50 protein-coding genes and 1 tRNA gene (1 of these 51 cut by a window edge) are annotated in these 49863 nt (G+C 68.0%); 28 read left to right on the top strand and 23 right to left on the bottom strand.

All coding sequences use genetic code 11. The annotated features are described in order from the left end of the window. Positions 1-159 precede the first annotated feature (159 nt). From K4043_RS10690 to K4043_RS10655, 8 genes are all read right to left on the bottom strand, one after another. Positions 160-236 (bottom strand) — tRNA-Asn (locus K4043_RS10690). Positions 237-293: 57 nt separating this feature from the next. Further along, positions 294-764, bottom strand: coding sequence for a 23S rRNA (pseudouridine(1915)-N(3))-methyltransferase RlmH (gene rlmH / locus K4043_RS10685; protein ID WP_259259584.1), 471 nt, complete (start codon positions 762-764; stop codon positions 294-296). 84 nt (positions 765-848) lie between these two features. Then, entirely contained in the window at positions 849-1280 is a 432-nt protein-coding gene (gene rsfS / locus K4043_RS10680; protein ID WP_265309307.1) for a ribosome silencing factor, read from the bottom strand. Positions 1281-1338: 58 nt separating this feature from the next. Beyond that, entirely contained in the window at positions 1339-2004 is a 666-nt protein-coding gene (gene nadD / locus K4043_RS10675) for a nicotinate-nucleotide adenylyltransferase (RefSeq protein WP_265309306.1), read from the bottom strand. A 4-nt stretch (positions 2005-2008) separates the two neighbouring features. Further along, on the bottom strand, positions 2009-3046 hold the full coding sequence (gene holA / locus K4043_RS10670) for a DNA polymerase III subunit delta (RefSeq protein ID WP_123730577.1): 1038 nt from the start codon (positions 3044-3046) through the stop codon (positions 2009-2011). Positions 3047-3077: 31 nt separating this feature from the next. Next, positions 3078-3704, bottom strand: coding sequence for an LPS assembly lipoprotein LptE (gene lptE / locus K4043_RS10665; protein WP_123730576.1), 627 nt, complete (start codon positions 3702-3704; stop codon positions 3078-3080). Between the two features lie 117 nt (positions 3705-3821). Continuing rightward, a complete protein-coding gene (gene leuS / locus K4043_RS10660) occupies positions 3822-6470 on the bottom strand; it encodes a leucine--tRNA ligase (RefSeq protein WP_123730575.1) in 2649 nt (882 codons plus the stop codon). A gap of 186 nt (positions 6471-6656) precedes the next feature. Then, positions 6657-7268 (bottom strand): DUF998 domain-containing protein, encoded by a 612-nt coding sequence (locus K4043_RS10655; RefSeq protein ID WP_123730574.1) that lies wholly within the window; start codon positions 7266-7268, stop codon positions 6657-6659. Positions 7269-7394: 126 nt separating this feature from the next. On the opposite strand from K4043_RS10655, the gene trxA reads away from it, so the two are divergent. The 5 genes from trxA (at position 7395) to K4043_RS10630 (ending at position 13068) form a co-directional block, all read left to right on the top strand. Next, positions 7395-8258 carry a thioredoxin gene (trxA, locus tag K4043_RS10650; RefSeq protein ID WP_265309305.1) on the top strand — a complete coding sequence of 288 codons (864 nt, stop codon included), beginning with the start codon at positions 7395-7397 and terminating at the stop codon, positions 8256-8258. A gap of 250 nt (positions 8259-8508) precedes the next feature. Then, positions 8509-10131, top strand: a complete 1623-nt coding sequence (locus K4043_RS10645) for a FecR domain-containing protein (RefSeq protein WP_321160140.1) — start codon at positions 8509-8511, stop codon at positions 10129-10131. Beyond that, a complete protein-coding gene (locus K4043_RS10640; RefSeq protein ID WP_123730571.1) occupies positions 10128-11759 on the top strand; it encodes a CHASE2 domain-containing protein in 1632 nt (543 codons plus the stop codon). Before K4043_RS10645 ends, K4043_RS10640 begins: the two co-directional genes overlap by 4 nt. Positions 11760-11823: 64 nt before the next feature. After that, positions 11824-12288: a DUF4442 domain-containing protein gene (locus K4043_RS10635; protein ID WP_123730570.1), complete on the top strand. Its 465-nt coding sequence runs from the start codon at positions 11824-11826 to the stop codon at positions 12286-12288. Positions 12289-12339: 51 nt separating this feature from the next. Next, positions 12340-13068 (top strand): hypothetical protein, encoded by a 729-nt coding sequence (locus K4043_RS10630; RefSeq protein ID WP_265309303.1) that lies wholly within the window; start codon positions 12340-12342, stop codon positions 13066-13068. Between the two features lie 23 nt (positions 13069-13091). Here the strand turns inward: K4043_RS10630 and K4043_RS10625 are convergent, their stop codons facing one another. Continuing rightward, positions 13092-14387, bottom strand: a complete 1296-nt coding sequence (locus K4043_RS10625; RefSeq protein WP_265309302.1) for a hypothetical protein — start codon at positions 14385-14387, stop codon at positions 13092-13094. A gap of 74 nt (positions 14388-14461) precedes the next feature. On the opposite strand from K4043_RS10625, the gene K4043_RS10620 reads away from it, so the two are divergent. The 8 genes from K4043_RS10620 (at position 14462) to rnfB (ending at position 22572) form a co-directional block, all read left to right on the top strand. Next, entirely contained in the window at positions 14462-15139 is a 678-nt protein-coding gene (locus K4043_RS10620) for a DUF502 domain-containing protein (protein ID WP_123730567.1), read from the top strand. Between the two features lie 131 nt (positions 15140-15270). After that, entirely contained in the window at positions 15271-17187 is a 1917-nt protein-coding gene (locus K4043_RS10615; protein WP_265309301.1) for a DUF885 family protein, read from the top strand. Between the two features lie 19 nt (positions 17188-17206). Next, positions 17207-18286 carry a serine hydrolase domain-containing protein gene (locus K4043_RS10610; RefSeq protein WP_265309300.1) on the top strand — a complete coding sequence of 360 codons (1080 nt, stop codon included), beginning with the start codon at positions 17207-17209 and terminating at the stop codon, positions 18284-18286. Beyond that, positions 18283-18699 (top strand): VOC family protein, encoded by a 417-nt coding sequence (locus tag K4043_RS10605; protein ID WP_265309299.1) that lies wholly within the window; start codon positions 18283-18285, stop codon positions 18697-18699. Before K4043_RS10610 ends, K4043_RS10605 begins: the two co-directional genes overlap by 4 nt. 101 nt (positions 18700-18800) lie before the next feature. After that, positions 18801-19244: a DUF2147 domain-containing protein gene (locus K4043_RS10600; protein ID WP_121038630.1), complete on the top strand. Its 444-nt coding sequence runs from the start codon at positions 18801-18803 to the stop codon at positions 19242-19244. A gap of 98 nt (positions 19245-19342) precedes the next feature. Next, on the top strand, positions 19343-21421 hold the full coding sequence (metG, locus tag K4043_RS10595; protein WP_265309298.1) for a methionine--tRNA ligase: 2079 nt from the start codon (positions 19343-19345) through the stop codon (positions 21419-21421). A 60-nt stretch (positions 21422-21481) separates the two neighbouring features. Continuing rightward, a complete protein-coding gene (locus tag K4043_RS10590; RefSeq protein ID WP_123730562.1) occupies positions 21482-22123 on the top strand; it encodes an HAD family hydrolase in 642 nt (213 codons plus the stop codon). A gap of 29 nt (positions 22124-22152) precedes the next feature. Further along, positions 22153-22572, top strand: a complete 420-nt coding sequence (gene rnfB, locus K4043_RS10585; RefSeq protein WP_265309297.1) for an Rnf electron transport complex subunit RnfB — start codon at positions 22153-22155, stop codon at positions 22570-22572. 97 nt (positions 22573-22669) lie between these two features. Here rnfB and K4043_RS10580 read toward each other — a convergent pair whose 3' ends face one another. Beyond that, complete coding sequence (locus tag K4043_RS10580; protein ID WP_121038644.1) at positions 22670-23017, bottom strand: RidA family protein; 348 nt, start codon at positions 23015-23017, stop codon at positions 22670-22672. 193 nt (positions 23018-23210) lie between these two features. On the opposite strand from K4043_RS10580, the gene mprF reads away from it, so the two are divergent. Continuing rightward, positions 23211-25775 (top strand): bifunctional lysylphosphatidylglycerol flippase/synthetase MprF, encoded by a 2565-nt coding sequence (mprF, locus tag K4043_RS10575; RefSeq protein ID WP_265309296.1) that lies wholly within the window; start codon positions 23211-23213, stop codon positions 25773-25775. Between the two features lie 27 nt (positions 25776-25802). Here mprF and K4043_RS10570 read toward each other — a convergent pair whose 3' ends face one another. From K4043_RS10570 to K4043_RS10555, 4 genes are all read right to left on the bottom strand, one after another. After that, entirely contained in the window at positions 25803-27149 is a 1347-nt protein-coding gene (locus K4043_RS10570) for an AcvB/VirJ family lysyl-phosphatidylglycerol hydrolase (protein ID WP_265309295.1), read from the bottom strand. 78 nt (positions 27150-27227) lie between these two features. Then, a complete protein-coding gene (locus tag K4043_RS10565) occupies positions 27228-27803 on the bottom strand; it encodes a DUF998 domain-containing protein (protein WP_265309324.1) in 576 nt (191 codons plus the stop codon). 86 nt (positions 27804-27889) lie between these two features. After that, positions 27890-28069, bottom strand: a complete 180-nt coding sequence (locus K4043_RS10560) for an oxidoreductase-like domain-containing protein (protein ID WP_123730557.1) — start codon at positions 28067-28069, stop codon at positions 27890-27892. Positions 28070-28116: 47 nt separating this feature from the next. Beyond that, a complete protein-coding gene (locus K4043_RS10555; RefSeq protein WP_123730556.1) occupies positions 28117-28722 on the bottom strand; it encodes a hypothetical protein in 606 nt (201 codons plus the stop codon). A 249-nt stretch (positions 28723-28971) separates the two neighbouring features. Between K4043_RS10555 and K4043_RS10550 the strand changes: the two genes are divergently transcribed. After that, complete coding sequence (locus K4043_RS10550; RefSeq protein ID WP_265309294.1) at positions 28972-30087, top strand: tetratricopeptide repeat protein; 1116 nt, start codon at positions 28972-28974, stop codon at positions 30085-30087. 6 nt (positions 30088-30093) lie between these two features. On the opposite strand, the gene K4043_RS10545 is transcribed toward K4043_RS10550, so the two are convergent. After that, positions 30094-30429 carry a zinc ribbon domain-containing protein YjdM gene (locus tag K4043_RS10545; RefSeq protein ID WP_123730554.1) on the bottom strand — a complete coding sequence of 112 codons (336 nt, stop codon included), beginning with the start codon at positions 30427-30429 and terminating at the stop codon, positions 30094-30096. 118 nt (positions 30430-30547) lie between these two features. Here K4043_RS10545 and K4043_RS10540 point away from each other — a divergent pair, with 118 nt between their 5' ends. From K4043_RS10540 to K4043_RS10530, 3 genes are all read left to right on the top strand, one after another. Further along, positions 30548-31903 (top strand): Hsp70 family protein, encoded by a 1356-nt coding sequence (locus K4043_RS10540; RefSeq protein ID WP_123730553.1) that lies wholly within the window; start codon positions 30548-30550, stop codon positions 31901-31903. A 317-nt stretch (positions 31904-32220) separates the two neighbouring features. After that, positions 32221-32520: a YkgJ family cysteine cluster protein gene (locus tag K4043_RS10535; protein ID WP_080114834.1), complete on the top strand. Its 300-nt coding sequence runs from the start codon at positions 32221-32223 to the stop codon at positions 32518-32520. Between the two features lie 11 nt (positions 32521-32531). Next, positions 32532-32711: a hypothetical protein gene (locus K4043_RS10530; RefSeq protein ID WP_019183415.1), complete on the top strand. Its 180-nt coding sequence runs from the start codon at positions 32532-32534 to the stop codon at positions 32709-32711. 45 nt (positions 32712-32756) lie between these two features. On the opposite strand, the gene K4043_RS10525 is transcribed toward K4043_RS10530, so the two are convergent. From K4043_RS10525 to K4043_RS10515, 3 genes are read right to left on the bottom strand one after another with little or no spacing between them, the layout of a single operon-like run. Continuing rightward, the gene (locus K4043_RS10525) at positions 32757-33638 is read right to left on the bottom strand and encodes a DUF4097 family beta strand repeat-containing protein (RefSeq protein ID WP_265309293.1); all 882 of its coding nucleotides are present in this window, start codon (positions 33636-33638) and stop codon (positions 32757-32759) included. A gap of 11 nt (positions 33639-33649) precedes the next feature. Next, on the bottom strand, positions 33650-34171 hold the full coding sequence (locus K4043_RS10520) for an anti-sigma factor (protein ID WP_123730551.1): 522 nt from the start codon (positions 34169-34171) through the stop codon (positions 33650-33652). Then, the gene (locus K4043_RS10515) at positions 34168-34752 is read right to left on the bottom strand and encodes a sigma-70 family RNA polymerase sigma factor (protein WP_121038673.1); all 585 of its coding nucleotides are present in this window, start codon (positions 34750-34752) and stop codon (positions 34168-34170) included. Before K4043_RS10515 ends, K4043_RS10520 begins: the two co-directional genes overlap by 4 nt. Positions 34753-34931: 179 nt before the next feature. Between K4043_RS10515 and K4043_RS10510 the strand changes: the two genes are divergently transcribed. Next, positions 34932-35123, top strand: a complete 192-nt coding sequence (locus K4043_RS10510) for a hypothetical protein (RefSeq protein WP_265309292.1) — start codon at positions 34932-34934, stop codon at positions 35121-35123. 80 nt (positions 35124-35203) lie between these two features. Then, a complete protein-coding gene (locus K4043_RS10505; RefSeq protein ID WP_265309291.1) occupies positions 35204-35785 on the top strand; it encodes a mechanosensitive ion channel family protein in 582 nt (193 codons plus the stop codon). Positions 35786-35831: 46 nt separating this feature from the next. Here K4043_RS10505 and K4043_RS10500 read toward each other — a convergent pair whose 3' ends face one another. Beyond that, positions 35832-36098, bottom strand: coding sequence for a DksA/TraR family C4-type zinc finger protein (locus K4043_RS10500; protein ID WP_121038682.1), 267 nt, complete (start codon positions 36096-36098; stop codon positions 35832-35834). Positions 36099-36207: 109 nt separating this feature from the next. After that, positions 36208-36759, bottom strand: a complete 552-nt coding sequence (locus tag K4043_RS10495; RefSeq protein ID WP_265309290.1) for a DUF2058 domain-containing protein — start codon at positions 36757-36759, stop codon at positions 36208-36210. Positions 36760-36831: 72 nt separating this feature from the next. Here K4043_RS10495 and K4043_RS10490 point away from each other — a divergent pair, with 72 nt between their 5' ends. The 3 genes from K4043_RS10490 to K4043_RS10480 all read left to right on the top strand — a co-directional run bounded on the left by K4043_RS10490 (position 36832) and on the right by K4043_RS10480 (position 39747). Continuing rightward, entirely contained in the window at positions 36832-37329 is a 498-nt protein-coding gene (locus K4043_RS10490; protein ID WP_123730546.1) for a M48 family metallopeptidase, read from the top strand. Positions 37330-37410: 81 nt separating this feature from the next. Continuing rightward, a complete protein-coding gene (locus K4043_RS10485) occupies positions 37411-38121 on the top strand; it encodes an rRNA pseudouridine synthase (RefSeq protein WP_265309289.1) in 711 nt (236 codons plus the stop codon). A 48-nt stretch (positions 38122-38169) separates the two neighbouring features. After that, positions 38170-39747: a phospholipase D family protein gene (locus K4043_RS10480; protein WP_265309288.1), complete on the top strand. Its 1578-nt coding sequence runs from the start codon at positions 38170-38172 to the stop codon at positions 39745-39747. 1 nt (position 39748) lies between these two features. Here K4043_RS10480 and K4043_RS10475 read toward each other — a convergent pair whose 3' ends face one another. Beyond that, entirely contained in the window at positions 39749-40852 is a 1104-nt protein-coding gene (locus tag K4043_RS10475; protein WP_265309287.1) for an HDOD domain-containing protein, read from the bottom strand. Positions 40853-41167: 315 nt separating this feature from the next. Between K4043_RS10475 and K4043_RS10470 the strand changes: the two genes are divergently transcribed. Beyond that, positions 41168-42265, top strand: a complete 1098-nt coding sequence (locus K4043_RS10470; RefSeq protein WP_123730882.1) for a Glu/Leu/Phe/Val dehydrogenase dimerization domain-containing protein — start codon at positions 41168-41170, stop codon at positions 42263-42265. 84 nt (positions 42266-42349) lie between these two features. On the opposite strand, the gene K4043_RS10465 is transcribed toward K4043_RS10470, so the two are convergent. Beyond that, positions 42350-45217 (bottom strand): autotransporter serine protease, encoded by a 2868-nt coding sequence (locus K4043_RS10465; protein WP_265309286.1) that lies wholly within the window; start codon positions 45215-45217, stop codon positions 42350-42352. Positions 45218-45393: 176 nt separating this feature from the next. Between K4043_RS10465 and K4043_RS10460 the strand changes: the two genes are divergently transcribed. The 3 genes from K4043_RS10460 to K4043_RS10450 all read left to right on the top strand — a co-directional run bounded on the left by K4043_RS10460 (position 45394) and on the right by K4043_RS10450 (position 47590). Next, entirely contained in the window at positions 45394-46569 is a 1176-nt protein-coding gene (locus tag K4043_RS10460; protein WP_123730542.1) for a thiolase family protein, read from the top strand. 124 nt (positions 46570-46693) lie between these two features. Next, the gene (locus tag K4043_RS10455; RefSeq protein ID WP_088434503.1) at positions 46694-47035 is read left to right on the top strand and encodes a hypothetical protein; all 342 of its coding nucleotides are present in this window, start codon (positions 46694-46696) and stop codon (positions 47033-47035) included. Positions 47036-47185: 150 nt separating this feature from the next. After that, a complete protein-coding gene (locus tag K4043_RS10450; RefSeq protein WP_123730541.1) occupies positions 47186-47590 on the top strand; it encodes a hypothetical protein in 405 nt (134 codons plus the stop codon). 65 nt (positions 47591-47655) lie between these two features. Here K4043_RS10450 and K4043_RS10445 read toward each other — a convergent pair whose 3' ends face one another. Continuing rightward, positions 47656-49287 (bottom strand): isovaleryl-CoA dehydrogenase, encoded by a 1632-nt coding sequence (locus K4043_RS10445; RefSeq protein WP_265309285.1) that lies wholly within the window; start codon positions 49285-49287, stop codon positions 47656-47658. A gap of 109 nt (positions 49288-49396) precedes the next feature. Between K4043_RS10445 and K4043_RS10440 the strand changes: the two genes are divergently transcribed. Next, on the top strand, positions 49397-49863 hold the start of the coding sequence (locus K4043_RS10440; protein WP_123730539.1) for a ligase-associated DNA damage response exonuclease. Its footprint extends 541 nt past the window's final position; 467 of the gene's 1008 nt are visible here — the first part of the coding sequence; the start codon lies at positions 49397-49399; its stop codon lies beyond the right edge, outside the window.

Below are 49863 nucleotides of genomic sequence, written 5' to 3'. Positions count from 1 at the left end.
CCGACAATTTGAAGGCCAGCGAGTAATCCCGCTGGCTGCGCCTGAGTGTTGAATCCATTGAACATTCCTCTTCCTGTGGGAAAAGGTGTCAACTCAATTCAGGACGGGTCATGTTGCAAAAAAAAGCCCCGCATCGCTGCGAGGCTTTTTCTCGAATCTTGGCGCCCGAAGTTGGACTCGAACCAACGACCCCCTGATTAACAGTCAAGTGCTCTAACCGGCTGAGCTATTCGGGCGGGGTGCGCATTGTAGCCCGTTTTTCGCGAGATGTAACCTGTTCGGCGACAACTATTTCACGCGCGATGGTACGGATGGTTGGCCAGCATCGCCGCAGCGCGATACAGCTGCTCGGCCACCACCAGGCGCACCAGCATGTGCGGCAGCGTCAACGGCCCGATCGACCATTTCTCGTCCGCCATCGCCGACACTTCCGCCGAATGACCTTCCGGCCCGCCGATCAGGAAGGCCAGGTCCCGGCCCTGCCCGCGCCAATGCTCCAGGCGCTGCGCCAGCTGCTCGGAACTGAGCTGGCGCCCCGGCACATCGAGCGCGACCACGTAGGCATTCTTGGGCAATGCGGCGATCACACGCTTGCCTTCGTCATCGGTCGCGCGGCGCGCATCGCGCCCTTTGCCACGCAGGCCGGGCTCGATCTCGACCAGCTCGAAGGGCAACCAGTGCGAGAGCCGCTTCTGGTATTCGGCAAACCCCTGCGCGACCCAGGACGGTGCGCGTTCGCCGGTGGCGATCAACTTGGCTTTCATCTCTGTCCTCCGCCGACACCCTGCGTGGCGCCGCAAAAGACAACGGCGCCATCGGCGCCGTTGTCGTGACCGTACGTGCGGGAATTACCGCGCGTCGTACTCGTCGTCCGCATCGTCAAGCAGTTCGATCGGCGGCTGGTCGCCCACGGTCCACAGGCGCTCGAGCGCGTAGAACTCGCGCACGCGCGGCAGCATCACATGGACCACCACGTCGCCCAGATCGACCAGGACCCACTCGGCTTCGCGCTCGCCTTCCACACCCAGCGGCATCACGCCCAGCTTCTTGGCGAACTTCACCACTTCGTCGGCGATCGACTTGACGTGACGGCTGGAGGTACCCGACGCGATCACCATGTAATCGGCGACGCTGGAGCGACCGATAACGTCGATCTCAACGAGATCCTTGGCCTTCAGTTCTTCGGTGGCCCCGCGCACGCACTCGAGCAGCTGCAGAACGGAGGGCGCCGGATTCGGCAGTTGGACCTTGATGGTCTGGGGCTGGGCTTGGTTGCTCAAAGCGGGTCAACTCGATAAATGTGGGATCGATTATACGGGGCGGCGCACCCGCGCGTATTCACGACGGTGTCGCGCCGTACAGGCGGTGATCGAGGATGTAGCCGGCCACCGGCTCGGGCAGCAGCCGCTGCCAAGGGCCACCGGCCTGGATCTGCGTACGCACGGCGGTGGCCGATTCCTCGCGCAGCGGGGTCTGCAGGCGCAGCAGGCGCCCACCCGGCGCGTTGAACAGCTCGCGCTCATGACGGGCCCAGCGCCCTTCCAGGGCCTGCGCCAGAAGCGGGTCCAGCGTGTCGGCCAAGGGGCTGCCCGGGCGGTCGGCGACGATGAAATGCGCCAGCTCGAACAACAACGTCCACTCGTGCCAGCTGGGCAGGGCCAACAGGCTGTCCGCGCCGACCAGCCAGGCGATCGGCTGGCGCGGGCCCAGTTCGGCGCGCAGCTCGCGCAGGGTATCAACGGTATAGGACGGCACGCCCGGGGTGCGCTCGGCCCGGTCCAGCTCGCGCCGGTCCACCAGCAGGCCCGGCTCCTCACCGATGGCAAGCGCCAGCATCGCCAGACGTTGGCCGGCATCGGCGCCGGGGGCGGCGCGGTGCGGCGGATCGGCGGCGGGCAACAGACGCACGGCAACCTGCAGCTGGTCGCGGGCGGCACGGGCAATGGCCAGGTGGCCCAGGTGGACCGGATCGAAGGTCCCGCCGTAGTAGATGCGAAGGCCCATGGGCTCAGGCCCGGGCGAGCAGGCGCACGGCGCGGGCTTCGGACACGGCGATCAGAAGCCGTTCCAGCGCCAGCCAGGCATCGCCGTCAGCGCGCCCCTTGGCAATGCGGTCCACCAGCCCGGCCTCGGCCACGAAGCGCTCCCAGCGCTTGACCTCGGGATGGCGCTGCAGCGCGCGCTTGAACGGCGCCTGCCGCGATTCCCAGATGCCGCGGCTTTTCATCTCCGCCGCCAGGTTGCCGCCGCGCGCCTGCACCCGCGCCAGACCGGCCGTGGACAGCAGCTCGCGGATCACGATCGGGGTCAGTGCAGCCACCGCTTCACCCTCGGCACGCAGGCCGGCGATCATCCGCAGGACGGCGGCGGGCTGGCCGGAGAAGGTCGCTTCAACCAGACGGAACACGTCATAGCGGGCGGCATCGGCCACCAGCGACTCCATCGTGTCCACGTCCAGGGTCTGGCCATCGGCCAGCAGGGCCAGCTTGTCGATTTCCTGCGCGGCGGCGAGCAGATTGCCTTCCACCCGCTCGGCCAGGCGCTGCACGGCCTGGGGATCGGCGCGCAGGCCCTTGCCGCGCAGGCGGCGCTCGATCCACTCGGTGAGCTCATGCGGCTTGATCGCCCAGGCCACCGAGATCACCCCGGCGCGGCCCACCGCATCGGCCCACTTGGTCTGGTGGGCCTTGCTCCATTCGTTGCAGGTGATCAGCAGGATCACGTCCGGCGCCGGATTGGCACAGAACTGGCTGATCACCTCGGCGCCTTCCTTGCCCGGCTTGCCGCTGGGCAGCCGCAGTTCCATCAGGCGTCGGGCACTGAACAGACTGGGCGCATTGAAGCTGGCGTCGAGCTGGTGCCAGTCGAAGTCACGGCCATCGGCATCGAAGACTTCGCGCTCGTTGACGCCATCGGCACGCGCCCGCGCCCGCACCGCATCGGCGGCTTCGAGCACGCGCAGGGTCTCAGGGCCGGCGATCAGGTAGACCGGGGCCAACGGCTGGCTGGCCGGTTGGCTGGCAAGCTGTTCGGGGCGCAGTTCCATCCGGGCAGGCCGATCCGCGGGCGGACCGGGCTCAGCGCCCCTGCGGGACGACGGCGGGGACCGCCGGCGTCGGGGTGGTCGAAGCCGGGGTGGCCGCAGGCATCTCAACCGGCGTCTCCACCGGCGTCGTACCCGGCTTGGCCGGGGCACGGCCGTGCTCCAGCTCGGCACGGACCACGCTGTCGATGCGGCGCATGATCGAGGCCGACATCTCACGACGCAGTTCGTCGGCGAGGATTTCGCGCTCGGTGGTGGTACCGGTGGCATCGGTCGGCGGCGACACGTAGTCGCGCGAGAGTTCGATCACCTGCTGCGGCACCAGCTCACTGCCATCTTCGCGGCGGAAGATGAAGATCACCGCGTAGCGCAGGCTGTATTCCTGGGCGCGGCCCTGCGCATCGATCGCGATCGGCAGATCGCCCCAACGCTCGGACACCACCTGCAGCTGCGAGGCCGGGCCCGTGCTATCCGGATCGGCCAGCTGTGCCCCGGAGGCCTGCAGGCCACGACGCAGCAGCTTGACCAGCTCGCTGTAGGGCGCGGTGGACACCACCTGGACTGCGGCGGTATCGGCCGGCAGCATCAGCTTGTTGCGCAGATGGAAGCCGCACCCGGCAAGGGTCGCGGTCAGGACAAGGGCAAGCAGGAATCGGGTCATGGACACAGTCTGTAGGAGCCGGGCGGTCGCGGCAACAAGCAGTGATCGTGCCGGATGCCGCGTGAACAGGACTTGATACCGGACCGGGTGCACAGGCACCCGGTCGGCACGACAGGATCAGCCCTGCGGGGCCGCCACGATGTTCACGATCTTGCCGGGCACGATGATGATCTTGCGCACCACCAGCCCTTCCAGGAACTTGGCCGCGTTCGGCTCGGCCAGGCCCAGGGCTTCGATCTGATCCCGCGGGGCATCGGCCGCGACCTCGATGGTGCCACGCAGCTTGCCGTTGACCTGCACGGCCAGCGTCACTGCATCGCGCACCAGCGCAGCCGGATCGGCTTCCGGGAACGCCTGGTCTTCCAGCAGTTCTTCGCCATGGCCCAGCACCTGCCACAACGCATGGCTGGCATGCGGGGTGATCGGGTTGAGCAGCAGCACGGTGGCACGCAGCGCTTCCTGGCGGACCGCACGGCCCTGATCGCTGACGTCATCGAACTTGGCCAGCGCGTTCATCAGTTCCATCACCGCAGCGATCGCGGTGTTGAAGCTGTGGCGGCGGCCGTAGTCGTCGCCGACCTTGCCGATGGTTTCATGGGTCTTGCGGCGCAGCGCCTTCTGCTCGGCATTGAGCGCGGCCACGTCCAGGGCCGGGGCGGCACCGTCGGCAGCGTGCTTCTGCACCTGCGCCCACAAGCGACGCAGGAAGCGGGCCATGCCATCGACGCCGGCTTCGTTCCATTCCAGCGACTGCTCCGGCGGCGCGGCGAACATCGAGAACAGACGCACGGTGTCGGCACCGTACTTGCTCACCATCACCTGCGGGTCCACGCCGTTGTTCTTGGACTTGGACATCTTCTCGGTGCCACCGATCACCACCGGCAGGCCGTCGGCGATCAGGGTCGCCCCGACGATGCGGCCGCGCTCATCGCGCTGCACATCGACATCGGCCGGGTTGATCCAGTCCTTGGAGCCGTCCGGATTCGGGCGGTAGTAGGTTTCGGCGATCACCATGCCCTGGCACAGCAGGTTCTGCGCCGGCTCGTTGCTGTCCACCATGCGCGCATCACGCAGCAGCTTGTGGAAGAAACGGAAGTACATCAGGTGCAGGATCGCGTGCTCGATGCCGCCGATGTACTGATCGACCGGCAGCCAGTAGTTGCCGCGCTTGTCGACTGCATCACGGGCACCCGGCGAGGTGTAGCGCGCGTAGTACCAGCTCGACTCCATGAAGGTATCGAAGGTGTCGGTCTCACGCTCGGCCGCGCCGCCGCAGTCCGGGCAGGTGGTCTTGCGCCATTCCGGATCAGCCTTGATCGGCGAACCGGTGCCGACGAAGTTGACGTTCTCCGGCAGGATCACCGGCAGCTGCTCTTCCGGCACCGGCAGGGCGCCGCACTTGGGGCAGTAGATCACCGGGATCGGGCAGCCCCAGTAGCGCTGGCGGCTCACGCCCCAGTCGCGCAGACGATAGTTCACGCGGCGCTGGCCCTGGGCCTTGCGCTCGAAACGCTCGGCCAGTGCCTCGAAGGCGCCCTGGAAATCCAGCCCGTCGAACTCTTCGGAGTTGACCAGCTCGGTCTCGCGCGTCTTGTCGCCGTACCAGTCCTGCCAGCGCGTGGCGTCGTACGCGCTTTCTTCCTTGCGCAGCGACTTCAACGCGATGACCTGACGGATCGGCAGGCCGTACTTGTTGGCGAATTCATTGTCGCGCTGGTCGTGACCGGGAACGGCCATCACCGCGCCGGTGCCGTAACCCATCAGCACGAAGTTGGCGACCCACACCGGCACCTGGGCGCCGGTGACCGGATGGATGGCGCGCAGGCCGGTATCCATGCCGCGCTTTTCCTGGGTTTCCAGCTCGGCCTCGGAGACGCCGCCCTGCTTCATCTCGGCCAGCAGCGCGGCCAGCGCCGGGTTGGACTTGGCCGCGTGCTGGGCCAGCGGATGCTCGCCGGCGATCGACACGAAGGTCACGCCCATCACGGTGTCCGGACGGGTGGTGAACACGCGCAGCGGGTCCAGCGTGCTGCCGTCGGCGTCACGCACGTCGAACTGGATCTCCAGCCCTTCCGAGCGGCCGATCCAGTTGCGCTGCATGGTCTTGACCGAATCCGGCCAGCCCGGCAGTTCGTCCAGGCCGTCCAGCAGTTCCTGGGCGTAATCGGTGATGCGCAGGAACCACTGCGGAATCTCGCGCTTTTCCACCAGCGCGCCGGAACGCCAGCCGCGGCCGTCGATGACCTGCTCGTTGGCCAGCACGGTCTGATCGATCGGGTCCCAGTTCACCACTGCGTTGCGGCGGTAGGCCAGGCCCTTGCGCATCAGGCGGGTGAACATGCGCTGCTCGTGCACGTAGTACTCGGGCGTGCAGGTGGCGAACTCACGCGACCAGTCGATCGCATAGCCCATGGACTTGAACTGGCCACGCATGTGCTCGATGTTGGCGTAGGTCCACTTGGCGGGCGCGGTCTTGTTCTTGATCGCCGCGTTCTCGGCCGGCAGGCCGAACGCATCCCAGCCCATCGGCTGCAGCACGTTGTGACCGGTCATCCGCTTGTAGCGGCTGATCACGTCACCAATCGTGTAATTGCGCACGTGGCCCATGTGCAGCGCACCGGACGGATACGGCAGCATCGAAAGGCAGTAGAACTTCGGCTTGTCCGAGGTCTCGGTGACTTCGAAGGCACGGGTGGCATCCCAGTACTGCTGGGCGGCGGATTCAACCTGCTGCGGATCGTAAACGTTGGGTTCGACGCTGGTCATAAAAACGCTAGTGCGGCGGCAAAGCGGCACAGGGTACCGCAGTGCGGCAAAGGGCTCCAATCGACGTTGCCCACCGCCGTGGCCAAACCTGTCATCTCATTGAATTGACAGGGGATTGGCAGAACACCCCCTGCCCCTGCCCCGCGCCACGCGGCGTACCGGGGCGCAGCAACGTCCCGCCCGCGCTCAGCCCCGTCGCGCCGCCGGGGCCAGCGGCAGCACCGCCACCAGCCAGACCAGCCACACCCCGAAGGCCACGCGCTGGGCCAGCGGGGCCGGCAGCAGGGCCTGCAGCGCAAACGCGGCCAGCAGCACGCCCACCCCGCACGCCAGATGCAGGGCGCCCACGGCACGCCACGCCGGCAGCCGCAGCGCGCCGATCCCGGACATCACCGCGCCCGGCACGAAGGCCAGCACCCAGATCATCCAGGCACTGGCGTGGTATTGGCTGGCGGGATTGTCCAGATCGCTGGTATCCAGCGGCAGCACGCCCATCGCGGTGAAGCCGACCCCGGCCAGCATCAGCAGCTGGGCGCCGACCCGCATCGACCATGGCGCGGTGCGCGGCACCCGCAGCAGCAGGCGCAGCGCGACGAGGCTGGCCAGCAGGCCGGGCAGCGCAAAGCCGAGCAGGTTGAAGGCCAGCGCATGCGGGACGCCCAGCGCACCCAGCAGCGCGACCGGGTGGCCGATCGGATCGAACAACGGCAGCGCCGCGCCAAATCCAATCACCGCCCCCACGAACAACACGGCGGCGGCGATGCCAAGCGCACGTTCCCAACGATGGAGTTCCAGCATGTTGCACCCGGCCTGTTCACAAGGTCCGCATTGTCGCTGTTACGCACGGATTCCGCCCAGTGGGGTTGCGTCCGGCCGCGGGCGGCACCATACACTTCCTCTCCAGTTTCCCGTTGATCTGAAACCATGAGCGATCTGCCCCACGTGTTTGACGCCACCACCGAGACCTTCGAGACCGAGGTGCTGCAGAAGTCCCTGCAGACCCCCGTGCTGGTCGATTTCTGGGCCACCTGGTGCGGCCCCTGCAAGACCCTGGGACCGATGCTGGAAAAGCTGGCCGGCGAATACCATGGCGCCTTCGAGCTGGCCAAGGTCGACGTCGACAAAGAACAGCAGATCGCCGCCGCCTTCCAGATCCGCTCGGTCCCGACCGTGTTCCTGGTCAAGGGCGGGCAGATTGTCGATGGCTTCCCGGGCGCGGTGCCGGAAGGTCAGCTGCGCGAGTTCCTGAGCCAGCACGGCGTGCTCCCGCTTGAAGCGGCCCCGGATGAAGCAACGCCTGTGGAGGCGCCGCCGCTGGATCCGCAGGCCCAGGTCGACGTGCTGCGCGCGGCGATTGCCGCCGAGCCGGACAAGGAAGAGCTCAAGCTCGACCTGGCCCTGGCCCTGCTGCAGACCGGCGCCACCGCCGAGGCCACCGCCCTGATCGACGCGCTTCCGGCCAACCTCTCCACCGATGACCGCGCCGTGCGCGCCCGCGCCCGCCTAGAATTCGCCAGCGCCCTGCAGGAAGCCCCGGCTCCCGAGGTCCTGGAGGCGCGCATCGCGGCCAATGGCGATGACCTGCAGGCCCGCCATCTGCGTGGCGTGCAGCTGCTGCTGTCCGGACAGGACGCCGCCGCGCTGGAGCAGTTCCTGGACATGCTGCGCCGGGACCGCACCTACGACGACGGCCGCCCGCGCAAACTGCTGATCGATGCCTTCAAGGTGATCGAGGATGAAGACCTGGTCGGCCAGTACCGTCGCCGGATGGCCTCGCTGCTGTTCTGATCGGCCACGGCCAGCGCCTTCCGGGGCGCTGGCCAACGAAGCCGTCTCTCCAGACCGGCAACTTCGATGTGTGACGTGAGTCACGTTCAGAAACCCTGCACGACTCCCGGGCAATAATGCCGCCGCGGCCCACTGGAGGCTGCGATCCATCGGGGAGGATGAGGTCTGGGCCATGGCGGCCTACTTGGCTGCGCCCCGCCTTGCAGGGCCGTGAATGACCGTGAGATTGACCCGATTCCTCCGTTTTCCGATGGCCGCCCGCCTGTTGGTGCTGGCCGCGATGCTGTTGTCTGCCGTGCCGGTTCTGGCCCAGGACTGGACCTACCGGGTGCGCCCTGGCGACACGATCTGGGACCTCAGCGCCCGCTATCTGAAACCGTCCATCGCCTGGGAACAGCTGCAGTCGCACAACGGCATCGCCGATCCCTATCGGCTGCCGCCCGGCAGCCAGCTCCGCTTCCCCGTGGCCTGGCTGCAGGTCCAGCCTGCGCCGGCGCGTGTACTCGCCGTGCGGGGCCCGGTACACAGCCAGACCGGCGGCCAGCCCCGCCGCGAGGTGGCCGAAGGCGATCTGCTGCGGATCGGCCAGGAACTTTTCACCGGCGACGATGCCAGCGTCACCGTGGTCTTCGCCGATGATTCACGCCTGCAGCTGCGCGAGCAGTCCCGGCTGCGCTTCGACCAGCTCAGCCGCTATGGGCGCACCGGCATGGTCGATACCCGCCTGCGCCTGGAACAAGGCCGTGCCAGCAACCGCGTGACCCCCGCCAGCGGCCCGGCGTCGCGCTACATCATCGACGCGCCCACCGCGACCAGCAGCGTACGCGGCACCGTATTCCGGGTCAGCGCCGGCCAGGACGGCCGTGGCGCGGCCACCGAGGTACTGGAAGGCCGCGTGCAGGTCGGCAACCGCCGCGGCCAGCGTCTGGTCACCCACGGCCAGGCCACGCGCAGCCCGTCGCGCGATGCGCGCCCGGCCGATCTGGAAGCGCTGCTGCCAGCACCCGTGTTGGCGACCGATCCCCAACGGCTGGCCACCCTGCCCGCTGCGCTGGCCTGGCAGCCGGTGCCGGATGCCGTTGGCTACCGGGTGGAAGTGGTCCGCGCCGACCAACCGGAGGTGCTGCTGTTCGCCCGCGATACCGACACCACGGCGCTCACCCTGCCCGACCTGCCGCCGGGCCATCTGCGCGTGCTGGTGCGGGCGGTCAGTGCCGAACAGGTGGAAGGACGGGATGCCGAGCAGGACTTCCAGGTCCGTGACCAGCCGATCGCCCCGCTGACCGTACGCCCGCTGCACGGCCAGACCGTCAACAGCGCACGGCCGCGTTTCGAATGGACCCGCGTCGCCGACGCCGAGCGGACCGTCCTGCAGATCGCCCGCGACCCGCAGTTCCTCCATCTCCTGCTCGAACAGGACACCCGCGCCACCCACCTGCGTCCCGTCCTGGACCTCCCCCCGGGCGAGTATGCGTGGCGCGTGGCGTCGGTGGATCGCAACGGCGACCGCGGGCGTTTCGGTCAGCCGCTGCCGCTGACCATCACCGACAAACCGGTCGATCCCGCACTGCAGCCACCGGAGGCGGCCAAAGGGCAGTTGACGCTGCGCTGGCAGGCCGGCGAACCAGGCCAGCGCTACCGCGTGCAGCTGGATCGGCGCGGGGACTTCGCCACCCCGCTGCTGGATCGCGAACTGGATCAGCCTGAGGTCACCGTCAAGCGCCCCTGGCGCGGCACGCTGCACGTCCGCGTGCAGTACATCGACGAGGACGGCTACGCCGGTCCGTTCTCGCCGACACAACAGATCGCCCTGCCGTGCCGTACCTGTTACGGCGCCGGCGGCGGCGCCCTGCTGCTGTGGCTGCTGCTGTGACGCCGCTGCACCTGCCCTGGCCGCACCGCATCGCGCTGGCGGCAGTGGTCGGCGCCTTGGCCGTGGCGGCCAACCACTGGCAGTGGTTCTGGAAGCAGGATGAAGCGGTCTACGATGCTTACGTGGGCGGCTGGGAGTACACCCCCGATGCGCGCCTGCTGATCGTGGCGATCGACGACAACAGCCTGCAGCAGCTCGGCCAGTGGCCGTGGCCACGCGGCACCCATGCGCGTCTGCTGGATCGCCTCACCGACGCGCGTGCCGAACGCGTGGTGCTGGACCTGGTGCTGTCCGAAGCCGATCGCCAGGACAGCACACAGGATGCCGAACTGGCCGCAGCGATCCGTCGCAACGGCCACGTCGTGCTGCCGGTGGTGGCCGCGCCGGCCAGTGGCCCGCGCATGGCCGAGGAGCTGCTGCCGATCCCGCTGATCGCCGCCAACGCGGCCAGCCTCGGCCACAGCGACATCGAGGTGGACAGCGACGGCGTCGCACGCGGGCTGTTCCTCACCGCCGGCATCGGTTCCCCGCACTGGCCAGCGCTCGGCCTGGCACTGGCCGATCCGCCGGGGCCATTGCCCGGGCTGCGCGATGATCGTCCCGGCCTGGATTCGCCGTATCAGTGGCGGCGCGACCACTATGTGCGGGTGCGCTACGCGGGCCCGCCCGAGCGTTTCCCGCAGCTGTCCTACGTGGATGTGCTCAATGGCGAGGTCGACCCGGCGCTGCTGCGTGGCCGCCTGGTCCTGGTCGGCCTGACCGCCAGTGGCATCGCGCCGCGCCTGCTCACCCCGACCACGCGCGACCGCTGGATGAGCGGCAGCGAGTACCAGGCCAATGTCGCCTCGATGCTGCTGGGCGACAAGGTCATCGTGCCGTTGGCACCTCTCGGCCAGAGCGTGCTTACCGGGTTGCTGGTGGCGCTGTGCTGCCTGTTGCTGACCCTGCCGCGGGCGTGGCTGAGCGGCGTGCTCGCCTTGCCATCGACGCTGTTGCTGAGCTTCGTGCTGTTGCGCGCCGGCAGCCTCTGGTTTGCACCGGCTGCCGCCTTGACCGGGATGCTGGCGGTGATCCTGGCGTGGGCGCTGTGGCGCGTCAGTGCGTGGCGGCGCCAAGCCAACAGCGATGCCCTCACCGGACTGGGCAACCGGCTGCGCTTCGAGCAGACCCTGCAGGCCGAGCATGACGCCGGCCGGCGCACCGGGCGGCCATTGAGCCTGGTGCTGATCGATGTGGACCACTTCAAACGCCACAACGACGAGTTCGGCCACCAGGCCGGTGACAACGTGCTGCGCCGGATCGCGCAGGAAATCCGCGCGCATGCCCGCCGCCCCCGTGACATGGCCGCGCGCTTCGGCGGCGACGAATTCGCGCTGATCCTGCCCGACACCACGCCGGAAGGCGCCCTCCAGGTGGTGCAGGATCTGGTCGCGCGCGCGCAGGCACTGGAGATCCCGGCCGGGCGCGGCGCGACCACGCATATCACCGTGACCGTCGGCGTGTTCACGCGGGTGCCGACCGCGAACACCGAGCCGCGGCACTTCTTCGAAGGCGCCGATGCCGCGCTGTACCAGGCCAAGGCGGCCGGACGGAATGGGTATTCGGTGGATGACGGCGGGCTGGGCTGAGGCGCCACTCCATACGCAGGCGAATGGTAGACTCGTATCTCCTCTCCACTGAGCTGCGATCCGAATGAAGGCCTCCGTCTTCCGCCTTGGCCTCAACCTGTGGCCGCCATTCCTGTTCACCGGCATCCATGTCACCCAGGTCAGCCCGGACTACCGCCATGTGCGCGTCGAGTTGCGCATGCGCCCCTGGAACCGCAATTACGTGGGCACCCATTTCGGTGGCAGCCTGTTCGCGATGACCGATCCGTTCTGGATGCTCACCGTGATGCAGAACCTGGGCCGCGATTACTACGTCTGGGACCGCGCCGGGGAGATTGAATTCCTCAAGCCGGGCCGCGGCACCGTGGCCGCCGAGTTCAGGCTGGACGAAGCGCTGCTGGATCAACTGCGTGCCGCCACCGCCAGCGGGGACAAGTACCTGCACTGGTTCAGCAACGACATTGTCGATGCGAAAGGCGAGGTCATCGCCCGCGTGCGCAAGCAGGTCTACCTGCGCCTCAAGCCCGAGGCACGCCAGCGCGCGGGATGAGTCATCGCGCGCTTGCTATGCTCGCGCGCCGGCTCCACCCCACGGACGACCATGCGCCTGCCCCTGCTTGCTGCCCTGCTGCTCACTGCCCTGCCCGCGTTCGCGCAGGAACTGCGGATCCCACCGGTCGACTATCCGGTATTGCCCACCCACGCCACCCGGGCCGAAGGTTTCGTGCCGTCAGGATGGCGCATCGAGCAGCAGCTTCGCGGCGATCTCAACGGCGACAAGCGCGAGGATCTCGTCCTCGTCCTGCGCCAGCAGGATCCGCGCAACATCGTCGAACACGATGGGTTCGGCATCAGTCCGTTGGACAGCAATCCACGCATGCTCGCCATCGCCTGGGCCACGCCGGACGGCTACTCACTCGCTGCGCAGAACCATACGCTGATCACCCGCCACGAGGCGCCGAACCTGTCCGATGTCTTCGAGGAGGGCGCCGGCGTTTCGATCGTGCGCGGCACGCTGCAGACCACGCTGTTCTTCTTCTCCAACGCCGGCAGCTGGTCCACCGGCTCGGCCAGCTACACCTTCCGCTGGCAGGCGGGTGCCTTCGCGTTGATCGGCTACGACCGCAGTTCGATGATGCGCAACTCCGGGCAGACCGAAAGCCTGAGCATCAATTACTCGACCCGACGCGTGCGTCATGCCGAAGGCAGCATGGAATCGGACGAGGAGCGCGTGCGCTGGGAGACCCTGAGCTCGCCGCAGCGCTGGACCCTGGAGACCGTCGGCGACGGCAGCGCGTTCGAGCCGCTGGCGTCGGCGCAGGATCGCTGAGCCACGGCATCCCGGCGCGTTGGCTAGTGCGCAGGTGCGCGCATCGGCACCCGCAGCGTCGCTTCGACATCGCTCATCACCGCGCGCCGCTCCACCTGCAGCCAGTGGCCATCGTCGCTGAGCACCGGTGTGCGGGTGGGCGAGCGTAGCGCTTCTGGCAGGCGCTGCAGGGCCACGGACGCGGGGGTGGGCTGCTGCCGCAACCAGCGCTGCGCCGCAACCAGGCGCAGCATCGCGGCCGCGTCCTGCGGGCGGCCTGCGTACTGCCGCATGTCCGGCCCGGTGATGTTGGACAAGGCGCATCCCAGCGGATTGGCGATGCAGGCAAAGCGATCCTGTGCGGGCCCGGGAATCGGGGTGGGCGCATCCCGGGTGGCCACCAGTTCAGCACTGGCGGCGCATGCCCACGCGTAGCGCGGCGCCATGCGTGCCTGGGTGCGCGGCACATCCAACAGCAGGTACTGCGCCGCCGGGTTCCCGGTCGTCAGGCGCACTCCCGCCCCGGCCAGCCCGAACTCACCGCGCATAGCCGTGCACAGGCTCTGCTCGTCGGCCGTCATCGGCGCCAGTGCGGCGCCGCAGATGGCAGGCAGCGCGGTATCGGCAGGCAGTTCAACCAGGATGTCGGCCAGCAGCCGCGCGTTGCTCTCCACCATCGCCGCACCGATCATGCTGGTGATCAGGGCATCGCCCTGCCCCGTCATCCGCCGACCGCTGAGGATGTCCGCGCATGCACCGGCGAGTGCGATGCCACTGTCGCCACGCACATGGGCGAGCGCGTGCGCGGAGACAGGATCGAGCACCGGCTGAAAGACCGGCAGTGGGACCATCGGATCCGTGTCGAACCGCTTGAACGGCGAGGTGAAGTGACCGTAGCCGGCAAGCGCGGCCACACGCTGGTGAAGCGCGTCGTGCCCGGCATGCGCAGCCTCGACAGCGTCCGGATCGGCGCGAACCGCCGCCAGACACCCGATACCCCGCCGGCCGCAGCCTGCCGGGGCGGACAGCGGCGTTGCGGGGAAGCGTCCTTCCGCGCTGGACGATACGGGTCGCTGGCCGGGCGAACCGGTGCGCCACCGCTCGACGTCCTGCGCCATGACGGCGTCACCGCCGGCGCCCTCCAGCCCGTCGTAACGCAGGGTCCACAGCGCGGTGAAGCCGTTCTCGCCACGCGTGGGCAAAGGCGCCTGCAGCAGCCGCATCGCCTCGCGCTGTTCAACTGGCAACGGCCAGAACCGCGAAGCCGCCCAGAGCAGGACGACCGCCACTCCCAGGCTCAGGATCGAGATGCCCACCCATTTCAGACCTGTCTTCAACACAGCGTTCTCCCAGACCCCGCGTCCTGCAGGGAGAGGCAGCGTAAACCGGGCATCGCCGCCGCTACAATGCGCAGATGTCGCCCGAAGCCCCCCAACTCGTTCCGCGTCCCTCCCTGCAGCGCCTGTTCCTGACCGGCCTGCTGACCCTGCTGCCGATCTGGCTGACCTGGGTGGTGGTCAAATTCGTGTTCGTGCTGCTGTCGGGCATTTCCAGCCCGCTGGTGGTGCCGCTCTCCGAGCAGATCGCCGCCTCGTTCCCGCATTACCTGGGCTGGATCAAGGTCGAGTGGATGCAGGACATCATCGCCCTGGCCGCCACGCTGCTGGTAATCCTCTCGGTGGGCGTACTCAGCCGCCGCGTGATCGGCCAGCGCCTGCTGCGCTGGTTCGGCGCGGTGATCAAACGCATTCCGCTTGCCAGCATCATCTACGACAGCGCCAAGAAGCTGCTGGACATGCTGCAGACCGAGCCGGGCAGTACCCAGCGCGTGGTGCTGATCGATTTTCCCCACCGGGACATGAAGTCGGTCGGCCTGGTCACCCGGGTGATCAAGGAACAGGGCACCGGCCGCGAACTGGCGGCGGTGTATGTACCCACCACACCCAACCCGACCTCCGGCTATCTGGAAATCGTGCCGGTGGAACTGCTCACGCCCACCGACTGGACCGTGGACCAGGCAATGAGCTTCATCATCTCCGGCGGCGCGGTCGCCCCGGAAAGCGTGCCGTTCACCCGCGCCGGCGATCGTTGAGCCTCGTGGCAGCCCCGTGCTGCCGCAGCTGACTGAGCGCCGTACGTGACAAAGCTGACCGGGGACCGGTACTGGCCGTACGCAGGCGAATCGGGCAAGCTCCCGTGTCTGTGCGTTTACGGAAACAGCCGATGCCCCACCCCGCCCGCGCCCTGGCGCTTGCCATCGCCGTCCTGATGGCCTTCAGCGCCGCCGCCCCGGCCGAAGCTGCCAAGAAAAAGGCCACCCGGCCCGCCGCGACGCAGTCCCGGCCCGCCGCCAAGCCCAAAGCCAAGCCGCGTGTACGCCCGGCCGCCACCCCTGCCCGCCAGCCGCTGGTGCGCCAGCAGAGCAAGGCCGCGCAGCTGGACCGGATCTACGATGAGTACTGGGATGCCTCGATGCGGCTCAATCCGCTGCAGGCCACGTTCCAGGGCGACAGCCGCCACAACGATCAGCTCCCGAACATCCTCTCGGCCGCCTACCGCCAGCAGTCGCATGACTTCACCGTGGAGTGGCTGGGCAAGGTCGAGAAGATCGGCCCGGATGGCCTGACCGGCCAGGACCTGCTCAGCTATGAAATCTTCGTGCGCGATGCGCGCATGTCACTGGCCGCCGAGCAGTTCCCCGGCTGGATGCTGCCGGTAAGCCAGTACTACAACCTCGGCAGCATCATGGCCATTCTCGGCTCCGGCTCCGGTGCGCAGCCCTTCAACACGGTGCAGGATTACGATGGCTGGTCGCGCCGTTCGCTGGGCATTCCCGCCCTGTTCGAACAGGCCATCGCCAACATGCGCCAGGGCATGGCCGCCGGAGTGGTACAGCCGCGCGATCTGATGGAAAAAGTGCTGCCGCAGCTGGATGCGGTGATCAAGCCGACTGCGGAAGAGAGCATCTTCTGGGCGCCGATACGTAACCTGCCCGAGGATTTCCCGGCCGCCGACAAGGCGCGTATCACCGCCGAATACAAGCGCATGATCGAGTTGCGCATCATGCCGTCCTACCGCGCCCTGCGCGGCTTCATCGCCACCGAGTACCTGCCCGCCGCACGCAGCACCGATGGCCTGGCCGGCCTGCCCGGCGGCAAGGCCTGGTATGCGCAGACCATCGTGCAGAGCACCGCATCCACGCTGACGCCCGAACAGATCCATGCGCTGGCCGAACAACGCGTGGCCACGCTGCAGGCGAAGATCACCACGATCATGAAAGAGAACAAGATCCGCGGCTCGCAGCAGAAGCTGCTGCGCACCATGCGTACTGACCGCGATTTCCAGTACGCCAACGCCGATGCACTGATCAACCGCTACAAGCAGCTGCAGAGCCAGGTCAACGCACGCCTGCCGAGCCTGCTCGGCACGCTGCCCAAGGCGCCGATGGAAATCCGCGCGGTCGAGCCCGAACGCGCGGCCACCGCCGGCGCGGTGAGCTACCAGCAGCCGCTGCCGGACGGCATGCGTCCGGGCGTGCTGTACATCAACACCGGCGATCTGCCGAGCCGCCGCCGCTGGTCGGCGCCGATGCAGTTCCTGCACGAGGGCATTCCGGGCCATCACGTGCAGCTGGGCCTGCAACAGGAGCTGGACAAGCTGCCGCGCTTCCGCCGCCTGGGCGGCGATATCGCCTTCGTGGAAGGCTGGGGCCTGTATGCCGAGTCGCTGGGCGAGGAACTGGGCGTATACCAGGACCCGTACGAGCGGATCGGCTACCTGCAGGCCGCGCTGACCCGTGCGGCGCGCATGTCCGCCGACACCGGCGTGCACGCGCAGGGCTGGAGCAAGCGCCAGGCCGTGGACTATCTGGTCAAGACCGCGGACATGAGCGCCAGCGATGCCACCGCGGAAGTGGAGCGCTTCATGGCCCTGCCCGGGCAGACCCTGGCCAATGGCCTGGGCGAACTGAAGATGATGGAACTGCGCGACAAGGCCAAGGCCGCGCTGGGGGCACGTTTCGACGCGCGCCGCTTCCATGAGGAAGTGCTGCGCGATGGCTCGATGCCGCTGGACATTCTGGACGCCAAGATCGCCCGCTGGATCGCCAGCCAGAGTGGCGCGGCCACGCCCGCGCCCTGAGCACTGAAGGAAACCGAGCATGCACATCGTCCGGCATCTGCGTGTGTGGATCAGCGCGATGTGCATCGCCGGCAGCGGCACCGTCACCGCAGCGCCGGTGCTGACGCCACCGGATCCGGGCATCGATGCGCTGATGCAACGCTACGACGGCCAGGTCCCCGGCGCGGCGGTGCTGGTCCTGCACGACGGCAAGCCGGTGTTCCGGCGCGGGTACGGCCTGGCGGTGCTGGAAGATCGCACTGCTGTGACCGCGCAGACCAATTTCCGCCTGGCCTCGGTCAGCAAGCAGTTCACCGCCGCGGCGATCCTGCTGTTGGCCGAAGATGGCGCGTTGACCCTGGATGACCCAGTGAAGCGCTGGCTGCCCTCGTTGCCAGCGGCCGCCGACGCCATCACCCTGCGCCAGCTGCTCAGCCACACCAGCGGCCTGCTCGACTACGAAGACCTGATGGCTGCCGACGCGACCGTGCAGGTCCATGACCAGGACGTGCTGCATCTGCTGGAAGGCCAGGATCGAACGTACTTTGCACCGGGCACGGCCTACCGTTACAGCAACAGCGGCTACGCCCTGCTGGCGCTGGTGGTCGGCAAGGCCTCGGGCACTGATTTCGCCAGCTTCCTGCGCCAGCGGATTTTCCTGCCGCTGGGCATGCGCGACAGCGTGGCGCATCAGGACGGCGTGGACGATATCGCGCGCCGCGCCTACGGATACAGCGAGCGCGACGGGCGCTGGCAGCGTACCGATCAGAGCCCGACCAGCGCGGTGCTCGGCGACGGTGGGGTGTATTCCTCGCTGGATGACCTGGCGCACTGGGATGCGGCGTTGTATGACCAGCGCCTGTTGAAGGCAACATCGTTGAAGCAGATGTTCTCCCCTGCCACCCGCACCGCCGAGACGGACGTGCCGTTCTACGGTTTCGGCTGGCGGCTCAACGGTGGCGCGCAGTGGCACAGCGGCGAGAGCATCGGCTTCCGCAACGTGATCCTGCGCTACCCCGCGCAGCGCCTCACCGTGATCGTACTCAGCAACCGCAACGCCCCCGAACCCTATCCGCTGGCGCTGCAGATCGCCCGGCGCTGGCTGGATACTCTGCAATGAACGTTTCCGACTCCCCTCTCATCGGCGTCCACCACGTGGCCCTGATCTGCGCCGATTACGTCCGCTCCAAAGACTTCTACACCCGCGTGCTCGGCCTGCACGTGATCGCCGAGAACTACCGGCAGGCGCGCGACTCCTGGAAGCTCGATCTGGCCCTGCCCGATGGCAGCCAGCTGGAGCTGTTCTCGTTCCCGGGCGCGCCCGCACGGCCCAGCCGCCCCGAGGCGCAGGGCCTGCGCCACCTGGCCTTCCGCGTGCATCTGCTGGAGCCGATGATCGAGCGGTTGACCGCGGCCGGCGTGGCCTGCGAACCGATCCGGGTGGACGAGTACACCGGCCGCCGCTTCACCTTCTTCGCCGACCCGGACGACCTGCCGCTGGAGCTGTACGAGATCCCGGCCCACGCCGGCTGAAGCGTGCACCCGACACGTTCCGTACCGGAGCGAATGGGTATACAGTCGGCCCTGTACCGGCCGCCTGCGCCGGCGTTCACGGACATCCCTGGGAGGGGAACATGCGCAAGACTTTCAAGACCCTGTTGCTGGCGCTGCCGCTGATGATGGCCGCGATGTCGGCCAGCGCCGCCGACGGCGCCGTCGGCCGCTGGAAGACCATCGACGACAAGACCGGCAAGGTAAAGTCGATCGTGGAGATCACCCAGGCCACCAACGGCACGCTGACCGGCAAGGTCGTGGACATCCTGCACTCGGACAAGGGCCCCAATCCGGTCTGCGACGGCTGCGAGGGCGCCAACAAGAACAAGCCGGTCAAAGGCATGACCATCCTGTGGAACCTCAAGGCCGACGGCACCAACGCCTGGTCCGGCGGCACCATCCTGGATCCGGGCAATGGCAAGACCTACAAGTCCAAGATGAAGCTGCAGACCGGCGGCGCCAAGCTGGACGTGTCCGGGTGCGTGGCCTTCATCTGCCGCGCCCAGACCTGGGTGCGCGAGTAAGCCCGGCGCTGCTTTTGAGCCCCCGTAACCCGGCTTCGGCCGGGTTACTGCGTTTTGGCGTGCGATAATCCCCGGTTCCCCTGGCAACAGCGCTCATCATGACCCGCACCGCTCTCGTCACCACCGCCCTGCCCTACGCCAACGGCCCGCTGCACCTGGGCCACCTGGTCGGCTACATCCAGGCTGACATCTGGGTGCGCGCGCGTCGAATGAGCGGCGGCAAGACCTGGTTCGTCTGCGCCGATGACACCCACGGCACCCCGATCATGCTTGCGGCCGAGAAGGCCGGCGTGACGCCGGAGGCCTTCATCGCCAACATCCAGGCCAGCCACGAGCGTGATTTCGCCGCGTTCGGCGTGGCGTTCGATCATTACGACTCGACCAACTCCGCCGCCAACAAGGCGCTGACCGAAGCCTTCTACCTCAAGCTCGAGGCCGAAGGCCACATCGCGCGCCGCTCCGTGGCCCAGTTCTACGACCCGGCCAAGGGCATGTTCCTGCCGGACCGCTACATCAAGGGCATCTGCCCGAACTGCGGCACGCCGGATCAGTACGGCGACAACTGCGAAGTCTGCGGCGCCACCTACAGCCCGACCGACCTGAAGGACCCGAAATCGGTGATCTCCGGCGCCACGCCGGAAATCCGCGATTCGGAGCATTTCTTCTTCGAGGTCGGCCGCTTCGAAGGCTTCCTGCGCGAGTGGCTGGCCGGCGACGTCGCCCTGCCGGGCGTGAAGGCCAAGCTGGGTGAGTGGCTCAATGCCGAGGGTGGCCTGCGCGCGTGGGACATCTCGCGCGATGCGCCGTACTTCGGCTTCCAGATTCCCGGCCATCCGGGCAAGTATTTCTATGTCTGGCTGGACGCCCCGATCGGTTACCTGTCCAGCTTCCAGACCCTGTGCGCGAAGACCGGCGAAGATTTCGATGCGCACCTGCGCGCCGGCACCAGCACCGAGCTGCACCACTTCATCGGCAAGGACATCGTGAACTTCCACGGCCTGTTCTGGCCGGCGGTGCTGCACGGCACCGGCCACCGCGCGCCGACCCGTCTGCACGTCAACGGCTACCTGACCGTCGATGGTGCCAAGATGTCCAAGTCGCGCGGCACCTTCGTGATGGCCCGCACCTTCCTGGATGCCGGGCTGGAGCCGGAAGCGCTGCGCTATTACTTCGCGGCCAAGTCCTCCGGCGGCGTGGACGATCTCGACCTGAACCTGGGTGACTTCATCGCGCGCGTCAACGCCGATCTGGTCGGCAAGTTCGTCAACCTGGCCAGCCGCTGCGCCGGCTTCATCAGCAAGCGCTTCGAGGGCCGCCTGGCCGCCGCGCTGCCCGATGCCGCCCAGTACGACCGTTTCGTCGCCGCGCTGGCGCCGATCCGCGAGGCGTACGAGCGCAACGATCCGGCCAGTGCACTGCGCCAGACCATGGCGCTGGCCGACGAAGCCAACCGCTACATCGACGATGAAAAGCCGTGGGTGATCGCCAAGCAGGACGGCGCCGACGCGCAGCTGCGATCGGTCTGCACCCAGGGCCTGAACCTGTTCCGCGTGCTGGTCACCGCACTCAAGCCGGTGCTGCCGGCCACCGCCGCGCAGGCCGAGGGCTTCCTGGCCGCGCCCGTGCAGGCCTGGACCGACATCGCTGCCCCGCTGACCGCGCACACCATCGCGGTGTACGAGCCCCTGTTCACCCGTATCGACCCGAAAAAAATCGACGCCATGACCGACGCATCCAAGGACACCCTGCAGGCCGCCACCCCGGCCCCCGCCGCCCCGGCCAAACCGGCCAAGCCCGCTGCCGCACCGGCACCGGTTGCTGCGGCCGATGGCGAGGCCGCACCGGCCTACATCGGCATCGACGACTTCGCCAAGCTGGATCTGCGCATCGGCAAGGTGCTGGTCTGCGAGTTCGTGGAAGGTTCGGACAAGCTGCTGCGCTTCGAGCTCGACGCCGGTGACCTGGGCAAGCGCCAGATCTTCTCCGGCATCCGCGCCAGCTACGGCGAGCCGGAACAGCTGGTCGGCCGCAGTGTGGTGTTCATCGCCAACCTGGCCCCGCGCAAGATGCGCTTCGGCCTGAGCGAAGGCATGATCCTGTCGGCCGGTTTTGATGGCGGCGCACTTGCCCTGCTGGACGCCGACAGCGCCGCGTTGCCGGGCATGCCGGTCCGCTGATCGCTGCGGCAGGGCGGCCACCCGGTCGCCCTGCCACGCTCTTCTGCCTGGAGGTGTGGGTTGGAACTGGCGCTGTTCGATTTCGACCACACGGTCACCACCTGCGATACCTACGGGCGTTTCCTGCGCCGCGTGGCGACCCCCGAACAGCTTGCACAGGCCTGGTGGAAAGTCGGCCCGTGGCTGCTGGCCTATCGCCTGAAGCTGATCTCCGCGCAACGCATCCGCGCCCGTGTCACCCGCCTGACCTTCACCGACCGCCATCTCGAGGACATCACCGCGCAGGCCGCCGGCTACGCGCGCGATGTGCTGCCCGGGGTGATGCGGCCGGAGATGCTCGAGCAGATCCACTGGCACCTCAAGCAGCAACACACCGTGGTGATCGTGTCCGGCTCGCTGGATCTGTACCTGCGCCCGTGGTGCGAGGCGATGGGGTTGCAGCTGATCTGCAACCGGCTGGACAGCCATGACGGACGCCTCACCGGGCGCTATGCCGACGGCGACTGCGGCCCGCGCAAGGTTGACCACATCCGCCGGCGGTTCGACCTCGCGCGCTACCTGCGCATCCACGCGTACGGCGACAGCCGCGAAGACCGTCCGATGCTGGCACTCGCCCACGAGCGCTGGTATCGCGGCAAGCCCATGAAGCCGCGTCGGGATCTCCCGGCGGGCACACCACCTGCCCGGGACAGCCGGGCCTGATGCCCCCACCGCGCAGCCACCGCCACGCCATGAGCCTCCCCATCGACACCCTCACCGAACGCCTCGACCGGCTGTTGCCGCAGACCCAATGCGGGCAATGCGGTTACGACGGCTGCCGTCCGTATGCCGAGGCGATGGCACGCGGCGAGGCGGGCATCGATCACTGCCCGCCGGGCGGTGATGCCGGTGCGCGTGCCTTGGCGAATGCCCTGGGTGTGGCGGCGGTGCCGTTCGACCGCACGCGCGGTGCACACAAGGCACCGCAGGTCGCGGTGGTGATCGAAGCCGACTGCATCGGCTGCACCAAGTGCATCCAGGCTTGCCCGGTCGATGCGATCGTCGGCGGCGCCAAGTACATGCACACTGTCATTGCCGATCTGTGCACGGGCTGCGAGCTGTGCATCCCGCCGTGCCCGGTGGACTGCATCGACCTGGTCAGCGCGCGCTGACCCCCGCGCCGGGCGCTACGCGCCTCGCGGCAGCGGCAAGGCCTGGGCGCACGGCGATGCGTCGATCACCATGGCGCCCAGCGGTTCTGCGGTGCGCTTACGGCAACGCCGCCGTCACCACGATCTCCACCTTCCAGCTCGCGTCCGCCAGCTTGGCTTCCACCGTCGCGCGGGCCGGGGTCATCCCTGCCACCACCCACTCATCCCATGCGGCATTCATGCCGGCGAAATCGTTGATGTCGGCGAGGAAGATTTCCGCGCGCAGGATGTGCTGCTTGTCACTGGCCACCAGCGCCAACAGCTTGTCGATCTCTTCCAGCACCTGACGGGTCTGGCCGGTGATGTCCTGGCTGGTGTCTTCAGGGATCTGCCCGGACAGATAGGCGACCTTGTTGTGCACGGTCATTTCGGACATGCGCGGACCAACGTCGAAACGTTCCAACATGGCGATTACTCCTCTGGATGAAACCGCATTGTCACCGATGCGGCGTGCGCCTGCCCGGCCCGGTGCGCAAAGCAGCCACAGCACGCACAGTGCACCCGCTTGGCAAGCGACGGCATCAGGCGCACGATTTGCCGGTCAGGCGGCCACGCCTGTGTTGACTCTTTCATCGCCCACCCCGGAGCACGCTGTACCGATGACCGACACCGCCCCTGCTCCCACGCCGGCCCGCGCCCCCTGGCGCCGCGCCGCGACCGTCGTCATCCCGCTGCTGATCCTGGCCTTGGCCCTGCGTGGGCTGGCCAACGAATTCGATGAGCATGGCTACCGCGCCATCCGCGAGGCCTTCCGTCATCTCGGCGCCGGCCAGATCGCGCTGACCGTGCTGCTTGGCCTGGCCAGCTATGCCTGCCTGATCGGTTTCGATGCGATCGGTCTGCGCCGCAGCGGCAAGCGCCTGCATCCGGCGCGGGTCGGCATCACCGCGTTCCTGGCGCATACGCTGGGGCAGACCCTGGGCTTTGCGGCCCTCACCGGCGGCGCCGTACGCCTGCGTGGCTATGGTCGCGCGGGGCTGACGCTGGGCGAGATCGGCCAGGTCGTATTGATGAGCACACTGGGCTTCGTGTTCGGTGCGTGGCTGCTGCTGGCGCTGGCCTTCCTGCTTGAACCCGGCGCGGCGGCGCTGGCGCTGCCGATCCCGGTTCAGGCGGTGCGCATCATCGGCGTTCTCGGCCTGCTGGCGTATGCCGGCACGATGCTGCTGGTCGGCCGCGAGGGCCGTAGTTTCCAGATCCGCGGGCATGCCCTGTGGCTGCCCGACCGCCGCACCATGCTCGGTGTGACCGCCCTGAGCGTGGTCGAGCTGGTGCTGGCCAGTGCGGCGTTCTATGTGCTGCTGCCGATGGATACGCCGACCGGCCTGCCCGGTTTCGTCGGGCTGTATCTGGTCGCGGTGCTGGCCGGCCTGATCTCCAGCGTGCCGGCCGGCCTGGGCGTGTTCGAGTGGAGCCTGCTCAAGCTGCTGCCGCAGGTGGCGCCCGCCGCGGTGCTCGCGGCCGCACTGATCTACCGCGTGACCTACTACGTGTTGCCGCTGCTGCTGGCCACGGTGCTGGCGGTCGCGCCCGCACTGCGTCGCCCGCTGCGTGCCGGCGCCGGTGCCACCCGGGTCGGCTGGACCGCGCTGCGCCCCTGGCTGCCGCAGATCATCGCGCTGGCGGTGTTCAGCGTCGGCGCCGCTCTGGTGATCGACGGCACCCTGCCGACGCCGCGCCGGCACCTGGTCACGGCCTCGCTGCCGATCCTGGAAACCTCGCACCTGCTGGGCAGTCTGGCCGGTGTCGCGTTGCTGCTGATCGGCCAGGGCCTGCAGCGGCGCAGCCATGCCGCGTGGATGCTCGCGCTCGGCATCTGCGTGTTGTCCCCGTTGCCGATCTGGCTACGCGGTGGGCAGGTGCTGATCGCGCTGTCCGCCCTGCTGGTGGCGGCCGCACTGTGGGCCTCGCGCCGCGAGTTCTATCGCCAGGGGGCATTGTTGGATGAGGCCTGGTCGTGGCCGTGGATCCGCAACCTCGGGCTGGTGCTGGTCGCGGTGATCTGGCTGCTGTTCTTCGTCTACAGCCACGTGGAATACCAGAACGAGCTGTGGTGGCAGTTCGCGCTGCAGGGCAACGCGCCTCGCGCGCTGCGTGCCTTGTTGCTGGTGGCGATCGCGTTGACCATCTTCGGCCTGGCGCGGTTGCTGCACAGCACGCGCAGTCCGTTGCCGGCTGCCGATGCCTCCACCCTGGACGCGCTCGCCCCGATCCTGGCCGCCGCCGAAGACACCCAGGCCTGCCTGGTGCTCACTGCGGACAAGGCGGTGCTGCGCGATGAAGCGCAGCGGGGCTTCGTGATGATGCAGCGCTACGGCGGCTCGTTGATCGCGATGGGCGATCCGGTTGGCCCACCAGAGGTGGTGCGTGCGCTGATCTGGCGCTTCCGCGAGGAAGCCGATCGGCTCGGCCTGCGCCCGGTGTTCTACCAGGTCGGCGAAGCGCACTGGCAGACCTATCTCGACCTCGGGCTGACCCTGGTCAAGCTCGGCGAAGAGGCGATGGTGCCGCTGCAGGACTTCACCCTGGAAGGCCGCGAGCGCGCCGATCTGCGCCAGGCCTGGAACCGCGGCAAGCGCGGTGGGCTGAGCTTCCGGGTCGCCATGCCCGAGGAAGTGCCTGCCCTGCTGCCGGCGCTGGCAGTGGTCTCCCAGCAATGGCTGGACGACAAGGCCGGCGATGAAAAGGGGTTCTCGCTCGGCAGCTTCGATGCAGCCTATCTGGCGCGTTTCCCGGTCGCGGTGGTGGAGGCCGAAGGGCGCATCGTGGCCTTCGCCAATCTGTGGCAGGCACCGGCCGGGAACGAGCTCTCGGTGGACCTGATGCGGCACGTCGACGATGCGCCCAAGGGCACCATGGATTTCCTGTTCATCGAGCTGTTCCTGTGGGGCCGCGAGCACGGCTTCCACCGGTTCTCGCTGGGCATGGCACCGCTGTCCGGGCTGGCCCAGCATCGCCTGGCCGGGCGCTGGAACCGCTTCGCCAACGTGGTCGCGCGGCATGGCGAACGCTTCTACGGCTTCAGCGGCCTGCGCCGTTTCAAGTCGAAGTTCGCCCCGGTCTGGCGCGCACGTTATCTGGCCGCGCCGGGCGGTGTGCACCTGCCCGCCGCCCTGCTGGATGCGACCCGGCTGATCTCACTGGACCCGCGCCGGCACGATTGAGCCCGTGCCGGCACGGATCGCCGACGCTCAGCGCGCCGGCAGATGCTGCACGATGGTGTCGGCGAGGCGGTCGTAATCGCCCTTGAAGTGATGGTCGCCGGGGAGCTTGATGACCTGCGCATTGCCACCGGCGGGAAGCGACGGGCACAGCGCGTCGCCATCGTCTTCGCCGTAGACGCACCACGTTTTACCGGCGGGCAGCTTGGCCACCTCCGGCGCGATCGGCAGGCCATCGCCACCGCCGCCGAGCCAGTTGCTGACATGGAACTCGTAGTCGGCGGTCTTGCCCACCGACAGCAGCGCGATCATCGAGACCGCATCGCGGGTGGCCGGCGTCAGTTGATTGATTGCCGCCGGCAGCACATCGGCGCCCTGCGAGAAACCGACCAGCACCACGTTGCGGCGCTGCCACTGGTGGCTGTAGTGAGTGACGATGCGCTCCAGATCGCGGGCGAAGCCGTCGGGCGTGCGTGCGGTCCAGAAGTAGCGCAGCGAGTCCACCCCGACCACCGGCACCCCGGCCTCGCTCAGCGACGCGGCAACCTCCTTGTCCAACCCGGCCCAGCCGCCATCGCCGGAAACGAAGATGGCGAAGGTGTCGCCCGGCTTGCTCGACGGTACATCGACCACCGGCAGGCCCTTGAGGTCATCCGGCGGCGGCGCCAGGCTGACGCCTTTCTGCGCGCCGATCACCTTTGCCGCGGCCAGCAGGCCGGGCAATGCGTCGCCCCGCGCGGTGCGCTCGAACTGACGCCCCATGCCGACCTTGCGCACGAACGCAGCCGACTCGCCAGCCGGGCAATGCACATCGCCGGCGGCGTTCAACCAGGGGAAATTCAGGTCAGCCGGCTGCAGGCGACCGTGGCTGCTGCCGGCGCCGCAGACCTTGCGCTCGCGCACGCCCGACGGGCAGAAGCCAGTGGTGAGCAGTCCGGCGAAGACCTGCGTATCGGCCTCGGCGGCCACCGCGTACGCCAGCGCCGCGCCCTCGCCATCGCCGCCGATCAGCGGCAGGTGATAGCCCGGCACGTGCAGATAGGCCTGGAACCAGCGCGAGAAATTCTCCACATCGCCGGCACCGAACGCGCAATCACCGCTTTTCTCGCGGGCCAGGACCTGGCGCAGATGCGCGACATCGACCTGGGCGACCAGGGCGCCCTCGGCGCGCAATGCCTCGATGCGCTGCTGGCTGTCGGCATGGCTGGCGGTACCGTCAAACCACACCACCACCCGTTGCGGGCGACCGTCCGGCAGGTACACCGGCACGTTCTCGAAACGCCCGTGACTGAGCTGCTGCGGCGGCGCGGCCAGCGCCTGTCCGGACATCCCCGCCAGCACCACACCCAGCATCATCCCCCAACCGGCTTGCCGCATCGTCGCGCATCCCATGACTAGTGCGCCAACGATACGCCCCTGCCCTGCCAAGGGCATGTACACAGCGTGGCCGGACGCTCAGCGCGCATCGCGACGCGCCTGCCGCCACAGCTGCCAGGCCACCGCGACCAGCCACACCAGCACTACGGCGATCACCAGCTTCTGCCCAGCGCCGCGCGGCGGGCCGCGCCACAGCACGTGCAGCCACAGCAGCACGAAGCACAGCCAGGCCCACCACCAGGCCGGCCCGGCCCACGTGCGCCAGCGCGGATCGGCGCGCAGGTACCAGCTCTGCAGCAGCATCGCCACGCTCACGCACAGGAACGCGGTATTGGCCGACAGCCCGTGCACCAGCGGTGCCAGCAGCGGCGCGCGCTCGGGCAGCCAGCTGTCGCCGATCGCCACGCCCATCAATCCCAGCGCGGCCCCCCAGAACAGCAGCGGCGCGGCCGCACTGCGGCGGGGTGATCGGCTGTTGGCATGCAGGGAAACGGCCAGCAGCATGATCGCCAGCGCCAGCACACAGTAAGCCGCGCGCAGTGCCAGCCCCCAGGGGCCATGCAGGTACAGGCTCAGGGTGGCCTGCACCCAGTCCAGGTCATCGCGTGCCCATTGCGTCCACAGCGCGGTGGCGATGAACAGCGCCAGGGCCATCAGCGTGGTCAGGGCGACACGTCCGTGATGCTGTGCGGGCCAGCGGGAAGGGCGTGGCAGGGGAAGCGACATCGCAGCGCATTTACTCAGTCGGTGGCGTCGGGGTGACGCTGTTTCCACGCCGCCAGCGCAGCGCGGTAGCGCTGCAGCTCATCGCTGTACAGATCCAGCACGCACAGCGGGCAGCCACTGCCGCAGCACTCGTTGGGGCCGGGCTCTTCCGGCGGCTGCGGACGCGGATCGGGATCTGGAACGGACACGGACATGGCCACACACGTTGGGAAAACAGCGCGCACAGTGTAGCGGGCGTGGTTCAGCGCTCAACCCGGCGGCGCAGATTGTCGCGCGCTGCCGCATCCAGACGCTGGTGGAAGAAGTCGCTCAGGAAGATCCGCGGCTGCCCCAGCACCTGCTTGAGAAAGCGCCGGCGGTTGAGCCGGAACAGGAAGCCCGGCACGTGCCCGGCGTACTCCTCGGCGATGCCGCGGTCGTACGCATCGAACACCGCCGCCGGCGCCCCCAGAATGGCCATGTCGCAATCCAGGAACAGCGCCGCCTCCGGATCGACGTCGCCGGGCGCGAGCTTGCTGTGGCGCGCGGTCAGTTCGATCAGCTCAACCACCCGCGTCGCATCGATCCCGGCCTCTGGCAGCCAACGTGCAATGGCCTCGCGCGCCATGGCCGCCGAGCGGGCTTCGTTGTCACCGCGGCCCGCGTCGTAGATGGCGTCGTGATAGAGCGCGGCCAGTTGCACCTCGCGCGGCTGGCGCCAGCCCGGGCCAGCTTCGGCGACCGTGCCACAGTGGTGCAGAACGGCCTGCACGTGTGACCAGTTGTGGTACGCCCGGGGCGGCAGGGCGTAAGCGGTTTCCAGCTCGGCGAGCTGTCCGGAGGGCAGCGGGATCGGTTCAAAGCGCATGCGGCCATGATTGGCCGCCGGGCGCGTGCTGGCAAGACCGGCACTTTTTTGACCACGCCCATCGCCCCCTTGCTGCACAGGGCGCAGCGAGGGTTATCCACATCTTTGTCGACCGCTGGTCCACATCCTCTGTGGATGGCGTGCACAGCCGATGAACGGCACGCCGGAACGTACCAACGCGCCTAGACTCGACCCGACGGACCCCAAGCCCCCTGCGAGGTGACGGCGATGACCGGCTGCAGACTACTGATGCTGTGGATGGCCCTGGCTGCCGTACCGGTCTGGGCGGCGGCGCCCGCCGCGCCGCCCCTTCCAGCTGCACCGGTCACCACCGAGCTGCCCACGCCGGCGCAGATCCTGGAGGTGCCGACTCCGCTGCTGACCCTGCTGCATGAGCAGGTGATCGACCCGGGCTACTCGCGCGAGCGCCGCCTGCAGCGGTTGGTCGACATGATCTTCGACGCGCAGGGGCTGCACCTGGCCTACGACCCCGATGCGACCCACACGATCAACGAGACGTGGCAGACGCGGCGCGCCAACTGCCTCTCGTTCACGCTGTTGTTCGTGACCCTGGCCAACCTTGCCGGCATCGATGCGCATGTCCAGGAAGTGGCGCAGGTGGTGTCCTGGTATCAGGCACCCGGCGTGATCTACAGCATTGGCCACGTCAACGCCGGCATCGTGCTGGACGGGCGCAGCGGCACCGTCGATCTGGACCACAACGTGCTCTATGACCGGAATGGCCCGCAGAAGATCAACGGACAACGGGCGCTGGCCCATTTCTACAACAACCGCGGCGCCGACCGCATGGCCGCCGGCGATAGGGCCGGCGCACGTACCTACTTCCGTGCCGCGCTCGCGCAGGCACCGGACTTTGTCGGCAGCTGGAACAATCTGGGGGTACTGGCTGCGCGCGGGGGGGACCTGGACCAGGCCCGGCGCGACTACGAGACCGCCCTGCGCCTGCAGCCGCGGCACGGCGCCAGCCTGAGCAATGCCAGTGCGCTGTACCGGCGCGTGGGCGATACCCGCCAGGCGCAACGGCTGGCGGGCCGGCTGGCGCGGGTGCAGCGTAGCGATCCCTTTGCGCAGTACATGCTCGGTGCGCGGGCGGAGCAGCGCCGGGACTATCCCGATGCGGTGAAGTTCTACCGCCGCGCCGTGCGCCTGTACGACAGCGCGCATCCCTTCCATTTCGCCCTGGCCCGGGCCTACTTCCTGGCCGGCGACCGGCATCGCGCCTCGCAGGAGATGCAGCGCGCACGGGACCTGGCGGGGGAAAACGGCGATGCGGTCACTTCCCGCTACCAGGCCAAGCTGGACAGCCTGCAGCGTTGGCGCCAGCGTGGCACCAACGCCCACTGAGCCGGCTCAGGCCTTCTTGAGGAAGCAGGTCTTCAGGACCAGACCCTTGATCTTCTCCGAGTTGCCTTCGATGTGCTCGGCATCGTCTTCGACCAGGCGGATGTTGCGGATCACGGTGCCCTGCTTGAGCGGGATGGAGGATCCCTTGACCTTCAGGTCCTTGATCACGGTCACGGTGTCGCCAGCGGCCAGCACGTTGCCGTTGCTGTCGCGCACCACCACGGCCTCGCCGCCACCGTCACCGGCCGCCCACTCGTGGCCGCAGTCCGCGCAGATGAACAGCGCGCCATCGGCATAGGTGTTTTCCAGGGTGCACTGCGGGCAGGCGGGAATGGCGGACATCGACAGCTCTTCGGTTACGAAACGGCCCGTAGTGTAACCGCCCGTTACCGTCTGCCCTTGCGTCGGCGGTCCCGTTGCCGCAAAGTGCGCGCCCCCTGACCACCGGCCCGGCTCCCGCATGAAACTCGGCATCGACTTTGGCACCAGCAACTCCGCCGCCGCCGTGGTGATCGACGGCAAGGTCGTGCCGATCCAGTTCGGCCAGGCCGAACAGTTCCGTACCACGGTGTATTTCCCCGAGGTGATGCGCGACCCGAACGACTTCGAACTGACCCCGGCGCTGGAGCACGACCTGGCCCGGCTGGTCGACGCGGCCGCGCGCGATGCCCGTGCCGCCGGCCAGGAACGTACCCCCGATGCCTTGCGCCGCGAGGCCCTGCGCGTGGTGCGCCGGCAGTGGATGGAAGAGCAGATGCGCGCCCCGCTCAGCTCCACCACCCTGCTGCAGAACGCGGTCTACGGCGATGACGCGCTGGAGGCCTACTTCGAAGAGAACGAAGGCAACCTGGTGCAGAGCCCCAAGTCGATGCTCGGTTACAACCTGCACCCGCGTGCGCGCCAGACCATCGCCGGCATCGCCACGCACATCCTCGAGCACATCCGCCTGACCGCCTCGCGCCAGCTGGACACGCCGATCCGCACCGCCACGCTGGGCCGCCCGGTCCAGTTCCGCAGTTCGATCGGCGAGGCCGGCAACGCGCAGGCGCTGGAGATCCTGCACGGCGCAGCGATCGCCGCCGGCTTCGACAGCATCGATTTTCTCGAAGAGCCGGCCGCCGCCGCGATGCATTACCACGCCGAGAGCCCGCAGGAGCACGACGCGGTGGTGGTGGATATCGGCGGTGGTACCACCGACGTTGCCCATGCGCGCGTAGGCGGCGGCCAGGCCCCGACCATCCACCGCGCCTGGGGTATCGCCCGTGGCGGTACCGATATCGATCTGGCGCTGAGCCTGGGCGGCTACATGCCGCTGTTCGGCCGCGGCATCACCCGCGTGCCGGCGCACCACTACGTGGAAGCGGCGATGGTGCAGGACATGACCCGCCAGCGCGATTTCCGCCAGCACACCTACCGCGATGTGGACGCGCCGTTCGGCCCGCGCCTGACCGCGCTGCAGGACACCGGCAATACCGCGCGCCTGTACCGTGAAGTCGAGCGCTGCAAGATCGCCCTGAGCAGTGTGTCCAGCCACGACAGCGCGCTGGACTTCATCGAACGCGGCCTGCAGATGCAGATCGATGCCTCGCGGCTGGAAACCGCCGCCGGTGGGTATCTGGGCGAGCTGACCGCCCTGCTGGAGCAGGTGCGCAGCGACATCGGCCACGACCCGGCAGCGGTGTTCCTGACTGGCGGCATGTCGCGCGCCGGCTACCTGCAGCAGGCCGTGGCCAACGCGTTCCCGGGCTCGACCCTGGTCCGCGGAAATCCGTCGTTCGGCGTGGTCCACGGGCTGGCATTGGCCGCCGCGAACTGATCCACCGGCAACGCCAGGCCTTGCCCCACAAGGCCTGAAGAGGTGTGAAAGACCTTATTAACAAAACGTTACGCCGAAAGCGCTATCATCTTTCGGCTTCAAAGCGCAATGCGCTTGACGCGACAAGCACCACTCTCCTGGCCTTGCTGGCCACCGTCTTCTTCGATGCTGCCACCGTCCGGACCTGTCCGCGGTGCCGGGATCGCTCATCGCTGTGATCCGGCTCGTTCACAGCCTGCTGCACCCCGAGCCGCCAAGAGACACTCAGATTGGGCGAACGCCTGGCTGCACTTCTTACATCGTCCGAGCCCGACCCCATCGATTGCCGTCGTTGCGACGCGGTGTGCTGTCGGCTCACCGTCACCGTCATGCCTGACGACAACGTGCCCGGCTACCTGCTGGACACCGATGCGCGTGGCGGCACGGTGATGGCGCGCAACGAAGAAGGCTGGTGCGCTGCGATCGACCCGTATCACCTGCGCTGCACGATCTACTCGCAGCGACCCGCGATCTGCCGCCAGTTCGACATGGGCGGCGATGATTGCCGCCTCGTGCGGCAGGACTACCGTCGACAACAGCAGGATCTGTCGACGTTTTCTTCCACGCTTCATCCATAGCAGGAGCATCCATGGCTCGTACGCCAAAGACCTCCCCCAAGGCAAGCAACACCGTTCGCGTTGACCGCAAGCAAGGGTCCAACTCCGCCGTCAGCAGCCAGAGCATCGCTGCGGATCTGGCTGCTTTCCGTAAAGGTGGCGGCAAGATCGAAGTGCTGGGCAATACCCTGGCGCTGAAGAAAGCCGGCTGACGTTGCTGCCGACCGCACCGGCATTGGCCGGTGCGGTGGCCGCACTCAGCGGCCCAGGCTGACCCGCACGCTCCCGGAATGGGCGTTGATCGAAATATCCCCATCGCCCGACCCCAGACGCGCATCCAGGCTGCGGCCCGGACCATAGCGCGGCTTGTCCACCTGCCCGGCGTCGGACTGGATCCCGCCACTGAACGTCTTGACGTTCAACTGCGCCGAGACAGTCGCCGGCAGCTTCAGCGCGACCGATCCGCTGACCGTCTGCATCGTCACCTTGCCGCCCGGCGCCATGCCGGTCGCGCTCACATCCAGGCTGCCCGAGACGGTTTCCACCGCCAGCCGCTGGACCCGTCCGGCGTTGACGTTGACGCGGCCAGAGACCGATTCGGCCGCCACATCTCCCGACGCCCCGCCACCGGCCAGCAACTGGCCACTGACCGTGCGCGCGTCCAACCGCGGCGTCTGCAGCTGCGAGCGGATCCCACCACTGACCGTGTTCAACGTGGTCTCGCCACTGCGCCCGGCCGCGGTAATGCTGCCGCTGACACTGTTGGCCTGCAGGCGGCGCACGTCGATGTCGGCCACGTCGATGTCGGCGCTGATGGTGCCCAGCTGCACGTCCACCGAACGCGGCACACGCAGCTCCAGGGTCGCCCCGCCGTTGCTGCGGCCGCGCGGGTACTCCACTTCCCAGCGCACGCGGTTGCTGCTCTTGTCCTGCTTGAGAGTGAGCCCATCGGCCATTGAACCGGTCAACGCCACGTCGCTGCGGTCCCAACCGCGCACGGTGACTTTGCCAGCGATGTTGCTGATTTCCACGCGACCGCCGGCGCCCAGTGGATGGCGCTCATTGACGTTGGTGGCGGCCTGGGCGACGAGCGGCACGCACAGAGCCAGGGCGGCGATCAGGGACAGAGGGATACGCATGGGGTTCTCCTTCAAGTGGGCAGGCCGGCGGACAGCACCGCCTGCTGGGTGAGTTCCAGCCGCAGCGCATAGGTACGCTGCAGTTGCCCGAGCAGATAGCGCGAGCGGGGATTTTCAGCGATGGCCGCGCGGATGGTGTCCGCACTGGCATCGAGTTCATGCAGGGCCGGGCGCCACTCATCGGTGACATCGGCGCTGGGCAAGGCCGCGATGGCCTGCTGGTACTCGCCGGCCATCGCATCGGCCTGGCGCTGCAGCAGCGACGGTGCGGGCGTGTGCGGAACCGGCGTAGGCACCACCATCAGAACGGCAAGTGCGGCGGCCATTCCCAGGCCTACGCGCAGCGGCCAGCGCTGCCGGCGGGACCGGTGTGCGGCCAGCGAAGCGGTGGCGATCGGCGTGGACGGTGCCGTCAGCGGTGCCGGCAACTGTGCGGCGATGCCCTGCCAGACCCGCGCCGGCGGAACGCGCTCGGCGGGCAAGGCACGCAGGCGTGCGGTCAGGTCGTCGTGATCGGAATCATGGGGCGTCATGCGGTTTCTCCTAGGCGCGCACGCAACAGGCCGCGCGCACGGTGCAACTGTGCTTTGGAACTGCCGACCGCCATCTGCAGCTGGTCGGCGATTTCCTGGTGTTTCCACCCTTCGATGTCATGCAGGACCAGTACCGCGCGTGCCCGTGGCGGCAGTGTTTCCAGCGCGCGCTCCAGGTCCATGGAGGTACCGGCGCAGCGGTCCTGGGCCGGCAGCATCGCCAACGATTCCCAGCCCTCCTCGCCGGCATCGCGCGCATCGCCGGTGGCGTTGGCGCGCAGTTCCATCAGCGCTGCGTTGACCCCCAGGCGGTGCAGCCAGGTGCCGAGGCTGCTTTCGAAACGGAAGCCCGGCAGTGCGCGCCATGCCTGCAGGAAGGCCTCCTGCAGGGCGTCTTCGGCGCGGGCCGCATGGCCGCCACACAGCCGCCACAGCACGGCGTATACACGCGGCGAATGCCGTCGGTAGATGCGTTCGTACGCGGTCACGTCGCCGGCCGCCGCGGCACGCACGAGGGCGTGGTCATCGGCGGCATCGGCCTGGGTCGTGGCGCTGGAGGCGGGCATCGTCGTATCGAGCATATCCGTTGGATGCGGGGGGCATGGAAAAGGTTTAAGCCCGTTCTGACTTTCTTTTCAGGCGCCTCCGCTTGGGGCTGCTGCGAGCGTGAGGGCGGATTATTTCTGCGGTCTTTAAACCTTCCTGGCCGGCGCTGCATCCAATCCCATGTCACTACCGGCCCCCGCCAAGGAGTATTCCCATGTCTTCCAGTTGCCTGGCCCTGCTGCTCTCGCTGGCCACCGGCTGCACGCTGCCGTGGAGCCCGCTGCAGATCCAGGTCACGTTGAGGCCTGAAGCACCCGATGTCTGTGTGCAGTACGCACAGAACACGCCGGTGTGTGCCTCGGCGATGATCGCTGTGTTCGACGTGTACGGCAGCCCCCTGTCGTAAACCGATACCACGATGCGGTGACGCGCATCGGCATTACCATGGCGGGATCGGCACTATCGCTGCAAAGGAATTCCGCCCCCATGCAAGAGCATCTGCCCGCCTGGACCCACGAATGGCTGCACTATGGGGTCCCTGCCCTGCAGATTCTGGTGACCCTGCTGGTGGCCTGGCTGCTGCGGCTGGTTGCCCGGCGGCTGATCCGTCGCGTCGGTGAGCACTACACACTCCCGCCGGAAATGATCATGGGCGCACGTCGGGTGTTCACCTTCGTGGTGTATTTCACCGTGCTGCTGATCGTGCTCAACATCGTGGGCGTCTCGGCAACGGTACTTTGGACCGCCTTCACCGGGTTCGCTGCGGTCGGCGCGGTGGCGTTCTTCGCCGCGTGGAGCGTGCTGTCCAACATCTTCTGCACGCTGCTGATCTTCACCACGCGGCCGTTCCGCCTGCACGATTACATCGAGCTGCTGGAAAACGGTGAGAAGCCAGGACTCAAGGGCCGCGTGATCGACATCAATCTGATCTACACCACGTTGCAGGAAACCGGCAGCGGGCACGAAGGCACGGTGCTGCAGATGCCCAACAACATGTTCTTCCAACGCACCGTGCGCCGTTGGCGCGATCCTTCGCAGGCGCCGGGCGGGATTCAAGGGGACGGCTGAGTCCAGCCGCCATCGGCCAGGCAATGCCCGGGCCCAGTATCGATACCTAGCGCAGCTGGCTGTCCTTGCTGCCGCGGCGGTTGTAGCCGCTGCCCTCCTGCTGGGCGGCGTCCTCTTCTTCCTGGCAGCGCACGCACAGGCGTACGCCGGGAACGGCCTTCCGCCGCGCCTCGGGAATGGGCGCGTCGCAGTGCTCGCAGTGGGTCAATCCCGGGCCATCGCGCAGCTGCGCGCGGGCCCGCTGGATGGCCTCATCGACGGTGGCGTCGATCTGATCCTGGACGGCGCCGTCGCCTGCCCAACCTGTCGCCATGATGTGTCTCCCATGCCGGTGTCAGGGCACCAGCATAGACCCGGCCCACCACACCCAGCCAACGTGGGGCTGAACGCCCGCGGCGCCGGGTGAACGCTTCAGACGTGGCTTACCAGACCAGGTCGTCCGGCACCTGGAACTGGGCGTAGTAGGCATCGTCCTCGGCGTTGCCGGTGCTCGGCTCGCTGCCGGGCTGGCTGTTGTCGAGCACGATCACGCTGGCGTCGCGCTCACGGACCTTCTCGGCCGCCGTCCTCGGCAGCAGTTCGAAGCCGTCGCCATGGCGCACGATCACCAGGCTGCCCGAGGCCAACTGGCGACGCAGCACGTTGTTGACCAGCATCGTGCGGATCAGCGTGCCGTCATTGAAGCGGTACTCGCTTTCGCCTTCACGCTTGACCTTGTGCGCCTCGACGATCTGGCGGACCTGGGCCTGCAGTTCCTGGGCGTGGGCCTTGGCCTTGCGCTCGGCTTCCAGCGCGCGATCGCGTTCAGCCTTCTCGGCACGCAGGCGCTCGGCCTCGCGCTGGCTTTCGCTGGGCGCGACCGGGGCCTTGCCGTGGCGGGCTTTCACCTGTTCACGGGCGGCCTGGGAGACCTGGGATTTCTTGACCAGCCCAGCCTTGAGCAGCTGCTCCTGCAGGGGATTTGCCTTCGCCATACGCCTAGCATCTGTTGTTGCGGGATTCCGGGGGCCATCATACTGGTCTGCCCGCCCCGTCCCAACCGCCCCATGACCGCCCTGAAGTACCTCGCCGGCTATCCCGACGCCCTGCAGCAGCAGGTGCGCGAGCTGATCGCGGGCGACCGGCTGGGGCCGTGGCTGGAGCGGCGCTACGCCGAACTGCATACCGTCCGCAACGACCGCCAGCTCTACGACTACACCCAAGGCCTGAAAGAGCGCTATCTGCGCCAGTCCGCGCCGCTGTCCAAGGTGATCTACGACAGCAGGCTGCAGGTGCTCAAGCACGCGCTGGGCACGCACACCACGGTCTCGCGGGTGCAGGGCAGCCGGCTCAAGGCCAGCCGCGAGATCCGCATCGCCACGGTGTTCCGCGAGGCACCGGCGCCGTTCCTGAAGATGATCGTGGTGCACGAGCTGGCCCATCTGAAGGAATCGGACCACAACAAGGCCTTCTACCAGCTGTGTACCCACATGGAAGCGGACTACCACCAGCTGGAGTTTGATCTGCGCCTGTACCTGACCCACCTGGAACGCACGCCGGGCTGAGCCGCAGCGTCCAGCATCGCGCAGCGCCGGGCCCCAGCCAGTACACTCCCCGCCCGCTTCCCGTTTTATGTTGCCTGCCCGATGACCGACCCGATCCGACTCGACAAACGCCTGACCAGCCTGATCGGCTGCTCCCGTGGCGACGCCCAGCGCTACATCGAGGGCGGCTGGGTGACCGTCAACGGCCAGGTGGTCGAACAGCCGCAGACGATGGTCACCGACGAGGACATCGTGCTGCGCGAGAACGCCGAGGCGACCCGCACCGAGACCGTGAGCATGCTGCTGCACAAGCCGGCCGGCATGCGCTCGGACGAACTGTGCGCCCTGGTAACGCCGGACACCCGCAGTGAACTCGATGCCACCGGCGTAACGCTGCTGCAGCGGCATTTCCACGCCCTGCAGCTGGTGATGCCGCTGTCCGATGACGAAAGCGGCCTGGTGGTGGTCAGCCAGGACGGGCGCGTGATCTCGCACCTGAAGGATCGCGGTGCAACGCTGGAGCAGGAATACCTGGTGGAAGTCAGTGGCGAGCTGGCGCCCTACGGCATGAAGCGCCTCGCGCACGGCCTGAGCTTCCGCAGCTGGCCGTTGCCACCGTGCAAGGTGAGCTGGCAGAACGAAACCCGCCTGCGCTTTGCGATCAAGCCGGTGCATCCAGGCCAGTTGCGCGACATGTGCGCCCAGGTCGGGCTGGAGGTCATCAGCATCCGTCGCCTGCGCATCGGCCGCGTGGCGATGGGCAAGCTGGTCCCGGGCCAGTGGCGTTACCTGGCGCCGGACGAGCGCTTCTAAACCGCGCCAGCACTCGCCCTGCACGCCCCGGCCGCTTACGATCGGGGCATGACCGAGAAAAAACCGTTCTGGCGCCGGCTGCTGCGCTGGCTGGGGATCGTTGTCGCCCTGCTGATCCTGCTGGTCCTCAGCGGCCTGCTGCTGGCCGACCACCTCACCCCGCAGGCCGTCGGCGAGCGCTCGACGGTGCTGCCTACGCAGGCCGACCAGACCCCGATCGATCGCGAGCTGGTCCGCCTGCAGGCCGAGCACCCCGGCCAGACCGGTGTGGCCTTCCTGTCCGACGGGCTGGACGCGTACGCCGCGCGCGCGGTGATCACCCAGCACGCCGGACGCAGCCTGGACCTGCAGTACTACATCTGGCACGACGACCTCATCGGCCATCTCATGGCCAACGAGCTGTACCGCGCCGCCGAGCGCGGCGTGCGGGTACGCATCCTGCTCGATGACATGAACGCGCAGGACAAGGACGCGCTGATGATGGCGCTCGATGCGCACCCCAACATCGAGATCCGCCTGTACAACCCGTTCCGCAACCGCAACGGACTCTGGCGCCTGGTCGAGATGGTGCAGCGCGTTTTCAGCGTCAACCACCGGATGCACAACAAGTCATGGATCGCCGATGGGCGCGTGGCGATCGTCGGTGGCCGCAACATCGGCGAGGAGTATTTCAGCGCACGCCCGGACGTGAACTTCCGCGACCTGGATCTGCTGGTCGCCGGCGAAGCGGTGCAGCAGGCCAATACGATCTTCGACGAGTACTGGAACAGCGATACCGCCGTCCCGATCCGTGCGCTGGCGTTCTACGCCGAACCACAGCTGCGCCTGCTGATCCGTGAAAGCGAACACGAAGCGCGCCTGGACAGTGCCAAGCCCTACCTGGAACGCGTGGCGCGCTCGCAGGCGGCGAAATCGTATTACCGCGATGCGCTGGATCTGCACTGGTCAAACCACGTGGAGATCGCCTCGGACCCGCCGATGAAGCACCGCCGCGACGATCAGGCCGGCTGGCTGGTCACGCGCCTGGTGCAGGAACTGGAAAGCGCCCAACACAAAGCCCTGCTGATCTCGCCCTACTTCGTGCCCGGCGAGGACGGCACTGAAGGCTTGGCTGCGATGGTCGCGCGCGGGGCCCAGGTCGCGGTCATCACCAACTCTCTGGCGGCCAATGATGTAGCCGCCGTGCACAGCGGCTACATGCACTACCGCGCACCGCTGCTGCGCAGTGGCGTGCAGCTGTACGAGCTCAAATCACGTGGCAATGTCGATGGCGGCGGTCTGTTCGGCAGCAGTGGTGCCAGCCTGCACACCAAGGCGTTCATGATCGACGACCGGCGCGGCTTCGTCGGCTCGTTCAATCTGGACCCACGCTCGGCCTATCTGAACACCGAGATGGGCGTGCTGTTCGACGATCCGGTGCTGGCGGGCCAGCTGCGCAAGGAATACCTGCACCTGGCCGACCCGCGCCAGAGTTACTGGGTAACGCTGGGTCCGGAGGGCGACATCCGCTGGCTGGAGCGTGATGCGCAGCCGCCGCATTGGCTGTACACCGAACCCGATGCCGGGTTCTGGCTGCGGGCCAGCGCGCGCGCGATCAGCTGGCTGCCACTGGAGTCGCAGCTCTAGCTCAGCCGGCCTGCGCCACCTCGACGCCAGGCTCATCGCCCTCCAGCGTTTCCACCGCGCGCCCGTGGACGCGCCGCCAGATCCACTGCAGCGCCTGTGGCGGGGTGTCGTCCAGCTGTTCCAGCCAGGCCAGTGCCTGGACCTGCCCGATCTGGCCATGGCGGCACAGCAGGCTGGCCGCAGCCACCGCCCGCGCGAACCGCAGGCTGGCGGCCAGGCCGCTGCCGCTCTGCCGGATCAGGGCGTCATGGACGGCCTTGGGCAACTCCCATGCCGCGGCGATCCGGCTCGCCACCGGCAGGGTCCAGCTATCGAGCAGATCGCCGGCCAGCACGCGCGGCGGGGCGGCCACCTGCTGTTGCGCGCAGGCATCGAGCAGGTGGCGCATCACCAGCGCCGCGCCGAGCCCCTGGGTCAGGCCAAGCCACTGCGCAGCGAAACCGTCCTCATGGGTCACCGTGCGCGCATGGTCGGCGGCAACGCGCGAGGCCAGCAGCGCATGCTCCCAGATCACCGCGCTGAACTGCGGAAACGCATCGCACTGCAGTTGCATCACCGGCTGCACCAGCACCGCACTGATGATCTGGCGGATGCCGTCGGTGCCGACCAGGGTGACGGCGCGCTGCAGGGTTTCCACCGGCTTGGCCTGCACCCGGTAGACGGGACTGTTGGCAATGCGCAGCAGGTTGCCGGTCAGCACCGGATCCTGGCCGATGATCGCGGCCATCGCGCGCGCCGAGGCGTCGCTGTCGTTGACGGTCTGGATGAGCTGCGGCAGCAGCTGCGGGCGGCGGGGCAGGTGCTTGGCCGACCAGTCCCGGGCCAGCAGCGACGCGGTGACCGCATCGCGCAGCTCGACCGTGTGCCGCACGGCTGCATCGGCGGCATCGCCACTGCGCGGTACCAGGGCAAGCGCGTGCAGGCCGGCCTGCAGGGCAGCCACCGGATCGGCCCCCTGGCACAGGAGCGGGGCCGCGGCCGCCGGGGAGTGCCCGCGTGCCGCGCGGGCGGCCGATGGCGCCGCCACGGCACGCCGACGGCGGAGCAGCAGCCCCCCACCCAGCAGGGCTGCCACCAGGACCGCGATGAGGACCGCGCCCGTCACGCCAGGGCCCCTGGCCACGTGGGATACCGCACTTGCCATGTTGCGACTGCGCCCACGTGATCCGTCCTGCGATTGCCGGTGATGCACACCCTTGCGACGGCATCGGCCTGCAGGTCAGCAACTTTAATGGCGGCCGCCGTGGCACCGGCCCGGCCCTTCACCGGAGCCCCCTGACAACACCCTCCGGCGGAATGCTCTAGAATGGCGCCGCGCGACCCGTCCGAGACCCGACGACGTCGCTTTTTTTGTTTTACACCCCACCTTTTGCTGGCGCGTTCGCCGCTGTTCGCCACCGTTCGCACCATCGGAGCCACCATGTTATTTGAAACCCTCGAATCTACCGGTCACGAGCAAGTGGTGTTCTGCCACAACCGCGATGCCGGCCTGAGGGCGATCATCGCGATCCACAACACCACGCTGGGCCCGGCCCTGGGCGGTGTGCGCATGCGTCCCTACGCCAGTACCGACGAGGCCCTGGAAGATGCGCTGCGGCTGAGCCGCACCATGACCTACAAGAACGCGCTGGCCGGCCTCAACGTGGGCGGTGGCAAGGCTGTGATCATCGGTGACCCCAAGCGCGACAAGACCGAAGTGCTGTTCCGCGCGTTCGGCCGTTACGTGGATTCGCTGGGCGGGCGTTACATCACCGCCGAAGATGTCGGCACCGACGTCAACGACATGGAGAACATCTACCTGGAAAGCGAGTACGTCACCGGCGTGCACCAGGTCCACGGTGGCTCCGGCGATCCGGCACCGTTCACCGCCTATGGCGCGCTGCAGGCGCTGATGGCCTCGATGCAGCACAAGCTGGGCCATGAGGAAGTCGGCAAGGCCAGCATCGCGGTGCAGGGCCTGGGCCACATCGGCATGGAACTGGTGAAGCTGCTGCGCGACCGCGGCGCCAAGCTGTACGTCAGCGACCTGGACAGCGCGCGGGTCGAGCGTGCGGTGACCGAATACGGTGCCGAAGCCGTCAAGCCGGAGGACATCTACGACGTCAACGCCGACATCTTCGCCCCGTGTGCGCTGGAAGGTGCGATCAACCCGGAGACGCTGCCGCGCCTGAAGTGCAAGATCGTCTGCGGCACCGCCAACAACCAGCTCTCCAGCCTGGACGTGGGTGACGAGCTGCATGCGCGCGGCATCCTCTACGCGCCCGATTACGCGGTCAACGCCGGCGGCGTGATGAACGTCTCGCTGGAAATCGACGGCTACAACCGCGAGCGTGCGATGCGCCTGATCCGCAGCATTTACCACAACCTGGGCCGCATCTTCGCGCTGTCGCAGAGCGAAGGCATCGCGCCACAGCGCGCCGCCGATCAGATCGCCGAGTCGCGCATCCTGTCGATCGGAAAGTTGAAGATGCCGCTGGGCCGCGCCACGCCGCGGCTGGGAACGCTGCGCGGCAACTGATCTGCTGCGGCGATCAAAACGAAGAGGGCGCGATCATGGATCGCGCCCTCTTTTTTGTAGCGCACCTCGCGGTGGGGCCGGCCCTCAGAACCCGGCCGCGTAGCGCAGCTGCACCTGGCGCAGATCGCCACGCGGGCCAAACCGCTGGTCATAGCCGAACGCCAGGCGCGTGTTGCGGCTCAACCACGATTCCACGGACAGCCCGAACAGGCCGCCCGAGCGCGCCGGCTGCAGGCCGGACAGTGGCGCCCAGGCCTCCACGCCCACGAAACTGGCCTCCTGCACCTGTCCCGTACTGGCCAGGTGCTGCTGCCACTCGGCATAGCCGCGCAGCGACCACCCACCCCAGCGACGCTCGGCACGCATGCCGATCAAGGCCTGGGTGCGCGTACTGACCGCATCCTGCGTCCGCAGGCCGAAGCCCATGCCGCCCTGCTCGCTGAAACCATCGCTGTCCACGCGCGCATACTCCGCGCCCAGATACGGCGTCAGCGACGCGATGGCGTTGCCGAAGCGATACCCCGATTCCACGCTGGCTGCACTGAAGCTGCCGCCATAGCGTGCGTTGACACCGTACTGGCCCGCGCCGAGCAGCAGCTGGCGGTCGATCTCGCGCGTGAACTGGCCTGCCCCCAGCTGCCCCATCGCATAGGCGCGGCCGGTGCCCCAGCCTGCATACAACTGCGCCTGCGACTGGCGGTCGCGCCCACGGTCGCTGCCCCAGTCATGGCCGCCGAAGCTGCGCGTTTCACCGAAGGCGAACCCGAGCATGCCGTGGCTGCCCAGTGCCATGTCCTGGCCCATCATCCAGCCCCGGGTGGCCACGCCGTTGCCGGCAAAGCTGCCCTGCCCGGCCTCGCCCAGCGCGCTTTGCCAGGTACCGCGCAGGCGCGGTGCGGCCTGCACCTCGCCAACGCGGGCCGACAGCGCGCGGCGGTTCATATCGATGCTGTCGAAGGTCGATGCGGTGGCCAGCGCATGGGCCTTGCCGGACAGGCTGTCCAGGCTCGCCTGCAACGCACCCGTGCCATCCACGCCCTGCAGCTCACCGGCCGCACCGGCGAAGCCGGTAAGCGCCGCACCGCTGTGATCGAGGACCTCGAACGCCGATTCCACCCGTGCCGCCGAGGCCAGCGTAATCCCACTCAGACCGGCCTGCTGGGTCGCACTGATGACATTGATCCGGTCGGTGATCAGGCTGACGTCATTGCTTTGATAGCGCAGGCTGGTCTGAAGCAGCGTGCCCGTCGCCAGCGCATTGGTCACGCCGGCAAACGTGCCGCTCACGCCACCCTCGGCCTGCAGCAGCGCCTGCGAGCGCCCATCGGCGGGCACGTAACCGCTGAGGATGCTGTCCACGTGCACATTGCCCGCCAGCGACGCCGTGCCGGTGACCTTGAGCGCATTGGCACCCAGCGCCACCACCAGCTGTGCACCGGCGCGCTGTACGTAATTGCCCTCGACGGTGGCATCGATGTTGGCGCTGCGCAGGATCACGCTGGCACCGTTGTCCACGTTGCCAGCCACCCGCGTTGTGCCGTTCATGAACTGCAGGGCGGCGTTGCCGGGTGCATCGGCCTGCGGCACGATCAGGACATCGGAGGTGATCGACGCTCCACCGCGCAGCGCGAGCGTGCCCCGCTCGATGCGGGTGTCCCCGCCGTAGGTATTGGAACCGGCCAGCGTCAGTGATCCGATGCCCTGCTTGATCAACCCGCCCGTGCCGCTGATGTCGTTGGCCCATACCGAGTCCAGACCGACCGTCGCGACATTGGCGGTGGCATCCCCCCAGTCGAACCGGGCCGGCCCGTTGATCGCCTTGGCGATGTTGAGCAGGCCATAGCCGAAGGTGCTGTCCACGCCGCCTGCGCCGAGATCGGTTGCCGTGCCGAGCAGGGTCTGACGCACCAGGTCATTGGTGAAGTACGGGTACTTCTGCCACACCAGCGCGGCCGCGCCGGAAACCAGCGGCGCTGCATAGGAGGTGCCCGAGCCGTAGTAATACGTGGGCGTGCCCCCGGTATTGGCCGGATCGACGTACGCCGCGGTGCCGGGAGCGGCAAGGCAATAGCGTGCCGCCACGCCGCACGCGTTGGCATACGAGGCCAGCCTGCTCGGGTCCGCGGTATCGACGGCGGTCACGCTGAGCCAGCCACGCTCCAGATCCGCTGCCGGCAGGCTGCCGCCGGTACCCGGCTGGCTGGGCAGTGCCGCCATGCTGGACGGATTGGCCTTGCTCTCGTTGCCGGTCGCGAACACCACCAGGCCGCCATGGCCGATGATGAAGGGACGGTACTCCTGGGCAATCGGCGCGGTGGCGGCCGGATTGGTCCAGTACAGGCCGCCCCACGAGTTGTTCATGATCTTGACGCCGGCATTGATCAGATCCTGATGCACCGGCGCAAGGCCCAGCGCACCGCTGACCTGGTTGCCGCTGCCGGAACCATCATCGACCGGGCTTTTGTCCGCGATGATCCGTGCCGACACGATCTGCGCGTCCGTGGCCACACCGCCTGGCCAGCTCCCGACCCGCCGACCGGCAGCCAGCTGGGACACCACGGTGCCATGCCCGACCACGTCGTCCACGTTGAGGTTGTTCACCCGCGGATCGACGTAGTTGTAACTGGCCACGACGCGCCCGTTGAGCGCCGGATGACTGCGGTTGACGCCTGAATCGACCACGCCGATGCGCACGCCGGCGCCGGTCCAGCCGGCCGCCTGCGCGGGACCGGCCTGGATGATGCTCAGGTGCGCATCGAAGGCCGGCTGTGCCGGCGGTGCCGTGGTCGGCGGTGGCGTCGGTGGGGTGGTAGGGGGCGGCGTCGGCGGCGTGGTCGGTGGAGGCGACGGCTCCAGGTCCCCGCGGACATTGCTGCCCCCGCCTCCGCACGCGCTCAACGCCAAGGCCAATGCCGCGGCCAGGGCCGACCTGCCGATCACAACCTGTTTCATCCCCGCTCCCCTTGTGAATGGACCTTCCCCACCTGTCGGCCTCCCGGGCAGACACCGGCGGTCAATGCCGACCCTCTATACTGGACCGACCCCCACGCAGTCTGCCGGGAAATGCGTCGGCTTCCAACGCCCGCGTTCCCATTCCGCTCTTCGCTCACGCATCAAAGAGATTGCACATGTCCAACATCGTCATCGCCGCCGCCAAGCGCACCGCCATCGGCTCCTTCCTGGGCCAGTTCAATGGCGTGCCGACCCCGACCCTCGGGTCCACCGCGATCGCCGCGGCCCTGGAACAGTCCGGGATCCCGGCTGCGGACGTTTCCGAAGTGATCATGGGCTGCGTGCTGCCGGCCAATCTCGGCCAGGCGCCGGCCCGCCAGGCCGCGATCGCCGCCGGGATTCCGGTCTCCACCGGCGCCACCACCCTCAACAAGGTGTGCGGCTCGGGCATGAAGGCCATCATGCTGGGGCATGACCTGATCAAGGCCGGCTCGGCCAGCATCGTGGTTGCCGGCGGCATGGAGTCGATGTCCAACGCCCCGCACATGCTCCCCAACTCGCGTACCGGCAACCGCTTCGGCAATTTCCAGGCGGTCGACCACATGGCCCACGACGGCCTGGTCAATGCCTATGACGGCAAAGCGATGGGCGAGTTCGCCGAATGCACCGTCGAGAAGTTCCAGGTCAGCCGCGAGGAGCAGGATGCCTTCGCCATCGAATCCGTGCGCCGCGCGCTGGCTGCGCAGGCCAATGGCGCGTTCGACGACGAAATCGTCCCGGTGAAGGTGAGCACCCGCAAGGGTGAGGTCGAGTTCGCGCAGGACGAGCAGCCGGGCCGTTCGGACGTCACCAAGATCCCGACCCTGCGTCCGGCCTTCAAGAAGGACGGCACGGTCACCGCGGCAAGTTCCTCGAGCATCTCCGACGGCGCTGCCGCCGTGGTGCTGCTGTCCGAAGAGGACGCTGCCGCCCGCGGGCTGCAGCCGCTGGCCCGCATCGTCGGCCACGCCACCCACTCGCAGGCGCCGGAGTGGTTCACCACCGCGCCGATCGGTGCGATCCAGAAGCTGCTGGAAAAAACCGGCTGGACGCTGGACCAGGTGGACCTGTTCGAGATCAACGAAGCCTTCGCCGTCGTGGCGATGGCGCCGATCCGCGAGCTGGGCATCCCGCATGACAAGGTCAACGTCAACGGGGGCGCCTGCGCACTGGGCCATCCCATCGGTGCCTCGGGTGCGCGCTTGGTGGTCACACTGGTGAACGCATTGCGCAAGCGTGAGGCCAAGCGCGGAATTGCTACCCTGTGCATTGGCGGCGGCGAGGCAACCGCCATCGCTATCGAATTGATTTGATTTGATTTAACGCGCATTTCTCAAAACTGAATGCGCGATCGCTTGACAGCCAATCTTGGCTTGTCATCATGTTGCCGGGCGCGCAATAGCGCGTTGCCTAATCTAACGACGAGGATTCACAACAATGAGCATCAACAAGCTGCTGATCGCAATGGCCCTGGGCCTGGCTCTGACCGCCTGCTCGAAGCAGGAGCAGGCTGCTGACGCCGCCGCTTCGGCCAACGAAGCTGCCGCTGACGCCCAGGCCGCTGCTGACCAGGCCGCTGCTGCTGGCGCCCCGGCTGCTGACGCTGCCCAGGCTGCTGCTGACACCGCCACCACCGCTGCTGACGCTTCGGCTGATGCCGCTGCCCAGGCTGCTGGCGCTGCCACCGACGCTGCTGCCGACCAGGCTGCCGACGCTGCCAAGGCTGCCGAAGGCACCGCCGAGAAGGCCAAGGACGCTGCTGAAGAAGCCAAGAAGTAATAACTTCTTTCTTCAAGCAAGTCTGAAGAAGCCGCTGGTTCGCCAGCGGCTTTTTCTTTGGGCGCGTGTTGAGCAGCCCTGCCACGCACCGGTTCTTCACAGACGCATGAATAGGCTGGCCTCCCATCCATCGCCTTACCGGAGCGCCACATGAAGATCCGTCCGTTGACCACCTCCCTGCTGGCCGCCTCCCTGCTGCTCGGCCTGGCCGCGTGCAAGGGCCCGGAGGCCGAACAGGCCCGTCGCGATGCCGCCCAGGCTGCCGACAGCACCAACGCCGCCGCGCGCGAAGCCGTCGACAAGGCCGCTGCGGCCACCCGCACTGCTGCCGACGATGCCGCTGCCGCCTCTGAACGGGCTGCCGCCGATACCCAGCAGGCGCTTGACCGCGCTGCTGCCGCAACCTCTGAAGCCGCCGGCGAAGCCAAGGTCGCCGCCAAGGATGCCGCCGCCCACGCCAGCGATTCCACCGCCGATGCCGCGCAGAAGGTGGCCGACAAGGCGCGTGACGTTGCCGACGACGCGCAGAAGAACGCCAACGAAGCCAAGCGCTGAGTCGGCTTCACGCCCCATCGCAGTGTGCGCCGCGCAACGCCCCCTCCCAGGAGGGGGCGTTCTCGTTACGGCAACGCGCGGGCCATCACCGCTGCGTATCCCACACCGGTCGGCAGTGTCCCGAACGCCATCCCATGCTCGGCCCCCAGCCGTGAGCGGATGAAGGTGGAGGCGACCGGGCTCTGCGCGCGCAGCAGCACGGCGGCCTGCAACAACAACGCCAGCCGTTCGGTGATGCGACGCGCCTGCGCCTGCTCAGGCGTTGTCGCGAGCTGGGCACGCAGCGCGCGCGATGCAGCGTCATAGATCGCATCCACACCGGCCACGGTGTCCAGCTCCGCCTCCAGCGCATGCAGCACCTGCGGTTCGCGCGACAGCGCACGCAGCACGTCCAGGCATTGGATGTTGCCGCTGCCTTCCCAGATCGAATTCAACGGCGCCTGCCGGTACAGTCGCGGCAGCATCGACTCCTCCACATAGCCCGCGCCGCCAAGGCACTCCTGGGCCTCGTTGACGAACACCGCGGCCCGCTTGCACACCCAGTACTTCCCCACTGCAGTGGCGATGCGCGCGAACGCGGCCTGCTGGGGATCGATGGCAGCCTGGTCCACGGCGCGCGCGACGCGCATCGCCAACACCGTGGCCGCCTCGGACTCCACCGCCAGATCGGCCAGCACATTGGTCATCAGCGGTTGCTCGCACAAGCGCTTGCCAAACGTGCTGCGATACCGCGTGTGATGCAGCGCCTGGGCCAGCGCCATGCGCATTTCCGCTGCGGCACCGAGCATGCAGTCCAGCCGCGTCATCATCACCATGCCGATGATGGTCGCCACCCCTCGCCCCTCCTCGCCGACACGCTGCGCCAGGGCCCCGCACAGCTCCACTTCGCTGGAGGCGTTGGACCAGTCCCCGAGCTTGTCCTTCAAGCGCATCAGGTGGAACGCATTGCGGTTGCCATCGGCCAGGCGCCGCGGCATCAGGAAACAACTCAAGCCACCCGGTGCCTGCGCCAGCACCAGGAACCCATCTGACATCGGCGCGGAGAAGAACCACTTGTGCCCGACCAACGCATAGCTGCCATCGGCCTGGGGCTCGGCGCGCGTGGTGTTGCTGCGCACGTCCGAACCGCCCTGCTTCTCGGTCATGCCCATGCCCACGGTAATGCCGGCTTTGTCGGCGATCGGCACATCGCGCGGGTCGTACTCCGGGGCTGCCGCCTTGGTCGCCCATTCGGCCAGCGACGGTGCCTGCCGCAGCACCGCGACGGCGGCGTGGGTCATCGTCAGCGGGCAACTGGTGCCGGCCTCGGCCTGGTGATGCAGATAGCTCAACGCCGCGCGTGCGACATGCGCACCGGGGCGACCATCGTGCCAGGACAGCCCGGCCACGCCATGCGTTTTCGCCACCGTCATCAACTGGTGGTACGCCGGATGGAACTCAACGGTGTCGATGCGATGACCCTGCCCATCGTGGGTGCGCAGGCGCGGGCGATCGCGATTGGCATCGAAGCCGATCCGGTAAAGCTCATCGCCGGCGAGACCGCCATAGCGCGCCAGCTGCCCGATGAAGGCGGCTCCGCCCTCGCGCTGCACCGCCTCCGCCAGCGCCACGTCGTCAGCCCACAGATTGCGGCCCCCGAAGGGCGGCGGCTGGTTGCTTACTTCATGCGTCTCGAACGCGGGCCATGCAGACGTCATCACGGCGACCTCCTTGCAGACAGAGGCCTCGATTCTGCCGCATCCCCGCACAGGCCGCCGTTCATGCGGATTCTCACCTCCTGCACGAGCGCGGCGGCACAGTGCAGGCATGAACGTGGATGCCGACAACGACGACCTGGTGGTGCTGCGCCCGGAGGGCCTCTACTGCCCGGCCGGTGATTTCCATATCGACCCCTGGCGCCCGGTACCGCGCGCGGTGATCACGCACGGCCATGGCGATCACGCGCGCAACGGGATGGGCCACTACCACTGCACCACGCAAACGCTGCCGATCCTGCGCTGGCGGCTGGGCGATGTGGACTGCACCGCACATGATTACGGTGAACGCTTCACCCTGGGCGACACCGAGGTCTCGCTGCATTCGGCCGGGCACGTGCTCGGTTCGGCCCAGGTGCGCATCGCGCATGCCGGACGGGTATGGGTGGCCTCGGGCGACTACAAGCGCCAGCCCGACCCGAGCTGCGACCCGTTCGAGGTGGTGCCCTGCGACACCTTCATCACCGAAGCGACCTTCGGCCTGCCGGTCTACCGCTGGCCGGACACCTCGCAGGTCGC

The sequence above is a fragment of the Stenotrophomonas sp. SRS1 genome, from assembly GCF_026130205.1.
GTDB classification, from domain to species: domain Bacteria; phylum Pseudomonadota; class Gammaproteobacteria; order Xanthomonadales; family Xanthomonadaceae; genus Stenotrophomonas; species Stenotrophomonas rhizophila_B.
Note: the sequence above shows the minus strand (reverse complement) of the source record. Positions and strands in the feature narration are given on the sequence as shown.

Coding starts and splice junctions, on each gene's coding strand:
- rlmH (WP_259259584.1), bottom strand. CDS start 764: ATGAAAGCCAAGTTGATCGCCACCGGCGAACGCGCACCGTCCTGGGTC.
- nadD (WP_265309306.1), bottom strand. CDS start 2,004: ATGGGCCTTCGCATCTACTACGGCGGGACCTTCGATCCGGTCCACCTG.
- holA (WP_123730577.1), bottom strand. CDS start 3,046: ATGGAACTGCGCCCCGAACAGCTTGCCAGCCAACCGGCCAGCCAGCCG.
- lptE (WP_123730576.1), bottom strand. CDS start 3,704: ATGACCCGATTCCTGCTTGCCCTTGTCCTGACCGCGACCCTTGCCGGG.
- leuS (WP_123730575.1), bottom strand. CDS start 6,470: ATGACCAGCGTCGAACCCAACGTTTACGATCCGCAGCAGGTTGAATCC.
- K4043_RS10655 (WP_123730574.1), bottom strand. CDS start 7,268: ATGCTGGAACTCCATCGTTGGGAACGTGCGCTTGGCATCGCCGCCGCC.
- trxA (WP_265309305.1), top strand. CDS start 7,395: ATGAGCGATCTGCCCCACGTGTTTGACGCCACCACCGAGACCTTCGAG.
- K4043_RS10645 (WP_321160140.1), top strand. CDS start 8,509: ATGGCCGCCCGCCTGTTGGTGCTGGCCGCGATGCTGTTGTCTGCCGTG.
- K4043_RS10635 (WP_123730570.1), top strand. CDS start 11,824: ATGAAGGCCTCCGTCTTCCGCCTTGGCCTCAACCTGTGGCCGCCATTC.
- K4043_RS10630 (WP_265309303.1), top strand. CDS start 12,340: ATGCGCCTGCCCCTGCTTGCTGCCCTGCTGCTCACTGCCCTGCCCGCG.
- K4043_RS10620 (WP_123730567.1), top strand. CDS start 14,462: ATGTCGCCCGAAGCCCCCCAACTCGTTCCGCGTCCCTCCCTGCAGCGC.
- K4043_RS10615 (WP_265309301.1), top strand. CDS start 15,271: ATGCCCCACCCCGCCCGCGCCCTGGCGCTTGCCATCGCCGTCCTGATG.
- K4043_RS10610 (WP_265309300.1), top strand. CDS start 17,207: ATGCACATCGTCCGGCATCTGCGTGTGTGGATCAGCGCGATGTGCATC.
- K4043_RS10605 (WP_265309299.1), top strand. CDS start 18,283: ATGAACGTTTCCGACTCCCCTCTCATCGGCGTCCACCACGTGGCCCTG.
- K4043_RS10600 (WP_121038630.1), top strand. CDS start 18,801: ATGCGCAAGACTTTCAAGACCCTGTTGCTGGCGCTGCCGCTGATGATG.
- metG (WP_265309298.1), top strand. CDS start 19,343: ATGACCCGCACCGCTCTCGTCACCACCGCCCTGCCCTACGCCAACGGC.
- rnfB (WP_265309297.1), top strand. CDS start 22,153: ATGAGCCTCCCCATCGACACCCTCACCGAACGCCTCGACCGGCTGTTG.
- K4043_RS10580 (WP_121038644.1), bottom strand. CDS start 23,017: ATGTTGGAACGTTTCGACGTTGGTCCGCGCATGTCCGAAATGACCGTG.
- mprF (WP_265309296.1), top strand. CDS start 23,211: ATGACCGACACCGCCCCTGCTCCCACGCCGGCCCGCGCCCCCTGGCGC.
- K4043_RS10570 (WP_265309295.1), bottom strand. CDS start 27,149: ATGCGGCAAGCCGGTTGGGGGATGATGCTGGGTGTGGTGCTGGCGGGG.
- K4043_RS10565 (WP_265309324.1), bottom strand. CDS start 27,803: ATGGCCCTGGCGCTGTTCATCGCCACCGCGCTGTGGACGCAATGGGCA.
- K4043_RS10560 (WP_123730557.1), bottom strand. CDS start 28,069: ATGTCCGTGTCCGTTCCAGATCCCGATCCGCGTCCGCAGCCGCCGGAA.
- K4043_RS10555 (WP_123730556.1), bottom strand. CDS start 28,722: ATGCGCTTTGAACCGATCCCGCTGCCCTCCGGACAGCTCGCCGAGCTG.
- K4043_RS10550 (WP_265309294.1), top strand. CDS start 28,972: ATGCTGTGGATGGCCCTGGCTGCCGTACCGGTCTGGGCGGCGGCGCCC.
- K4043_RS10545 (WP_123730554.1), bottom strand. CDS start 30,429: ATGTCCGCCATTCCCGCCTGCCCGCAGTGCACCCTGGAAAACACCTAT.
- K4043_RS10540 (WP_123730553.1), top strand. CDS start 30,548: ATGAAACTCGGCATCGACTTTGGCACCAGCAACTCCGCCGCCGCCGTG.
- K4043_RS10530 (WP_019183415.1), top strand. CDS start 32,532: ATGGCTCGTACGCCAAAGACCTCCCCCAAGGCAAGCAACACCGTTCGC.
- K4043_RS10525 (WP_265309293.1), bottom strand. CDS start 33,638: ATGCGTATCCCTCTGTCCCTGATCGCCGCCCTGGCTCTGTGCGTGCCG.
- K4043_RS10520 (WP_123730551.1), bottom strand. CDS start 34,171: ATGACGCCCCATGATTCCGATCACGACGACCTGACCGCACGCCTGCGT.
- K4043_RS10515 (WP_121038673.1), bottom strand. CDS start 34,752: ATGCTCGATACGACGATGCCCGCCTCCAGCGCCACGACCCAGGCCGAT.
- K4043_RS10510 (WP_265309292.1), top strand. CDS start 34,932: ATGTCTTCCAGTTGCCTGGCCCTGCTGCTCTCGCTGGCCACCGGCTGC.
- K4043_RS10505 (WP_265309291.1), top strand. CDS start 35,204: ATGCAAGAGCATCTGCCCGCCTGGACCCACGAATGGCTGCACTATGGG.
- K4043_RS10500 (WP_121038682.1), bottom strand. CDS start 36,098: ATGGCGACAGGTTGGGCAGGCGACGGCGCCGTCCAGGATCAGATCGAC.
- K4043_RS10495 (WP_265309290.1), bottom strand. CDS start 36,759: ATGGCGAAGGCAAATCCCCTGCAGGAGCAGCTGCTCAAGGCTGGGCTG.
- K4043_RS10490 (WP_123730546.1), top strand. CDS start 36,832: ATGACCGCCCTGAAGTACCTCGCCGGCTATCCCGACGCCCTGCAGCAG.
- K4043_RS10485 (WP_265309289.1), top strand. CDS start 37,411: ATGACCGACCCGATCCGACTCGACAAACGCCTGACCAGCCTGATCGGC.
- K4043_RS10480 (WP_265309288.1), top strand. CDS start 38,170: ATGACCGAGAAAAAACCGTTCTGGCGCCGGCTGCTGCGCTGGCTGGGG.
- K4043_RS10470 (WP_123730882.1), top strand. CDS start 41,168: ATGTTATTTGAAACCCTCGAATCTACCGGTCACGAGCAAGTGGTGTTC.
- K4043_RS10465 (WP_265309286.1), bottom strand. CDS start 45,217: ATGAAACAGGTTGTGATCGGCAGGTCGGCCCTGGCCGCGGCATTGGCC.
- K4043_RS10460 (WP_123730542.1), top strand. CDS start 45,394: ATGTCCAACATCGTCATCGCCGCCGCCAAGCGCACCGCCATCGGCTCC.
- K4043_RS10455 (WP_088434503.1), top strand. CDS start 46,694: ATGAGCATCAACAAGCTGCTGATCGCAATGGCCCTGGGCCTGGCTCTG.
- K4043_RS10450 (WP_123730541.1), top strand. CDS start 47,186: ATGAAGATCCGTCCGTTGACCACCTCCCTGCTGGCCGCCTCCCTGCTG.
- K4043_RS10445 (WP_265309285.1), bottom strand. CDS start 49,287: ATGACGTCTGCATGGCCCGCGTTCGAGACGCATGAAGTAAGCAACCAG.